Raw genomic sequence first — 42,876 nt, 5'->3', positions numbered from 1 at the left:
CAGGCGATCGTCGCCTTCGTGATCCTGCGGGGCACGGCCGCGGAGACCGAGGCGCTCGTCGGCGAGCTGCGCGACCACGTGGGCGCGACGCTCGGGCCGATCGCCAAGCCCAAGCGGATCCTTCCGGTGGCGGAGCTGCCGAAGACCCGCTCCGGCAAGATCATGCGCCGTCTGCTGCGCGACGTGGCCGAGAACCGTCAGCTCGGTGACGTCACCACGCTGACCGACTCCACGGTCATGGACCTCATCCAGACCAAGCTCCCGGCGGCGTCCAGCGAGGACTGACCGGCACAGGAGGACCCGAGGGGGCACCCGGACGCGAAGGCGCCGGGTGCCCCCTCGGCGTCCGGCGGACGGATCACCGGCACGGCGGCCCGCCCGCCCGTTGGGTAAAGTGAGAAAGCGTCGTAGGTCCGAGAAGAGTCATGGGTGCGCCGGGAAGTCTGGTCGGCATGTGAGCCGTCCTGCCCACCCACCGGAGGTCCCGCCGTGACCGCGCCCCGCAGCCCCGTTTCCCCCCGCAAGGTCCTCGGGCGCCTGTCGCTGCCCGAGCGGACCTTCGTCGCGGACGCGCTGCGCACCGAGACCGTCGGGGGTGTCCTGCTGCTCCTCGCCGCGGTCGCGGCGCTGGTCTGGGCGAACGTCCCCGCCCTGCGGCACAGCTACGAGGCGGTCGGTCACTTCCACTTCGGCCCCGCCGCGCTCGGCCTGAACCTCTCCGTCGCCCACTGGGCCGCCGACGGCCTCCTCGCCGTGTTCTTCTTCGTCGCCGGCATCGAACTCAAGCGGGAACTGGTCGCCGGGGACCTGCGCGACCCGAAGGCGGCGGTGCTGCCCGTGGTGGCCGCGCTGTGCGGCATGGCCGTACCCGCGCTCGTCTACACCCTCACCAACCTCGCCGGGCACGGCTCCACCCAGGGCTGGGCCGTGCCCACCGCCACCGACATCGCCTTCGCGCTCGCCGTCCTCGCGGTCATCGGCACCTCACTGCCCAGCGCCCTGCGCGCCTTCCTGCTCACCCTCGCGGTGGTCGACGACCTCTTCGCGATCCTGATCATCGCGGTCTTCTTCACCGACCGGCTGGACTTCGCCGCGCTCGGCGGGGCCGCCGCGGGCCTGCTGGTCTTCTGGCTGCTGCTGCGCAAGGGCGTGCGCGGCTGGTGGGTGTACGTCCCGCTCGCCGTGGTGATCTGGGCGCTGATGTACAACAGCGGCGTGCACGCGACCATCGCCGGCGTGGCGATGGGCCTGATGCTCCGGTGCACCACCCGGGACGGCGAGGAGCACGCGCCGGGCGAGCACGTCGAGCACCTGGTGCGGCCGCTGTCGGCCGGCCTCTGCGTGCCGCTGTTCGCGCTGTTCAGCGCCGGGGTGGTGGTCTCGGGCGGGGCGCTTGGCGACGTGTTCACCCGGCCGGAGACGCTGGGCGTGGTCCTCGGGCTGGTCGTCGGCAAGACCCTCGGCATCTTCGGCGGCACCTGGCTGACCGCCCGGTTCACCCGTGCCTCCCTCAGTGAGGATCTCGCGTGGGCGGACGTGTTCGCGGTGGCCTCCCTCGCCGGGATCGGCTTCACCGTCTCGCTGCTCATCGGCGAACTGGCCTTCGCCTCGAACGCCGTCCTCACCGACGAGGTGAAGGCGGCGGTCCTGAGCGGATCGCTGATCGCGGCGGTGTGCGCGACGGCGCTGCTGAAGATCCGCAACGCCCGGTACCGCCGGCTGTGGGCGGAGGAGGAGCGCGACGACGACCACGACGGCGTCCCCGACGTCTACGAGCAGGACGACCCGGCGTACCACCTGCGCATGGCCGAGATCCACGAGAACAAGGCCGCCGAGCACCGGCGGATCGCCGCCGAGAGGGCCGCCGCGGCCCGCCACGGGCTTCAGGAAGTGGCGGGCGGGGCAGGCGAGGAGGGCGACCGTCCGGCATGATCTGACGAGACGGTACAAAACAAGACGGCACGAGAGACCTCAGAGGGAGTACGCGATGAGCGCACCCGACGGCAGCCCGGTCGGCGCCGAACGCAGCATCGGCCAGCTGTTCGCCTCGGCGACGACCGAATTGTCGGCGCTGGTGCACGACGAGATCGCGCTGGCCAAGGCCCAGCTCAAGCGCGACGTGAAGCGCGGCGCGACGAGCGGCGGAGCCTTCTCGCTGGCGGGCGCCGTGCTGGTGTTCTCCCTGCCGATGCTCAACTTCGCGCTGGCGTACGGCATCCGCACCTGGAGCGGCTGGAACCTGGCCGTCTGCTTCCTGCTGTCGTTCGCGGCCAATGTGCTGGTCGCCGGCCTGCTCGCACTCATCGGTGTGGTGTTCGCGAAGAAGGCGAAGAAGGAGCAGGGCCCGCAGAAGGTGGCGGCCTCGATGAAGGAGTCGGCGAGCGTCCTGCAGAACGCCAAGCCGCACCCGCGCCCGGAGCTGCCCGAGGAGCGGACCCCCGCCGCCATCGAGGCTGTGGCACGCTCGTCGTCATGACCGAACCCGCCCCCTCGGCCGTCCGGATCGATCTGCCCCATGGCCGGCAGGTCACGCACCGGGACGTCGCCGCCAACGGCGCCCGATTCCACATCGCCGAACTCGGCGACGGCCCCCTGGTGCTGCTGCTGCACAGCTTCCCGCAGTTCTGGTGGACCTGGCGGCACCAGCTCGTCGCGCTCGCGGACGCCGGGTACCGGGCGGTGGCGATGGACCTGCGGGGCGTCGGCGGCAGCGACCGCACGCCCCGCGGGTACGACCCCGCGAACCTGGCCCTCGACGTCACGGGGGTGATCCGGTCGCTCGGCGAGCCGGACGCCGCGCTGGTCGGGCACGACCTCGGCGGATATCTGGCGTGGACGGCGGCCGCGATGCGGCCCAAGCTGGTCCGCCGCCTCGCCGTGGTGTCGATGCCGCATCCGCGGCGCTGGCGCGCGGCGATGCTGCGGGACGCCCGGCAGACGGCCGCCAACTCCTACATCTGGGGTTTCCAGCGGCCGTGGCTGCCGGAGCGTCAACTCATCGCGGACGACGGGGCGCTGGTGGGCCGTCTGATCCGGGAGTGGTCCGGGCCGCGGCCGCCGGAGGACGAGGCGGTGGAGACGTACCGGCGGGCCATGTGCATCCCGTCCACGGCCCACTGCTCGATCGAGCCGTACCGCTGGCTGGTGCGCTCCCTGGCGCGCCCGGACGGCGTCCAGTTCTACCGCAGGATGAAGCGGCCGGTGCGGGTGCCCACGCTGCATCTGCACGGCTCCCTGGACCCCGTCAGCCGGGTGCGCAGCGCGGCCGGTTCGGGTGAGTACGTCGAAGCGCCGTACCGCTGGCGGCTGTTCGACGGTCTCGGGCACTTCCCGCACGAGGAGGACCCGTCGGCGTTCTCCACGGAACTGGTCAACTGGCTGAAGGATCCCGAGCCGGACCGGTGACGGGACGGTCCGCCGGATGACCGTTCCGTGACGGTATCGATGCGCGGAGTATCCGGTTGCTGAACACTTGTCCCTCGAACGGCCACATGCCTGCCGCATAGGCCAATTGGGGGCCGCCGAGGCGGTTATCGACCTTCGGGCGGGGGCACACGTCGGGGTATGGGCTGGACGCACGACTACAGTGACGCACCCCGCAACCGCCGCTCGGCCGGCGGGCTGAGCACGCCTCAGCGAGGCACCCCGCAACTCACGGAAGCGGACCTCCGGGTGGGGATCCCGCGTATCCTGCGCCGCCGGGCGCGGTGGGTGTCGATGCGTCTGCGTCACCCCCGCGGCTGATCACCCGCCCCTGACCCCGGGGGCGTTCACAGGGCGCAGCTGTCCGTACCCACCTGCTCGTCCGCCGTCCTTCCCCGGTCGGCGTCGGCCCGGATCTCGTCCGCGGTGAGGGCGTACCCGGTGTCCGCGTCGTCCAGGGACTTGGCGAACACCACGCCGTAGACCTTGCCGTCGGGCGTGAGCAGCGGTCCGCCGGAGTTGCCCTGACGGACGGTCGCGTACAGCGAGTAGACGTCACGGCGCACGGTGCCGCGGTGGTAGATGTCCGGGCCGTTGGCCGTGATGCGTCCGCGCACGCGGGCGGCGCGGACGTCGTAGGAGCCGTTCTCCGGGAAGCCGGCGACGATCGCGCCGTCACCGCCGGTCGCGTCCCGGGGGGTGAACTTCAGGGCGGTCGCCCTCAGGTCCGGTACGTCGAGGACGGCGATGTCGCGCTTCCAGTCGTACAGCACGACCTTGGCGTCGTACTTGCGGCCCTCGCCGCCTATCTGCACGGTCGGCTCGTCGACCCCGCCCACGACGTGGGCGTTGGTCATGACCCGGCGGTCGGCGAAGACGAACCCGGTGCCCTCCAGGACCTTTCCGCAGCTCTGCGCGGTGCCGGTGACCTTGACGATGGAACGCTGGGCGCGCGTGGGGACGGCGCTGTGCGCGAGGGCCGGGTCGGGCGGCTGGACGTCCTTGATGGGCTCGTTGGAGAACGGGCTGAAGACCTGCGGGAAGCCATTCTGCGCGAGGACCGAGGAGAAGTCCGCGAACCAGGTGTCGGCCTGCGCGGGCAGCGCCCGGGAGACACCGAGGAGCACCTTGGAGCCGCGGACCTCCTTGCCGAGCGTCGGCAGCGTCGTGCCGGCGAGGGCGGAGCCGATCAGCCAGGCGACCAGCAGCATCGCGACGACGTTGACCAGCGCGCCGCCCGTGGCGTCGAGGGCGCGGGCCGGTGACCAGGTGATGTGCCGGCGGAGCTTGTTGCCGAGGTGGGTGGTCAGGGCCTGGCCGACCGAGGCGCAGACGATGACGACGATCACGGCGACGACGGCCGCGGTGGTGCCGACCTCCGAGTTCTCGGTCATGGCGTCCCAGATGACGGGCAGCGCGTACACGGCGACGAGACCACCGCCCAGGAATCCGATCACCGACAGGATGCCGACGACGAAGCCCTGGCGGTAGCCCACGACCGCGAACCACACGGCCGCGACCAGCAACAGGATGTCCAGCACGTTCACAAACGACACCCTGTCATGAGCGCCAGTCGAGCGGGACCTGCTTCTCGCGGTCCCAGGGGCGCTCCCAGCCCGCGTAGTGCAGCAGCCGGTCGATCACACCGGCCGTGAACCCCCAGACCAGGGCGGATTCGACCAGGAATGCCGGACCTCGGTGTCCGCTGGGGTGGACCGTGGTGGCGCGGTTGGCGGGGTCCGTGAGATCCGCCACGGGGACCGTGAACACCCGGGCGGTCTCGTTCGGGTCGACGACGCCGACCGGGCTCGGCTCGCGCCACCAGCCGAGCACGGAGGTCACGACGAATCTGCTGACCGGGATGTACAGCCGGGGCAGCACGCCGAAGAGCTGCACCCCGGACGGGTCGAGGCCGGTCTCCTCCTCGGCCTCGCGCAGCGCGGCACGCAGTGGACCGTCGCCGTGCGGATCGCCGTCCTCGGGGTCGAGCGCGCCGCCCGGGAAGGACGGCTGCCCGGCGTGCGAGCGCAGGGAGCCGGCGCGCTCCATGAGCAGCAGCTCGGGGCCCCGCTCGCCCTCGCCGAACAGGATGAGCACCGCGGACTGGCGGCCCGAGCCGTTCTCCGGCGGCAGGAAGCGGCTGAGCTGGAGCGGTTCGACCGTCTCGGCGGCCCGCGCGACCGGGTCGAGCCAGTCCGGCAGCCCCTCCGTGCTGAGCGTCACCGCGTCGCCCCGTGTCTCACTGGCCCTCGTCATCGCCACCCCCGTCGCTTCGCCTGTCCAACGCCCGAGGGTCCCGGGATCGTTCCGTCACGCGGCCCCCAGAGGCGGGGCCGGCCTGCCGCCCGCGTCGAGGTAGGCCTGCGGGGGGTTGAGCCGCTGGCCGGGGAAGCCGCCCTTCTCGTACTTCAGGAGCTTCGTCGCCTTCTCCGGGTCGGTCTCGCCCTCGCCGTAGGCGGGGCAGAGCGGGGCGATGGGGCAGGCACCGCAGGCGGGCTTGCGGGCGTGGCAGATGCGACGGCCGTGCCAGATCACGTGGTGGGACAGGTCGGTCCAGTCGCTCTTCGGGAACAGCGCGCCGACGGCGTTCTCGATCCGGTCCGGGTCGGTCTCCTCGGTCCACCGCCAGCGCCGTACCAGCCGCTGGAAGTGGGTGTCCACGGTGATCCCGGGCCGTCCGAAGGCGTTGCCGAGCACGACGAAGGCGGTCTTGCGGCCCACGCCGGGCAGCTTGACGAGATCCTCCAGCTTTCCGGGCACCTCGCCGCCGAAGTCCTCGGTGAGCGCCTTGGACAGCCCTATGACCGACCGGGTCTTGGCCCGGAAGAAGCCGCACGGGCGCAGGATCTCCTCGACCTCCTCGGGGTCGGCGGCGGCCAGGTCCTCGGGGGTCGGGTACTTCGCGAACAGCGCCGGGGTGGTCTGGTTGACCCGCAGGTCGGTGGTCTGCGCCGACAGCACGGTGGCGACCAGCAGCTGGAAGGGGTTCGTGAAGTCCAGCTCGGGGTGGGCGTAGGGGTAGACCTCGGCGAGTTCGCGGTTGATCTTGCGTGCCCGCCGTACGAGCGCCGTCCGCGATTCCGGCTTCCACGGTTTCACGGCCTCGGTCACCGACGCGGCCGCCTTGCGCACCTTGCTCACTGCCATGCACGAAGGCTACGCCGACGTGGGGGGCACCGGTGGTGGATCACCGCGACGACGGACCGGACGGCCGGAGATCGCCGGTGGCCGCCCGGGTCACCACCGGAGGATCAACGTGTCCTCGTGCGCCGGAGGCGCCGGGCACGCCGGGAGCGCCGGGAGCGTGGGGGCGGGCGGCGCGGCGGTGGTCCTCGGCAGGGGGGACGCCAGCCGCGCGTAGGCGCCGCCCCGCGCGAGCAGCTCCTCGTGGGTGCCGCTCTCCACGAGCCGGCCGTGCTCGACGACCAGGATCCGGTCGGCGTCGGGGGCGAGGCTCAGATCATGCGTGATCATGATCGTCGTACGGCCCGCCATCAGGCGGCGCAGCGGCCGGACCACCTGGCGGGCGGCCACCGCGTCCAGCCCGGCCGTGGGCTCGTCCAGGACGAGGACCGGGGCCCCGCGGAGCATGGCGCGGGCGATGGCGATGCGCCGGAGCTGGCCGCCGGAGAGGGCGGCGGTGCCGGGGGCGATGGGGGTGTCGTAGCCCTCGGGGAGCGCGGTGACGAAGTCGTGGGCCGCCGCGTCCCGGGCCGCCTGCTCGATCTCGGTGTCGGTCGCGCCGGGGCGGCCGCAGCCGATGTTCTCGCGGATGGTGCCGTTCAGGATCAGCGTCTGCTGGGGCAGCAGGGCGATCTGTTCGCGCAGGAAGTGCAGGGGGAGGTCCGGGAGGGGGACGCCGTCCAGGGTGATCACCCCGGCGCTGGGGTCGTGGAAGCGGGTGAGGAGGCCGGCCAGGGTGGACTTTCCGGCGCCGCTCGGGCCGGTGACGAGGATCAGCTCGCCGGGGCCGGCGGTGAGGGTCACGCCCCAGAGGCAGGCGCGGGGGGAGCCGGGGTGGCGGAAGGAGACGTCGTGGAGGCCGAGCCGGCCGCTGACGGGCCGGTGGGCGACCGGTTCGGCCGGGTCGGTCACGGCGGGTTCGGCGTCCAGGACCTCCCCGATGCGCCGGGCGCCGGCGGTGGCCGCGGTGACCGTCAGGCCGAGCGCGCCGAGGCTGCGGACGGGCGGGTAGAGATAGCCCAGGAAGGCCGCGAACGCGAGGAGCTGACCGAGTGTCATCCGGCCGGCGGAGATCTCCCACACGCCGAGGCCGATCACGGCGAGCACGCACAGTGTCTCGACGACCTCGACGGACTGCTCGTACCGCTCGCTCAGCCGCGCCCCGCGCACGCTCGCCCGCATCCAGGCGCGGGCCTCGCGGTCCAGGCGTGCGGCCTCGTCCCGCTGCCGGTTGTAGGCCTGGGTGAGGACGATGTTGCCCAGCGACTCCTCCACCACCGAGGTGATCGCGCCGTCGGCGGCCCGCTCGTCCCGGGAGGCCTGCTCGATCCGGCCGGAGAAACGGCGGGCGGCGAGCAGGAACAGGGGCGCGAGGACGAACGTGGCGAGGGCCAGGTCCCAGCGCAGCCAGAAGGCGGCGGCCGCGTAGAAGACGGCCGAGAGGGCGGCCGAGAAGGCGCCGACGACTCCGGACACCACCAGCCGCTCGACGGACTCGACGTCCCCGGTGAGCCGTTCGACGAGATCGCCCCGCCGGTGCCGCTGGAAGAAGTGCGGGGGGAGGTCCTGGAGGTGCCGGAAGACGCCCGCGCGCAGGCGCAGCACGAATCTCTCCGCGGTCCAGGCGGCCAGGGAGTTGCCCAGGTAGCCGACGAGTGCGGCGAGGACGGCCACGCCGAGCCAGGCACCGGCCGGCCCCCAGAAGGCGGACGGCGACCCGGTCGCGAGGGCGTGGTCGGTCAGCTCGGCGAACAGCAGGACCGCCACGGTCTCGGCGAGTACGGCGGCCGCCACGCAGGCCGTGATCACCGCGAGCCATCGGCGGTCGCCGCGGGTCAGCGGCCAGAACCGGCGGAAGGCCGCACGGGCTTCCCTCACCATCGGTCGTTCCTTTCCACGGCTGTGGACACGGCCGGGCGGGGCCACCGGTACGGCCGTACGGCGACCGGTGACCCCGCCTCGCGGTGCCGTCGCTCAGCCCTTGTCTCCGACCGGGCGGCGCTTCGGCGCGGGAGCGGCCTTCTTCGGCGCCGGGCGCTTCGGGGCCGGAGCGGGCTTGCGGTGCTTCTTCACGGGGGCGAGCCGGTGGAAAGACATGGAATTCTCCTCCTTGATTCACGGTCAGGCCTCAGCTTTCTTTGCCGGGACCCAGCTTGCTTTTGTCGCCGGCTCACGGCGGCCCTCACTTGTCGCCCAACAGGCACCTGAGCGGGGACTTCTTCGCCGTTCGCTTTCGACATGGAAAACGTTACGGCACCAGAAAGCCGCGAAAGGCCGATTCCGCTGAGACCTCAATGAAATACCCCTGAGAAGAATTCTCAGGGGTATTTCGGAACCGTGGAGGTATTCACACAGGTTTTACCGCGTGATGCTCACTGCACGATGGTGATCCGGCCGGTGGCGGGAGGAGCGATCGGGCTGCCGGCCGAGGAGTTCGCCGTGAGGTACTTCTCCAGCGCCGACAGGTCGTCGGAGCCGACCACGTCGTTCGTGCCCTGGCCCAGCGTCGGGAAGCCGTCGCCGCCGCCCGCGAGGAAGCTGTTGGTGGCGACGCGGTAGGTGGCCGCGAGGTCGACCGGGGCGCCGTTCAGGCGGATGGAGTCGGTGACCACGCGGTCGGCGCCGGACTTGGTCATGTCCAGGGTGTAGGTGAGCCCGGCGGACGGCTGGAGGATCTTCGGCGCGGCCGCGTTGGGCCCGCTCACCTGCTCCTTGAGCACCTGGACGAGCTGCGCGCCGGTGAAGTCCTGGAGGTTCACGGTGTTGGCGAACGGCTGCACGGTGAAGCCCTCGGCGTAGGTGACGACCCCGTCGCCCTCGGCGCCCTTGGCCGCGTAGGTCAGCCCGGCCCGTACGCCGCCCGGGTTCATCAGCGCGAGGCTGGTCTTCGGGTCCAGCTCCTTGCCGTGGGCGAGCTGCGCGTCGGCGATCAGGTCACCCATCGGCGACTCGGTGCCGGTGTTGCCGATGTCGCCGGAGATCCAGCCGATGGGGCGGTTGCCGATCGGGGCGGCCAGGGTGTTCCAGCGGGCGATCAGGTCCGTCATGTCCTGCGCCTTGGGGACGTCCCGGGTGACCACGCGGTTCGCGGACTTCACGGCCGTACGGGCGATGTCCCCGGTGCGGCGGTCGTAGGTCAGCGTGGTGTCCGTGTAGAGGCGGCCGAAGGAGGCGGCCGACGTGACCATGCGGGGGCGGCCGGACGGGTCCGGGATGTCGCAGACGTACGCGTTGTGGGTGTGGCCGGTGACGAGGGCGTCGACGGCCGGCGTGACGTTCTTCGCGATGTCCACGATCGGACCGGAGATGCCGGAGCCCGCGCCCGCGGCGTCGCAGTCGTAGTTGTAGGCGCCGGAGGCCGGGAAGCCGCCCTCGTGGATCAGGGCCACGATCGACTGCACGCCCTGGCGCTGGAGCACCTTGGCGTACTTGTCGATCGTCTCGACCTCGTCCTTGAAGGCCAGGCCCTTGACGCCGTCGGCGGAGACGATGTCCGGCGTGCCCTCGAGGGTGACGCCGATGAAGCCGATCTTGACGTCCTTCTTCTTCCAGACCCAGTACGGCTTCAGGATCGGCCGCTTCGTCTTCTCGTCGAGGACGTTCGCCGCCAGGTACGGGTAGTCGGCGCCCTCGAACCGCTGGTCCGTGTAGCACCCGTCCGTCGGGTGGCAGCCGCCGTTCTGGAGGCGGGCCAGTTCCCGGGCGCCCTCGTCGAACTCGTGGTTGCCGACCGAGGTGACGTCCAGCTTCAGCTTGTTGAGCGCCTCGACGGTGGGCTCGTCGTGGAACAGGCCCGACAGCAGCGGGGAGGCGCCGACCATGTCGCCGCCGGCCGCGGTGATCGAGTACGGGTGGCCCTGCCGGGCCGTGCGCAGGTGCGTCGCGAGGTACTCGACGCCACCGGCGTCGACGGTCTTCGTCGTGCCGTCCGGCTGGAGTTCGGTGACCCGGCCGGAGGAGCCCGACGGGGGCTCGAGGTTGCCGTGCAGGTCGTTGAAGGACAGCAGCTGCACGTCCTGGTAGCGGCTCGGACGGCCGTGGCCGTGGCCGCCCTTGTCGGTGTGCGCCTGCGCGGGCATCGCGGCGGCCAGGGCTGCGGCCGTGGCGAGTGCGGCGGTCGTCGCGAGGAGCGCCGAGGTACGGCGTCTGCGCCGGAGTGCGGCTGGCATGGGACCCCCCTGTGGGTCGCGGTGATGAGTGGACCGGCAGCGCAGCCTAAGGTCAACGCGCGTAGCGCGACAGGGGGTTCGTGGTTACATCCTGGTTTCCCTTTGCCGGATTCTTTGCCTGTTCCCGTACCGGCTGCGGTGCCGGGACTTCGCCCCGGCCGCGCCGTACCCTCGTACGCATGAGCAGCGACGACACCGTACGGGCCTTCCCCTCCCGCTCCATCGAGACCTACGACGCACTCGCGCCCGACCGGGCCGAGGCCGTGCTCGACCTGCTCGCCGAGGCCGCCCGGGTCGACGGCCAGCAGCCGGTGTCCGAGCAGGGCCGGCTCCAGCTGCGCGGCGGTGCCCGCGAGGGCGTCACGCATCTGCTGCTGGACGTGGACGGCGAACTCGTCGGCTACGCGCAGATGGAGGACACCGACCCGGTGGAGGCACCCGCCGCCGAACTGGTCGTGCACCCCGCCCACCGGGGTCACGGGCACGGGCGGGCGCTCGGCGCGGCACTGCTCGCGGCCTCCGGCAAGCGGCTGCGGGTGTGGGCGCACGGCGGGCACGCGGCCGCCCGGCACCTCGCCCAGGTGCTGGGCCTGACCCTGTTCCGTGAACTGCGGAAGATGAGGCGCCCGTTGACCGGCCTGGCGCTGCCCGACCCGGTGCTCCCCGAGGGCGTGACCGTGCGCGCCTTCGTGCCCGGCAAGGACGACGCGGGCTGGCTGGCGGTCAACGCGGCCGCCTTCGCCCACCACCCCGAGCAGGGCTCACTGACCCAGCGGGACCTCGACGACCGCAAGGGCGAGGCGTGGTTCGACCCGTCCGGGTTCTTCCTCGCCGAGCGGCGCGGGGAACTGGTCGGCTTCCACTGGACCAAGGTGCACGCCGAGGAGGGGCTGGGCGAGGTGTACGTCCTCGGGGTGCGGCCCGGCGAGCAGGGCGGCGGCCTCGGCAAGGCCCTCACCACCATCGGCCTGCGCCATCTGGCGGCCCAGCAGCTGCCGACCGCGATGCTCTACGTCGACGCCGACAACACCGCGGCGGTGTCGGTGTACGAGCGGCTGGGGTTCACGGTGCACGAGACCGACCTGATGTACCGCACCGAAACCTGACGAACACCCCCTCTTCCGGAGGGCCAGGGGCGGCCGGCTTGACGGCCGCCCCTCTTTTGCACCACCCTTTCACTACTCAATTAGTGAAAGGGTGGTTCTACGGGTGGTCGAGTACCGCATCGACCGGCACAGCGGGGTCGCCACGTACGTCCAGATCGTCCAGCAGACCAAGCAGGCGCTCCGCCTGGGCCTGCTGCGACCTGGCGACAAGCTGCCGACGGCCCGCGAGGTGGTCGAGGCCACCGCGATCAACCCCAACACCGTCCTCAAGGCCTACCGCGAACTCGAACGCGAGGGCCTGGTGGAGGCGCGGCGCGGGCTCGGCACCTTCGTCCGGCGCTCACTGGGCGCCGCTCCGGCCGACTCCCCCCTCCGCGCGGAGCTGGAGGAATGGGCGGCGCGGGCCGCCACGGCGGGCCTGGACCGGGACGACGTGGCCGCACTCTTCACCGCCGTACTCGACCGGCACTTCGCTGAGCCCGCCCCGCATCCGGCGGCGCCCCTCCGTCAGGCACCCGAACAGCACTTCCAGGGAGAACCTTCATGAGCGACACGGCGATCGAGGCCATCGGCCTCGGCAGGCGCTTCGGGCGCCGGGGCGGCTGGGCGCTGCGCGACTGCGCCTTCCGGCTGCCCGCGGGCCGGGTGTGTGCCGTCGTCGGGCCCAACGGCGCCGGCAAGTCGACGCTGCTCGCCCTCGCCGCCGGACTGCTGCCCCCCACGGAGGGCCGCGTACGGGTGCTCGGCACCGGCCCGGCCGAGGCCCGCCCCCGGGTCGGCTTCATCGCCCAGGACAAGCCGCTGTACCCGCAGCTCACCGTTGCCGAGACGCTGCGCATGGGCGCCGACCTCAACCCCGGCCGCTGGGACGCGGCCCTCGCGGAGCAGGTCGTCGCGGGCGGTGACCTGGACCCCCGGTCCCGCGTCCGCGCCCTCTCCGGCGGCCAGCGCACCCGGGTCGCCCTCGCCCTGGCCCTCGGCAAGCGGCCCGAACTGCTGCTCCTGGACGAGCCGATGGCCGACCTCGACCCGCTGGCCCGGCACGAGCTGATGGGGACGCTGATGGCCGAGGCCGCCCGGCACGGGACCACGATCGTGATGTCCTCGCACGTCGTCGCCGAGCTGGAGGACTCCTGCGACCACCTGCTGCTGGTCGGCGGCGGCCGGATACGGCTGGCCGGGGAGATCGACGACCTGCTCGCCGCCCATGTGCGGGTGAGCGGCGCCGCCGACTCCGCCGGCCTCGACCCCCACACCGTGGTCGAGTCCCGGGTGACCGGCCGCCAGCTCACCGCGCTGGTCCGCCCCGCCGGACCGCTCCCCGCCGACTGGCGCCGCTCCACGCCGTCCCTGGAGGAGCTGGTCCTCGCCCACCTGCGCAACCCCCAGGCCCCCGCGCTGACCGCGGCCACGGCCCCCGCCGAGGAGAGTGCCGCGTGACGACCGCCCCCGCCGGCCGGCCCCGCACGGCCCGCTGGCTGCTGCGCCTGCACCGCCCCGCGCTGATCGTCTGGGCGTGCCTGGTGGTCGCGCTGGCCGCCCTGCTGCTCGCTCTGCACGGCCCGCTCACCGACGCCGCCGCCGAGGGCTGGCGGCAGTACGACGCCTGCCGCGACGCCGGCCGTTGCGCGTACGACCAGGACGCCATCCTGCGCTACAAGGACTTCGCCGGCTACGCCACCCTCGCCCTGAACGCGCTGCCCCTCCTGGTCGCCGCCTGGGCGGGCGCCGCCCTGATCGGGCGCGAGCTGGAGTCCGGCACGGCCCGGCTGGCCTGGACGCAGAGCACCTCACCGGCCCGCTGGCTGACGCTCCGGCTGGCACTGCCGGCGGCCGCCGTCACCGTCGGCACCGGCCTGCTGTGCCGGCTGCACCGCCTCGCCTGGGCGGCGGGCGACGGCCGCGTCGACACCGCCAAGCGCTGGTACGACCTCTTCACCTTCAACGCCGGCGGTCCCACCGTCGCCGCCCTGGCCCTCGCCGGGCTCGCGGCCGGCACGCTGGCGGCGCTGCTGCTCCGCCGTACGCTGCCCGCGCTGATCGTCGGCGCGGTGGCCACCCTGGGCATCGCCGGGGCGGCCGCGCTGCTCATGCCCCACCTGTGGCCGGCGGTCACCCTGACCAGCGCTCTGGACGAGAACTACCCGAACGTGGACGGCCTCGTCGTCGACCAGGGCCTCGTGTCCGCCACGGGCGCCCGTCTGCCGATCCCCGACTGCGACACCGGCGCCGGGTGCAGCGCCGCCTACGACCGGGCGGTGGGCTACTTCACCACCTACCACCCCGTCTCCCACTACTGGCCGCTCCAGCTCACCACCACCGCGCTGCTGCTGGCCGTCACCGGGCTGCTGGCGGCCGGCTCCTTCCTGGCGCTGCGCCGGCTGACCGGCCCCCTGCGGACCGCCGGGGCGGCTGCCGGGACCCCGTCGACCGACACCCTCGCAGGAGCCGCCGCGTGACCGCCCTCGCCCCCACCCGCCCGGCCGTCCGCCGCACCCTGCTGCGCCTGCACCGCCCCGCCCTGCTCGTCTGGGCCGCCTTCGTCGTCCTCGTCGTCGGGGAACTGCTCTGGGTGCACCTCTCCGGGGCGCCCCGGGACCGGGCCTGCCGGCGGCCGGGCGGCTGGTGCAGCTACACCGCCCTCACCGACGTCAACAACGTCATGAACCTGATCGGGACCGTCCTCACCTACGCCCCGTGCGCGGTCGCCGCCTGGGCGGGCGGCGCCCTGATCGCCCGCGAGCTGGAGTCCGGCACCGCGAAGCTGGCCTGGACCCAGGCCGCCTCCCCGGCCCGCTGGCTCACGGCGAAGCTCACCGCGGCCGCCGTACCGCTGCTGACCGGCGGCGCCGTCCTCGCCGTGGTCTTCGACCGGGTGTGGAGCACGGACCGGGACGTCCTGGTCACGAACTGGAGCTGGGACCGCGTCTTCGTCCCGCGCGGCCCGCTGCTGCCCGCGCTGGTGCTGTTCGCCCTCGCCGCCGGTGTCCTCGCCGGGCTGGCCCTGGGCCGCACGCTGCCCGCCCTGGGCGTCGCCCTGGCCGCCACCCTGCTCCTGCGGTCCTTCCTGCGCGACCTGTGGCAGCCGTTGCGCGGCACGCTGCACGGATTCCGGTCCCTGAACCTGGCCGCCACCGGCATGGTCCTCGCCCTGACCGTGCTCGCGACCGCCGCGGCGTACGCCGTACTGCGCCGCCGGGCCGTCTGAGACGGCCGCGACCCGAGCCCGTACGCCCCTCCGCGGGGGGAGGGACGTACGGGATCGTCGTTTCCGGTGCGAAATCCGTCGCTTTCGCGACGAAGACCCCCGGGAGCCGCCCCGCGCTATCCCGCACGTCATGTCTCCGTAACCATCGATTCAGCCAGGCTTGCGACGCTCGGCCAATGAAGCCCGCCGTGCCAGAGCCTTCGCCGCCCCCCGAGGGGTCCGCGCCGAACGGGGCCGTGACGCTCCCGCCCGCACGTTCCGACGCGCCTGTGTCGCCCCTCGCGCGGAAGAATGGGTTCATGAGTCAGCAAGACACCCAGGCAGAGGTTCAGCACCCGCAGCCCTCCGTGGGCTCCATCGCCGCGCACCGTCAGCACGCCGTGTCCGCGGCGGTCTCCGACCTCGAGCCCGACCTCGACGCCGACCTCGACGCCTACGAGGAGTCGCGGGCCGACGGCACGCCCCTGCCGCAGGGGCGCTTCCTCGACCGGGAGCGCAGCTGGCTCGCCTTCAACGAGCGCGTCCTGGAACTGGCCGAGGACCCCGACACCCCCCTGCTGGAGCGCGCCAACTTCCTCGCGATCTTCGCCAGCAACCTGGACGAGTTCTTCATGGTCCGGGTGGCCGGTCTGAAGCGCCGGATCGCCACGGGGGTCGCCACCCGCTCCGCCTCCGGCCTCCAGCCGCGCGAGGTGCTGGAGATGATCTGGGCCCGCTCCCGCGAGCTGATGGCCCGGCACGCCGCCTGCTACCACGAGGACGTCGCCCCCGCACTCGCGGAGGAGGGCATCCACCTGGTCCGCTGGAGCGAGCTGACCGAGAAGGAGCAGGCACGGCTCTTCACGCTCTTCCGGCACCAGATCTTCCCGGTCCTGACCCCGCTGGCGGTGGACCCGGCGCACCCGTTCCCGTACATCTCCGGCCTGTCGCTGAACCTGGCCGTCGTCGTACGCAACCCGGTGAGCGGTCACAAGCACTTCGCGCGCGTGAAGGTGCCGCCGCTGCTGTCCCGCTTCCTGGAGAGCAGCCCCGGCCGCTACGTCCCCATCGAGGACGTCATCGCCGCGCACCTGGAAGAGCTGTTCCCGGGCATGGAGGTGCTAGAGCACCACGCCTTCCGCCTCACCCGCAACGAGGACCTCGAGGTCGAGGAGGACGACGCCGAGAACCTCCTGCAGGCCCTGGAGAAGGAGCTCATGCGGCGCCGCTTCGGCCCGCCGGTGCGCCTGGAGGTCGAGGAGTCCGTCGACCGCGAGGTGCTGGACCTGCTGGTCCGCGAGCTGAAGATCTCCGAGGCGGAGGTCTACCCGCTGCCCGGCCCGCTGGACCTCACCGGCCTCTTCCGCATCCACAGCCTCGACCGGCAGGAGCTGAAGTACCCGAAGTTCATCGCCGGCACCCACCGCGACCTCGCCGAAGTCGAGTCGGCGTCCGCGCCGGACATCTTCGCCGCCCTGCGCGCGCGTGACGTGCTGCTGCACCACCCGTACGACAGCTTCTCCACCTCCGTGCAGGCCTTCCTGGAGCAGGCGGCGGCCGACCCGGACGTCCTCGCGATCAAGCAGACCCTGTACCGCACCTCCGGCGACTCCCCGATAGTCGACGCGCTCATCGACGCCGCCGAGTCCGGCAAGCAGGTCCTGGTCCTGGTCGAGATCAAGGCCCGGTTCGACGAGCACGCCAACATCAAGTGGGCCCGCAAGCTGGAGGAGTCCGGCTGCCACGTCGTCTACGGCCTGGTCGGCCTGAAGACGCACTGCAAGCTCTCCCTGGTGGTCCGCCAGGAGGGCGAGACCCTGCGCCGCTACAGCCACGTCGGCACGGGCAACTACCACCCGAAGACGGCCCGCCTGTACGAGGACCTCGGCCTGCTCACCGCCGACCCCCAGGTCGGCGCGGACCTCTCCGACCTCTTCAACCGCCTGTCCGGCTACTCGCGCCGCGAGACGTACCGCCGGCTCCTGGTGGCCCCCAAGTCCCTGCGGGACGGGCTGGTCGCGCGGATCGACAAGGAGGCCCAGCACCACCGTGCGGGCCGCCCGGCCTTCGTCCGCATCAAGGTCAACTCGATGGTCGACGAGGCGGTCATCGACGCCCTCTACCGCGCGTCCCAGGCGGGCGTCCCGGTCGACGTCTGGGTACGCGGCATCTGCGCCGTCCGCCCCGGCGTCGCCGGCCTGTCGGAGAACATCCGGGTCCGCTCGATCCTCGGCCGCTTCCTGGAGCACTCCCGGGTCTTCGCCTTCGGCAACGGCGGCGAGCCGGAGGTGTGGATCGGCAGCGCCGACATGATGCACCGCAACCTCGACCGCCGGATAGAGGCCCTGGTCCGGGTCGTCGACCCCGGCCACCGCGCAGCCCTCAACCGGCTGCTGGACACCGGCATGTCCGACGGCACCGCCTCCTGGCACCTCGGCCCGGACGGCGAGTGGACGCGACACGCGACCGACGCGGACGGCCAACCCCTGCGCAACGTCCAGGAGATGCTCATAGACGCCCGGAGGCGCCGGCGTGGCACAGCAACACCTTGACCCGACGGACCCCACGGCTGGCGTGGTGACGGGAGAGTCCCTGGCGGGCTACCTGCGCGCCCAGGCCACGGAGTTCCTCCGCGCGCTGCGCCTGCACCGGGAGACCGGCGGCTCCCCGGCCGGCGCGGGGGAGTCCGTCGACGCGGCACGCGCCCTGCGCCGCTCGGCCCGCCGCATCAGCGGCAGCCTGCACACCTTCCGTCCGCTCCTCGACCCCGACTGGTCCGAGGAGATGCGGCCCGAACTGGCGTGGCTGTCCGGCACGCTGGGCCTGGAGCACGCGTACGAGGGCCGGCTGGAGCGGCTGCTGCTGGCGCTGCACCGGCTGTCGGGGGCCGCGGTGTTCCCCGCGCAGGCCGTCGCCGCCACGTCGGCGCCGGCGAACCCCGCCGGCCCGGCCCACCCGGCGGCGGCCCAGGAGCGCGGCAACCTCACCGTGGGCGCGGCGAAAGCGGGCGCGCTGCTCGAACGCCAGCTGACCCTCGCCCGGACCCGGGCCCACTCCACCGCCCTCCAGGCCCTGGGTTCGAGCCGCTTCCACGCCGTCGCCGACAAGGTCGCCGTACTCGCCAGCGAGGTGCCCCTCACCCCCGCCGCGGCCACCACGGACCTGCGGCCGCCCGCCGCCGCCGCGGAGGAACGCCTCACGGACGCCGTCACCGCCCTCCCCCTGGTCACCGCGGGCCACCCCTACAACGCGGAGGCCCTGGTCCACGGGCTGTCCCCGGACCCGGCCCCGCACCCCCAGGACGGCCCCTGGCACCAGGTCCGCCTGCTGTTGCGCCTGCACCGGTACGCCCGTGAGGTGCTGCACGGCGGCAAACTCCCGGTCGAGGTGCGGCTGCTGACGGCGGGCCAGGCCCTGAACCGGCACCGGGACGCCTCGGAGGCGGCCGCGGCGGCCGCGCAGGCGGCCCGCACCCCCCGCATCGCGCCCGCGACGGCCTACGCGCTCGGTGTGCTCCACGCCGACCAGCGGCACGAGGTGGAGGCGGCCCGGTTCGCGTTCCAGCAGGCCTGGCAGAAGCAGACCGCCAAGGTGCCCTGAGCCCCCGAGGAGGCGGTGTGGACGAGACCCTGGTCCGGGCGGCGGGCTGCGTGCTGTGGCGCCGCTCCCCGGTCGCCGGCGACCTGGAGATCTGCCTGGTCCACCGGCCGAAGTACGACGACTGGTCCCACCCCAAGGGCAAGCTCAAACGGGGTGAGGATCCGCTCGCGGGCGCCCTGCGCGAGGTCGCGGAGGAGACCGGGTACACGGCGGAGCCCGGCGGCGAGCTGCCGACCGTGCACTACCTGGCGAGCGGCCGCCCGAAACAGGTGCGGTACTGGGCGGCGGAGGCGGTTTCCGGCCACTTCACCCCGAACGACGAGGTGGACCGGATCCTGTGGCTCTCCCCCGCGGCGGCCCGCGGCCGGCTCACCCAGCCCCGCGACCGTGACCTGGTGGACGCCCTGCTCCGGCCGTCCGAACACCTGGGACGGGGCGGCTGAGCCCCGTCACGGCGCCGCCGCGTGCCCCTCGGCGTCCGTGCGGGCCTGGCTCCGGGCCCGGCGGGCGGGACCACGCCAGCCACAGCTGCATCTGGCGACACAGAAGCGGCCCTGCTCCGACGTCGTGGTGAGGTGCTGCTCCCCGGAGCGGGCCGGCTCCGGCCCGTCCTCCTGTGCCGCTTCGACTGCCACGGTGACAACGTTACCGAGGACGTGGCCGGGGAGGCGCACGGCCTGCCACCGCTCCTCGCCCGCCCTCTCGCGCCACCGCGGGCTCCCCACGCCTTCCCCCGCGCCCCCGGCCCGTGCGTGACGGCACCCCCTACCGGTCGTTAACCGGTCGACAGGGGGCCCGTGACGGACGTACCGGCTGGGGGTAGGCAGGCCATGGATCGGCGGCAGCACAGGCACGCGGGCAGGACGGTCGTCGCGGTGGGCATCATGCTCGGCCTGGGCACGGCCGCCACGGGCTGCTCCCCCAGCGGAGCCGCCGCCGAGGACGTCAAGGGCGGCGGCGACCCGGTGGCCGTGCTGCACCGGGCGGCCGACACCCTGCGCGGCGCGGGCAGCTCCAAGGCCACCACCTCGATGGAGATGGCGACCGGCGGCACCCGCGTCACCATCCGCGGCAGAGGGGTCTACGACTACCGGCGCCGGCTCGGCCGGCTCACCGTGGTCCTCCCGGAGGACCCCACCGGCGCCTCGGAGCACCGGCCCATCACCGAACTCCTGGCCCCGGGCGCCCTGTTCATGAAGAACCGGGGCGCCGGAGTGCCCGCCGACAAATGGGTGCGGGTGGAGACGGCGACCCTGTCCGACGGCAACCTGGTCACCGGCGGCGCGACCGACCCGTACGCGGCGGCCGAGGTGCTGCGCGGCACGCGTACGGCGGCCTACCTCGGCAGGACCGAGGTCGCCGGCACACCGGTGCGGCACTACCGGGGGACGGCCGACCTGGGTGTGGCGGCGCGGTACGCCTCCGCCGAGGGCAGGGCGGCCCTCGCGGCGGCGGCGAAAGGGTTCGCCACCGCCCGGGTGCCGTTCGACGCCTACCTGGACGACCAGGGCCGCATCCGCAAGCTCCGGCAGCGCTTCAGCTTCGTCAACGGCCGGGAGAAGAACGCCGTGGCGGTCGCCTCGACGACGCTGCTGTACGCCTTCGGCGTCCCCGCGGACGTACGCCTGCCACGCCGGTCGGACATCTACGCCGGCCGGATCGCGGGGGACGGGACGGCGGGCGGCGCGGCCGGAGACGAACCGGCGCACTAGTCCGGGACACCACCCCGTAAGTAGCCCGTCCGTGCCATGCGCGGTGTGTGGAGCCCTGCCTACTCTAGGAAGTCGGTGACGGCGGAGGAGAGGTGAGGCGGGTGGCCCCGGTCGGCGGTACGGCGGTACAGGACCACGTGGCCCTCGCCGAGATCGAGCTGTGCGGAGAGCTGATCATCGCGGCCTCGGCGGCCGAGGACCGGCTCAGCCTGGAGAGCATCGACGAGGTGCTGCGGGTGGCCGAGGAGCGGCAGGACTGATCCGCCGGAGCGGATCCGGCCCCGGGCGCCGGCCCCGAGTCGCCCGGCTCAGGTGCGCAGCAGGCGGCCGATCGCCTTCGTCGCCTCGTCGACCTTCGCGTCGATCTCGTCACCGCCCTTGAGGGCCGCGTCGGCCACGCAGTGCCGCAGGTGCTCCTCCAGCAGTTGCAGCGCGAAGGACTGCAGGGCCTTGGTGGAGGCGGAGACCTGCGTGAGTATGTCGATGCAGTACGTGTCCTCCTCGACCATCCGCTGCAGCCCGCGGATCTGCCCCTCGATCCGGCGCAGCCGCTTGAGGTGCTCGTCCTTCTGCTTGTGGTAGCCGTGCGTGGCGCCGGCCTCGGTCGTCGTCATCGCGGGCCTCCGTCTCGGGACGAGGTGTGGACACAATCCGGGATACATACCCCTGGTGGGTATATGGTAACCAACTTTGCGGGGTACAGAGCCCTTGGTACGCCCCCGTGCTGATCACTCTGCCCGATGGGCGACACTGGGATGCGGCCCGATAGCCGTGGCCGGATGATGCGCCTAGCATCAGCCTGACCGAAACCGAAGCACCCCGAGGACCCCACGTGCGCTTTCGTCTGACCCCCAGGGAGACGAGCTTCTACGACATGTTCGCCGCATCCGCGGACAACATCGTCACCGGCTCGAAGCTCCTGATGGAACTGCTCGGGGCGGACTCCTCCGCCCGGGCCGAGATCGCGGAGCGTATGCGGGCAGCGGAACACGCAGGTGACGACGCCACGCACGCGATCTTCCACCAGCTGAACTCCTCCTTCATCACGCCGTTCGACCGGGAGGACATCTACACCCTCGCCGGGTCGCTCGACGACATCATGGACTTCATGGAGGAGGCCGTCGACCTGGTCGTCCTCTACAACGTGGAGGAGCTGCCGAAGGGCGTCGAGCAGCAGATCGAGGTGCTGGCCCGAGCGGCCGAGCTGACGGCGGAGGCCATGCCGAACCTCCGCACGATGGACAACCTCACCGAGTACTGGATCGAGGTCAACCGGCTGGAGAACCAGGCGGACCAGATCCACCGCAAGCTGCTCGCCCACCTCTTCAACGGCAAGTACGACGCGATCGAGGTGCTGAAGCTCAAGCAGATCGTGGACGTCCTGGAAGAGGCGGCGGACGCGTTCGAGCACGTGGCGAACACGGTGGAGACCATCGCCGTCAAGGAGTCCTGAGGCGTCGATGGACACCTTCGCCCTGATCGTGACCATCGCGGTCGCGCTCTTCTTCACGTACACGAACGGCTTCCACGACTCCGCGAACGCGATCGCCACGTCGGTGTCGACGCGGGCGCTGACCCCGCGGGCGGCTCTCGCCATGGCCGCCGTCATGAACCTCGCCGGCGCCTTCCTGGGCTCCGGGGTCGCCAAGACCGTCAGCGAGGGCCTGATCGAGACGCCCAAGGGCTCCACGGGCATGGCGATCCTCTTCGCGGCCCTGGTCGGCGCGATCGTCTGGAACCTGATCACCTGGTACTTCGGCCTGCCCTCCTCGTCCTCCCACGCCCTGTTCGGCGGCCTGGTGGGCGCGGCCCTCGCGGGCGGCACGGAGGTGCTGTGGAACGGCGTCGTCGACAAGGTCATCATCCCGATGTTCCTGTCGCCGGTCGTCGGTCTGATCGTCGGCTATCTGGTGATGACGGCGATCATGTGGCTGTTCCGCCGGTCCAACCCGCACAAGGCGAAGCGGGGCTTCCGCATCGCGCAGACCGTGTCGGCCGCCGGCATGGCGCTCGGCCACGGTCTCCAGGACGCCCAGAAGACGATGGGTGTCGTGGTGATGGCGCTGGTGATCTCCGGCCACGAGACGTACGGCGACCCGATCCCGGTGTGGGTGAAGATCGTCTGCGCGATCATGCTGTCGCTGGGCACGTACGCGGGTGGCTGGCGCATCATGCGGACCCTCGGCCGCAAGATCATCGAGCTCGACCCGCCGCAGGGTTTCGCCGCCGAGACGACCGGTGCGTCGATCATGTTCACCACGGCGTTCATCTTCAAGGCGCCGATCTCCACGACCCACGTCATCACCTCGGCGATCATGGGTGTCGGCGCGACGAAGCGGGTCAACGCCGTCCGCTGGGGCGTGGCCAAGAACATCGTCCTCGGCTGGTTCATCACGATGCCGGCGGCGGCCCTGGTGGCCGCGGCGGCCTTCGGCCTGATCAACCTGACGGTCCTGTAGCGCCCCTCTCCGCACAGCCCCGCCCACCTCCACCCCCGGCCGAAACCGGGACAGGGGGTGGGCGTCCGGCTTTCAGCCCACGGCACGAAGGGGCGAGCGGCGGGGATGGGCCGGCCCCCGGCGGGCCGGGCCGGCGACCGCCGCGGGGCGCGTACGCGAGCGGTCCGGACAGGCCGCACCCGGCGCTCACCAGGCGAACCGGCCCCCCGACCCCCGCCCCATCGGTTCGCCTCACGCCGCCCAAGAGCGCCAGGGCCTGCGGCCGGCTCCGCTTCCAGGCTTCCGGCCCGGGCGCCGGGGCCGGCGCCGGAAGGTCCGGGCTCGCCGTGCGCGCCGGGCACCACCTGAGTGCGGCACCCCGCCGGAGGCGAAACGCAGGGGCCCGCCCCCGTTGACCGGGGGCGGGCCCTTTTGCGTCCTCGCGGTGGCACCGCCATGCAGCACCGCGAGGGGTTCGTGCGCGCGTCCTCGGACCGGCCGGGACCGCGGTGTCCGTCAGCCGAAGCGGCCGGAGATGTAGTCCTCCGTGGCCTGCACGGACGGGTTGGAGAAGATCCGCTCGGTGTCGTCGATCTCGATCAGCCGGCCCGGCTGCCCGACGGCGGCCAGGTTGAAGAACGCCGTACGGTCCGAGACACGCGCCGCCTGCTGCATGTTGTGCGTCACGATGACGATCGTGAAGCGCTCCTTCAGCTCACCGATCAGGTCCTCGATGGCGAGGGTGGAGATCGGGTCCAGCGCGGAGCACGGCTCGTCCATCAGCAGCACCTTCGGCTCGACCGCGATCGCCCGGGCGATGCACAGACGCTGCTGCTGGCCACCGGAGAGCCCGGAGCCCGGCTTGTTCAGGCGGTCCTTGACCTCGTTCCAGAGGTTCGCGCCCTTGAGCGACTTCTCGACGATGTCGCTCAGCTGGCTCTTCTTGTAGTTGCCGTTCAGGCGCAGCCCCGCCGCCACGTTGTCGAAGATCGACATCGTGGGGAAGGGGTTCGGGCGCTGGAAGACCATGCCGACCTCGCGGCGCACCGACACCGGGTCGATGCCCGTGCCGTACAGGTCCTCGTCGTCGAGGAGCACCTTGCCCTCGACGCGGCCGCCCGGGGTGACCTCGTGCATGCGGTTCAGCGTGCGCAGGAACGTCGACTTGCCGCAGCCGGAGGGGCCGATGAACGCCGTCACCGAACGCGGCTCGACGGTCATCGAGATGTCTTCGATCGCCTTGTGGGATCCGTAGTAGGCGGTGAGTCCGCTTACGTCGATTCGCTTGGCCATGTCTACTTCACTTCCAGAAATTCAGGCTCGGTCGCTGTGTGGCCGCGTCAGCGACCGGTCTTCGGGGCCTTCCAGCGGGCGATTCCGCGGGCCACCAGGTTGAGGATCATCACGAAGGCGATCAGCGCGAGCGAGGCCGCCCACGCACGGTCGTACGCCGCACCGCTACCCGCGCTGTTCGCGAACTGCTGGTAGATGTACAGCGGCAGCGACGCCTGCGCACCCTCGAAGGGGTTGTTGTTGATGAACGGGTTGCCGAAGACCAGCAGCAGCACCGGCGCGGTCTCACCGGCGATGCGGGCGACCGCCAGCATGATGCCGGTGGTGATGCCGCCGATGGAGGTCGGCAGGACCACCTTCAGGATCGTGCGCCACTTCGGCACGCCGAGGGCCAGGGATGCCTCGCGCAGCTCGTTCGGGACGAGCTTGAGCATCTCCTCGGTGGAGCGGACGACGACCGGCATCATCAGGATGGCCAGGGCCAGCGAACCGGCGAAGCCGAACGGCTGCATCTTGAAGATGAGCATCAGGCTGAGGATGAACAGACCCGCGACGATCGACGGGATGCCCGTCATGACGTCGACGAAGAAGGTGACCGCCTTGGCGAGCTTGCCCCGCCCGTACTCCACCAGGTAGATCGCGGTGAGCACGCCGATCGGGGCGCCGATCAGGGTGGCGAGGCCGACCTGCTCCAGGCTGCCGATGATGGCGTGGTAGATGCCGCCGCCGGGCTCGGTGTCGGCGACGACACCCATCGAGTGGGTCAGGAAGTAGACGTCGAGGACCTTCACACCGCGTGCGACGGTCACCCAGATCAGGGAGACCAGCGGCACCACGGCGACCACGAAGGCCACCCAGACGAGGCTGGTCGCGATGCGGTCCTTGGCCTGCCGGCGGCCCTCGACGCGCGCGGCGATCACGTACGTGCCGAGGACGAACAGGACGGCGGCGATCAGGCCCCACTGGACGCTGCTGTGCAGTCCGGCGGCCAGCGAGATGCCGATGCCGAGGGCGAGCGAGCCGGCGGCGATCGCCCAGGGCGACCACTTCGGCAGGCTGGCGCCGCGCAGGGTGCTGTGACGCTTGTGGCTGACGGCTGCGGTGCTCATGCGTTGGCCCCCGAGTACTCCGCACGGCGGGCGATGATCAGCCGGGCCGCGCCGTTGACCAGCAGGGTGATGACGAACAGGACCAGACCGGACGCGATGAGCGCGTCCCGGCCGAACTCCGTCGCCTCACTGAACTTGCTGGCGATGTTCTGCGCGAAGGTGCCGCCGCCCGGGTTGAGCAGGCTGGCCTGGATGTCGAAGGAGGGGGAGAGCACGGTGGCCACGGCCATCGTCTCGCCCAGCGCACGGCCGAGGCCCAGCATCGAGGCCGAGATCACGCCGGAGCGGCCGAAGGGCAGCACGGACATGCGGACGACCTCCCAGCGCGTGGCGCCGAGAGCCAGGGCCGCCTCCTCGTGCATCTGCGGGACCTGGCGGAAGACCTCGCGGCTCACGTTGGTGATGATCGGCAGGATCATGATCGCGAGCAGGATGCCCACGGTGAGCATCGAACGCGGGGCGCCCTCTTCCCAGGAGAACAGGCCGGTCCAGCCGAAGAAGTCGTTGAGCCAGCCGAAGAGGCCGTTCATGTGCGGGACCAGCACCAGCGCGCCCCACAGGCCGTACACGATGGACGGCACGGCGGCGAGCAGGTCGATCACGTAGGCGACCGGACCGGCGAGCCGGCGCGGCGCGTAGTGCGTGATGAACAGCGCGATGGCGACCGCGACCGGGACCGCGAGCAGCATGGCGACGACCGAGGAGACGATCGTGCCGAACGCCAGGACCGCGATGCCGAAGGTCGGCGGGATGAGGTTGGTGTTCCACTCGAAGGTGGTCAGGAAGTTGCCGTGGTCCTTGCTGATCGCGAGGGAGGCACGGTAGGTGAGGAAGACCGCGATCGCGGCCATGATCACCAGCAGCAGGATGCCCGAGCCGCGGGTGAGGCCGAGGAAGATCCGGTCACCGGGCCGGGTGGCGCCGCGGGCGGCGCGCTTCAGCTCGACCACGGAAGGCTGAGGGGTGGGGGGAGATGCGTCTGTCGTCTTCGTCGATATGTCCATCGGGTTCTCCGGTCTGCTGAGCCGTGCACCCCTGGGGGGTGACGACTCTTGGCGGCGGTGCACCGGACGGTGCGACCCGGTCCCCGGGGAGGCCGTGTGGACCGGGCCGCACTCTCGGATCAGGTCAGCTCAGGCCCTCGATGGTGGTGCGGACCTTGGCGATGATCTCGTTGGGGACGGGCGCGTAGTCGATGCCCGAGAGGACCTTCTGACCGTCCTCGCTCGCGATGTAGCGGAGGAAGGCCTTGGTGGCGGGCAGGGTGTCCGCCTTGTTGCCCTTGTCGCAGACGATCTCGTACGTGACCAGGGTGATCGGGTAGGCACCCTCGGCCTTGGTCTTGTAGTCGAGCTGCAGCGTCAGGTCCTTGCCGGTGCCGACGACCTTGGCGGCCGCGATGTCGGCGGTGGCGCTGTCGGAGCTCGGCGCGACCGGCTTGCTGGCACCGGTGTCGATGGAAACGGCCTTGATGCCGTCCTTGACGTAGGACAGCTCGAAGTAGCCGATGGCGCCGGAGGTCTGCTTGACCTGCTGGGCCACACCCGCGGACTGCGGAGCGGACTGGCCGCCCTTGGCCTGCCAGGCCTTGCCGCCGGAGTACTTCCAGTTGCCCGGGGTGGTGGCGATCAGGTACTTGGTGAAGTTGTCCGTGGTGCCGGACTCGTCAGAGCGGTGGAACGCCTGGATCTTGAGGTCGGGCAGCTTGACGCCCTTGTTCAGCTTGGCGATCGCCGGGTCGTTCCACTTGGTGATCTTGCTGTCGAAGATCTTCGCAAGGGTCGGGGCGTCCAGGACCAGGTTGTCGACACCCGGGACGTTGTAACCGAGGGCGATCGGGCCGCCGACCATCGGGAGGTCGATGCCCTGGCCGCCGTTGCAGACCTTCTTGGAAGCGGTGACCTCTTCCGGCTTCAGCGCGGAGTCGGAACCGGCGAAGGCGACCTGGCCCTGCGTGAACGCGGTCACACCGGCGCCGGAGCCGCCACCCTTGTAGTTGATCTGGACGCCACAGGCCTTGGAGAACTCCTTGACCCAGGCGTCGATCGCGTTCTTCTGCGCGGAGGAGCCGTCGGCGAGCAGCTGACCCTTGGCGTCGTCACACTTGATCGAGCCGGCGTTCGCGGCCGCGCTCGAGCTGCCCGTCGCCTTGCCACCGTCACCGTTGTCGTCCGAGCCGCACGCCGTGAGGGCCAGGGCGCCGGAGACGGCGACAGCACCGAGGGAGAGGGCGCGCAGCCGGTTCTTGCGCTGAAGCTTCACTTTCGGGTGTTCCTTCCTGAAGCCGCCGCTGTCGGCGGCGTGCGAGGTCGTGAGGTGAGGTGGGCGCATGTCTTGCCGCCCCTCCGCACCGTGCACGGCCGAAATTAGGCAGAACAGGTGAAGCCGCCGATGGCCGGAAGTGAACGGCGGGTGAACCCCTGCCGTCAGCCCGGTGAGGTCACGGAATGCTTACGGGGAGGGCACGTGGAGGTTCCAACCTTTGGGTTGCACGCACACATATTCGACGTTCTTAGCTCGTTCGGGGGAACCCCGCCGCACGCACCGTCGTCTCGTTCCAGGAGAGCCGAGGAAAGGCGACGGACATGGAACGGCGTACGTTCATCTCGGGCGGCGCGGCCGCCCTCGCGACGACCGCACTGACCGCGTGCGGTGCGGACGGGGACCACTCCGCCTCCGCGACGGCGCACAGCCGCACGCCGTCGCCCGGCTCATCGTCTCTTACCTCCCTGAAGACCACCAGCGCAGGCGCCGCCGCGAACTGGGCCGCCCTCGCCCGTGATCTCGACGGCACCCTGCTGCGGCCCGGCGACGCCTCCTGGAAGACGGCGCACCAGCTGTACAACACCCGTTTCGACGGCCTGAAGCCCGCCGCGGTCGCCTACGTCGCGCACGCCGCCGACATCCGTACGACCCTGAGCTACGCCCACGCGCACGGCATCCGGGTGTCCATACGCAACGGCGGCCACTCCTACGCGGGCTACTCCTCCGGCGACAACCGCCTGATCCTCGACGTCTCCAAGCTGAACCGGATCCGGGTCAGCGGCGGGCAGGCGGTCGTGGGCGCCGGCTCGAAGCTGATCGACGTCTACCGCGCGCTGGCCGCGAAGGGCGTGACCATACCCGCGGGCTCCTGCCCCACCGTCGGCGTCTCCGGCCTGGTGCTCGGCGGCGGCCACGGTGTCGCCTCCCGCGCCTACGGCCTGACCTGCGACAGCCTCACCCAGGCCACACTGATCACCGCCGACGGCACCCAGGTCACCGCCGACGCCACCCACCACTCCGATCTCTTCTGGGCGCTGCGCGGCGCGGGCAACGGCAACTTCGGCGTCGTCACCGAACTGCACTTCAAGACCCACGCGGCACCGCAAGCGGTCACCGCGTACATGACGTGGCCGTGGTCGAAGGCGGCCGCGGTGCTCAAGGCCTGGCAGGAGTGGGGCCCGACCCAGCCCGACGAGATCTGGTCCTCCCTGCACCTGGCCTGCTCCCCGGGCCGGACCCCGACCGTCTCGGTGGCCTGCTTCTCCCTCGGTACCTACGGCGAGCTGCAGACCGCCGTGGACCGCCTGGCCCACAAGGCCGGGGCGAACGCCTCCTCCGTCTCCCTGCGCCGCCGCGGCTACGAGGAGGCGATGGAGATCTACGCCGGCTGCTCCTCCTTCTCCACCGACGCCCAGTGCCATCTGCCCGGCTCCACCCCGGGCCGCTCCCCGCAGGGCAAGCTGGGCCGCGAGACCTACGCCGCCCGCTCCGACTTCTTCGACCGCTCGCTGTCCGCCGCGGGCATCCAGACCGTGCTGAAGCAGATCGCCTCGGTGCGGGGCGGCGCGGGAAGCATCGCGTTCACGGCCCTCGGCGGAGCGGTCAACCGGGTCTCCCCCACCGCGACGGCGTTCGTCCACCGCCGCTCCCGGATGCTGGCCCAGTACATCGCCTCCTGGGGCGCGGGCGCGTCCGGCGGCACCGCCCAGTCCTGGCTGACCGCGGCGCACGGCGCGATGAAGCCGTACGCCTCCGGTGCGGCGTACCAGAACTACACGGACCCCACGCTCAAGGACTGGCGCAAGGCGTACTACGGCGACGCGGCGACCCGGCTGGCGAAGGTGAAGAAGAGCTACGACCCGCAGCGCTTCTTCTCCTACGCACAGGGACTGTAGGCGCCCTGCCCCGCCGGGGCGGGGCGGGGGGGGTCGTTCGGAGTCCTGCGCGGGAGCGTTCGGCTACGCCGCGAGGTCGCGCTCCTCCGACTCCAGGGGCGTGCGGGTGCCGGGCAGCACGGCGTCCCGGTGCGCCCGCTCCGCCGGCCGCCGCCGCACGATCCAGCCGGCGCGCGGCGAACGCTCCACGGCCCGCATCAGCGGGGTGAGCAGTGCCGTGGCGAGCGGCGACAGCAGCAGGACGACCGCCGTGCCGAGGGCGAAGCCGCCGATGACGTCCGTCGGGTAGTGCACGCCCATGTAGACCCGGCAGAAGCCCTCCAGCAGGGCCAGTCCGATGCCGGCGAGACCGAACCTCCGGTTGGCGACGAAGAGTCCGACGCCGAGGGCCATGGTGATCGTGGCGTGGTCGCTGACGAAGGAGAAGTCGCTCTTGCCGGAGACGAGGACGTCCAGGCCCTGGTGGTCGACGAAGGGGCGGGGGCGTTCGACGAAGCCGCGGATCGGCACGTTCACCAGGACCGCGAGGCCGGCCGCGAGCGGGGCCCACACGAGCGCGGCCACCGAGGGCGCCGCCTCCTCGCCGCCGCGGCGCCGCACGGACCACCAGCACCACAGGATCAGCAGCACCATCGCGAGCAGCAGGCCGTATTCGCCCACGAACTCCATGATCCGGTCGAACCAGCGCGGGGCATCCTTGGCCAGGCCATTGATGTCGTAGAGCAGGTCGACGTCGGGGTTCGATCCGGATTCGGCGAGTACAGCCATGGTGCTGCGGCCCCTTCGTCGTCATTCCGGACGCACCGGGCGTGCGTCGGTCCTGCCCCCCGTGGTTCGTAGACCCGCTTCAGCTGCACTGCCGTACTGACGTCCGCTCGGCTACGTCAACAGGAACGCACAGCCACCATCAATACGTTCCACTCTCCACTGAATGATCACTCAGACGTTATCGAAGAGAGACTCATCTCCGCAGCTCAGGGGGTGGGTTCACGCTCGGTTCACACCGTCGTGGGGAGCGCTTTTGCGCCATCTTCGGTGACCCGTGTGGCGCCGAAGTAGTCGGGGGTGTCGATCGGGTCGAACCGGATCACCGCCCCCGACCTGGGCGCGTCGATCATGTACCCGCCGCCGACGTAGATACCCACGTGCCGGATGGCCCGGGAGTCGGTGAGGTCGTCCGAGAAGAACACCAGGTCACCGGGGAGCAGTTGGTCCCGTGAGGGGTGCGCGCCCGCGTTGTACTGGTCGTTGGCCACCCGGGGCAGGGTGATGCCGACCTTGTCGTAGGCGGCCTTGGTCAGGCCCGAGCAGTCGAAGCGTCCACCCTGGTCGGCGGTGCCGTTGCCGCCCCACAGATAGGGCGTGCCGAGCTTGCCCTGGGCGAAGGCGATGGCGCCGGCGGCCTGCCGGGTCGGGTCGAGCCGGGTGACCGGGGCGGCGAAGCTCTTCTCCAGGCTGCGGATGCGCTGGACGTAGTTCCGCGTCTCGCTGATGGCCGGCACCCCGCCCGCCCTTATGACGCGGTAGGCCCCCGCGTTGTAGGCGGCGAGCATGTTGTCGGAGGTGTTCCCGGGCACGTCCTTCACGTACTTGGCGAGCTCGCAGTCGTACGAGGCGGCCGACGGAATCGCGTCGTTCGGGTCCCAGATGTCGCGCTTGCCGTCACCGTTGCCGTCGATGCCGTGCGTCGCCCAGGTGCTCGGGATGAACTGGGCGATGCCGCGCGCGTCGGCCGGACTGACGACCGTCGGGTTCCAACCGCTCTCCTGGTACAGCTGGGCGGCGAGCAGCGCCGGGCTGAGCGCCGGGCACAGGTTGCCCCACTGCTGCACGAGCTGCTTGTAGGCGGCCGGTACGGCTCCCTTGGCCAGACCCCGGCCCCCGGAGGTCACTCCGTTGACGAGGTTCCCGGCGACGATGTACACCCCGACGACGAGCAGCATGACGAACCCCATGCCGAGCCCGACGGCCGCCCCACCGATCACCCATACCTTCCGCACGTTTCAACTTTCCCCCATGCGCGCGCGGTTCACGGCCATTTGGACGCGAAGTGGCGTCATTTCACAGATGGGAGGCCGGGAGTGACGCTCTCTCAGTCGCGCGGCCGCCGGCGCCCGCCCGGATCAGGAGGCGTTCGACGCGTCCCGGTACAGCTCCGCCGCCTCGCCGCCGAGGACCACGCTGTAGGAGACGTCCGCCGTGGCGCCGCCCTTCTCGTGGCCGCCGAGGACGCCGACGACCCGGCCGTCGCCGTTGACCCAGGGGCTGCCGCTGGTGCCGCCGGTGAGGTCGGGGCAGTCGATGCGCTGCTGCGTACGGCTGTGCGGGGCCGGCTTGTTGGTGCACCGGACGGGCACCTCCCGGGAGTCCGGGTACCCGGTGACGGTCACGGCGGTGGCGCCGGTGGCCGTCCCGGTCGCGAACCGGTCGGCGCCGACCACGTCCTCGACGTGCCGGCCGTCCGGTCCGGCGACGGTGGCGAAGGCGAGGTCGCTGTCCTCGTCCCGGCCCCCGGTCCAGCCGTCGGGCAGGAAGCGCCGGGTCACCCGCCACACCCCGTACGGCGCCCGCCCGTCCCGGTAGCCCGGCACGAACACCAGGTCGCCGTCGGGTCCGTCCACGCAGTGGGCGGCGGTGACGATCAGGTCGCCGCGCGAGCTGTGCACCACCGACGCGGTACAGAAGTGGCCCCCGGCGAGCCGGTCCGCCCGGTCCTCGGCGAAGAGCGCGCCCACCCGGACGCTCTGCCGGGTCACGGCGGCGTCCGCGGTGACCCCGAGGGGCCCCGGTCCGCCGTCGGCGGCGGCCACGGAGGCCGAGGTCAGAGCGAGCAGCACCACGGCACCGAGCAACGCGGGACGCGAGGTGACCGAGCTGCGTGAGATGCGCTTCATCAGGCCCCACTCTGTCCCACGAAGGTGGGATTCCCGCGCCGGCTTCACCCAGAATTTCCAGTGAGTCCCCGCCTTCCCGCCACCGCTGGGGCTCATGCACGGGGAGTCGGCCGGGTACGGGTTGTCATCGGACGGTCGTGGACAGGCCCCACCTCACACCCGTCAGTTCCTCCGAGAGGGTCCACAGTCGGCGGGCCGCCTCCGGGTCGCTCGCCGCCGCGCTGCGGCCGACCAGGGTGGGGGCACCGCGCATCTCGCCCAGGCCGTCGGGGCCGACGTAGGCCGCTCCGGGCAGGTCCTGGCTCGCCGCGTAGAGGGTGGGCAGGGCGCCGGCCCTGTCGTCCTGGGCGAGGAACCTGTTGCCGGTCCGCATCAGCACCCGGACGACCGGGTTGGCGGCGTGGTTCTGCAGGTTGGTCGCGGACCAGCCGGGGTGGGCCGCCAGGGCGCGCACCCCGGATCCGGCCTCGGTGAGGCGGCGCTGCAGCTCCAGGGTGAACAGGAGGTTCGCCAGCTTGGACTGGGAGTAGGCACGCTGGGGGCCGTAGCCGCGCGTCAGGTTGACGTCCTCGAAGTCGATCCGCCCGTCGCCCATGCGGTGCGCGGCGGACGCCACGGTCACCACCCGGTCGGTCACGTAGGGCAGCAGCAGGTTGGTCAGCGCGAAGTGGCCGAGATGGTTGGTGCCGAACTGCATCTCGAAGCCCTGCTTCGTCCGCTGCTCCGGCAGCAGCATCACGCCCGCGTTGTTGATCAGCACGTCCAGCGGACGGTCCCAGCCGGCGGCGAACTCGTGCACCGAGTCCAGGTCGGCCAGGTCCAGCCGGCGCACCTCGGTGCTGCCGCCCACCTTCGCCGCCGCGGCGCCGCCCCGCCCGAGGTCCCGTACGGCCAGCACCACGTGCGCACCGGCCCGGGCCAGCGCCTGGGCGGCGGTGAGGCCGATACCGCTGTTGGCACCGGTGATCACGGCGGTGCGGCCGCTCAGGTCGGGGAGGTGGGTCGCGTTCCACTTGGCGCGCTCGCCGCGCGCTGCGCTCGTCTCGGTCATGACGCCAATGTAGGCAGCAGCAACAATGCTGTCAATGACAACAATGATGGCAGTGCCAACTATATTGGCGCCGACTACATCGAGATACGATGGCGCGCATGTCCCGCATGTCCCCGTCACCCGCGAACCGCCCCTACCACCACGGGGACCTGCGCGCCGCCCTGCTCGAAAGCGCCGAGCGCACGCTGCGCGAGAAGGGCGCGGGCGCGCTCTCGCTGCGCGAGATGGCGCGCGACATCGGCGTGAGCCACGCCGCCCCGGGCCGGCACTTCAAGGACAAGCAGGCCCTGATCGACGCCCTCGCGCTCGACGGGTACGAGCGCCTGAACGAGGCCCTGAGCAGCGCCGCCGACCTCCCGGACCAGTCCTTCGAGGAGCGGATGACCGCGCTCGCCCGGGCCTACCTGGGGTTCGCCGTCGAGAACCCCGAGCTCCTGGAGCTGATGTTCGCGCGCAAGCACGACCCCGACAGCTCCGCCCAGCTCGCCGCCGCCGTGGACCAGTCCCTCGGCTCCTTCACGCGGATGATCGCGGACGCCCAGGAGCGGGGCGAGATCGTCCAGGGCGACCCCGAGCGCATCACCACCGTCGCCGCGGCGAGCCTGCACGGGCTGGCCGCGCTCATCGCCGGCTGCGCGCTCGACGCGGAGGAGACCCTGGCCGGCCTGGACGCCCACGTCCACCTGCTCCTGCACGGCCTCAAGCCCCGCTGACGGCAGGCCGATCCGCGTCGGCCCGGCACCCCGCCCCCCTGACGGGCCGTGAGAACATCGTCTCGACACCTCACCCGACCAGCCGTCAGAAAACGGACAAGGCCGTAGAGGGGGTCAACGACAGAACCACACGACAGGTTCCGGTCGGACCTCGTTGCCCGCGGTGACCTGCCGTGATACACAGAGTGACCGTACGCGCCATTCGTACGAAACCCGCCAGTCAATGACGTCAAGTCGACATACGTTGGCGGCGTTGTCGGCGACAATGAGGCCTGTCCTCTGCACACCGCAGGGGTGCTCGCGGAACTACCCACCAGGGGCGGTGACTTACATGCTCTTTGCGGCCGACAAGGGAGACATCAACACCATCATCGGCGGGATCGCTCCGGACTGGGGCCCCTTCGGCAGCCTGGGCAACGAGGCCAAGGTGATGATCGAGGTGGTCATGGCCGTGGCCATCCTCCTCTGCCTGGGCATCGCGGTGTGGGGTGCCGCCAAGCAGCGGATCGGAGCGACGGCTCTGCGCGACACGTTCAGCGCGGAACAGGGCAAGGGCCTCATCATCGCCGGTCTCACCGGTGTCTTCATCATCGGTTCCCTCGGCACACTGTTCACCATCGTGTACGGCATGGCGGTCTGACGCCCGTTCATCCGCGCCAACCGGCCGTCCCCTCCACCCCCACCCACCCGTCGTGCCCACCGGCTGAGGTTGCGTTTCCCTGATGTCGAGTCACCACACCGCGCCCGCGCGGGAACCAGCACGGCTACCGTCGTATGTCTACGAGGGTGAGGGGGCGCAGGCGGCATGAGTCTCGGAGACGAGCAGGGCTACACCGACTACGGCGACGCGGGTCACACCCGTACCCGGCTGCCCGAGGGCGACCCCTACGGCGGCGCTCCACGCCGCGGCGGCCGCCGCTCCTCCTCCCGGAGCCTGGTCACGGTGGTCGGTGTGGTCGTCCTCCTCATCGCGGCGATCGCCTTCGCGAACCGCGGCGACGACTCGTCGTCCGACCCCACGACGAACAAACAGCCCCAGCCGAAGGCGGCCGCGACGGCCCCCACCGGAACGAAGCCGGTACAAACCAAGACCGGCACCATCCCCTCCGGCTTCCCCCACACCCAACAGGGGGCGGAGAGCGCGGCGGCGAATTTCGCGATGGTACTGGGGTCTGACGGCATGTTCAGCACTACCGTGCGCCACCAGATCGTGCAGACCATCGCCGATCCCAGCACGGCGAGCAACCTCCAGTCCGGCTTCGACGCCGACTACTCGGCAGCCTTCTTGCAGAAGATCGGACTCAACGCCGACGGCAGCGCACCCAAGGACAACACCTTCGTCAACCGCACCATGCCGGTGGGCACCAAGACCACGTCCTACAAGAACAGCGCGGCCACGGTCGAGGTCTGGTGCAACGGCCTGTTCGGCATCGCCGGCGACAACTCGACCAATCCGGTGACGAGCAGCTGGTTCACCGTGAGCATGAAGCTGAGCTGGACCGACGGGGACTGGAAGGTCCGGGAGTCCAGCCAGAGGACCGGTCCCACTCCCGTCACCGGTGACAACCCGGTGTCCGGGGCCGACGAGATCAGCAAGGTGGTCAAGGAGTTCGGAGGCTTCACCTATGCCCGGTAGCCAGCACCGTACGCTCAAGCTCACCGGCCTGGTGGCCGCCGTCCAGACAACTGCCGTCCTCCTGGCCACGAGCGCGGCCGCGGCTCCCAAGCCGAAGCCCTCCAAGAGTGACGACCCCTGCTCCCTCATCGCGGGTCCTGCCAAGAAGTACTGCGAGAACGGCAGCGGCGGAGCCAGCAAAGGCACCACCCCCGGCAACCCCCTCACCGACACCCTCGACCCCCTCTCCTCGCTTGCCAAGGGGTGTGCCGACGCCGCTTCCTGGACCATCGGGAAGCTCAGTGACGCCGTGAAGGAGACCGCCAACGTCGACTTCACCAATGCCAAGTTCCTTCAGCAGTACGCCGTCGTGTTCGCCGCGTCCACGATCCTCACGCTCCTGCTGTGGCTGCTGGCCGTCGCCAAGCGAGCCGTCCGCGGTGTCCCCCTCACCACCGCCATCTCCGAAGCCGTCGGCTTCCTGTGGCTCACCGTGCTCGCCTCCGCCTTCACCCCCCTGATCCTCTACACCGTCGTCTCGGCCACCGACGGCGTCACGGACGTCCTCGCGAAAGCCACCGGGGACCAGACCGACACGTTCTTCGGCACCTTCTCCGGCGCCCTCGGCAAGGGCAACGACATCGGCGGCGGACCGATCATGCTGATCGTCGTCTCCCTGGTCAGCATCCTCGCCGCCGGCATCCTCTGGCTGGAGCTGGTCATCCGCGCCGCCCTCCTCTACGTCGGCGCCCTCCTCGGCACCGTCGTCTACGCGGGCCTGGTCGACAAGAACCTGTGGGGACACGTCCGCCGCTGGGCCGGCGTCATGATCGCCGTCATCCTCGTCAAACCGGTCATCGTGATCGTGCTCGGACTCGCCGGCGCCCTCTCCGGCGACAACGGCCCCGACGCCTTCTCCGCCGTCGTCTCCGGCCTCGCCATCATCCTGCTCGCCATCTTCGCCAGCGCGATGATCTACCGCTTCGTCCCCGGCTTCGGCGACGAGCTCGCCGGCTCCCGCAACAACCGCATCATGCAGGGCGCCGAGGGCAAGGCCGCGGCGGTCATCAGCTCCCCCGCCACCCTCGTCGCCCAGGGCATCAAGACCCACAGCACCCGCGCCGACAGCAACGCGGGAGCAGGCGGATCCGGCTCCCCGCGCCCGGCCAACCCCGCCAGCGGCGGAGTCGCCGCCCACAGCAGCCGTACCCCCGCCGGGGGCAACGGCGGAGCCGTCCCCTCCGCCGCGCCCGCGCCCCGCGCGCCCAGCCCGGTCAACACCCCGCACGCAAGCAACACCCGCAACAACCGCTCGGGAGGTGAAGGGCGTTGACGACCGAGTCCCACCTGTCCCATCCGGTCACGCCCCGCCGTACGTATCTGATCGGCCGCGCCCGGCCGAACGCGATCGTCGGCCGGAACCGCGAGTCCGGCGAGATCGCGCTGATCATCGCCGGCGCGTTCCTCGGCATGATGTGCGGACTCCTCGTCCCGGTCCTGTCCCTGCGGATCGTGCTGCTGACGGGCTTCCCGCTGCTCGCGCTCGCCGCGGTCTACGTGCCGTACAAGCGCCGCACCTTCTACCGGTGGTTCGAGATCAACCGCAGCTACAAGCGCACCGTCAAGCGCGGCGCCACCTACCGCTCCGGTGCCATGGACGCCGGCACCCGGATCGACGGACGGGAGGTGGAGATCGGCCCGCCCCCCGGCATCGGGCGCATCACCTGGCTCGCCGCCCCCTTCGGACCGGACGAGATCGCCGTACTGCTGCACGCCGACCGGAAGACCGTCACGGCCGCCATCGAGATCGAGGGCCCCGGCGTGGGCCTGCGCGACTCCGAGGACCAGGAGGCCCTGGTCGACCGCTTCGGCACGCTGCTCAAGCACGTGGCCAACGGCGACGGCTTCGTCACCCGGCTCCAGATGCTTGCCCGCACGCTGCCCGCCGACCCGGACGCGCACGCCAAGGACGTGGCCCTGCGCGGCGACGGCCGCTCCCCCGACTGGCTCCAGGGGTCGTACGAGCAGCTCCAGTCCATGGTGTCCACCAGCAGCGAGCAGCACCGCGCCTACCTCGTCGCCTGCATGCACTTCACCCGCGACCTGGCCGCCGAGGCCAACGCGATGGCCCGTGCCGTCCGCGCGCACGGCGCCAAGGTCGACCGGGACGCCGGACTGGCCGTGGTCATGGCCCGCGAGCTGACCGACATCTGCTCGCGGCTCCAGGAGGCCGACATCCGCGTCCGGCAGCCGCTCGGCCAGGGCCGGCTCGCCTCGCTGATCCACTCCATGTACGACCCGGACCACCCCATCGACCACATCCAGGCGATGACCCGGCGCAACGCCTGGCCGGCCGAGCTGGACGCCATGGAGCCCACCTACCTCCAGGCCAAGACCCGGGAGTCCAGCACCCGCGCCCCCTGGTGCCACGCCACCGCCTGGGTGAAGGAGTGGCCGATGACGCCCGTCGGCGTCAACTTCCTCGCCCCGCTCCTCGTCCACACCCCGGACGTCATCCGGACGGTCGCCGTGACGATGGATCTCGAGCCCACCGAGGTGGCCATCGAACGCATGCTGACCGAGAAGACCAACGACGAGGCCGAGGCCTCCCGCGCCGCCAAGATGAACCGGACCGTGGACCCCCGGGACATCGCCGCGCACAACCGCCTCGACCAGCGGGGCGAGGACCTGGCCAGCGGCGCCGCGGGCGTCAACCTCGTCGGCTACATCACCGTCTCCTCCCGCACCCCCGACTCGCTGGCACGCGACAAGCGCACGATAAGAGCCTCCGCGGGCAAGTCGTACCTCAAGCTGGAGTGGTGCGACCGTGAGCACCACCGCGCGTTCGTGAACACACTTCCCTTCGCCACCGGCATCCGAAGGTAGGGGCTGATTCGCCGATGCGGGATCCGCTGTCCGTCCTCACCGAGGCCTTCACCTCCTTCCTCTTCGGGAAGGTCGAGACGACCCGGCTGCCGGTGCGCACCTCCACGGGCCAGGCCCAGGCGGTCTATCTGCCCACCGCCGCGCCCGGCCTCGGCGACTCCGGCGTCATCATCGGCCGCGAGGTCTACTCCGGAAAGGGCTACATCTACGACCCGTTCCAGCTCTACGGCCAGCAGCTGCCGGCCCCGCACTGGCTCGTCCTCGGCGAGTCCGGCAACGGCAAGTCGGCGCTGGAGAAGACGTACGTACTGCGCCAGCTGCGCTTCAGGGACCGGCAGGTGGTCGTCCTGGACGCGCAGGGCGAGGACGGGGTCGGCGAGTGGAACCTCATCGCGCAGGAGCTGGGGATAACCCCCATCCGGCTCGACCCGACGGCCGCCCTGAACCACGGGATCCGGCTCAACCCCCTGGACCCCTCGATCACCACGACCGGCCAGCTCGCGCTGCTCCGGACGATCATCGAGGTGGCGATGGGCCACGGCCTGGACGAACGCTCCGGCTTCGCCCTCAAGGTCGCCCACAGCTTCGTCAACGAGACCATCCTGGACCGCCAGCCCGTCCTGACCGACATCGTCGAGCAGCTGCGGCACCCGGAGCCGGAGTCGGCGGAGGCGATGAACGTCGCCATAGACGACGTACGGGCCTGGGGGCTCGACGTCGCCCTGGTGCTGGACCGGCTGGTCGACGGTGACCTGCGGGGCATGTTCGACGGCCCGACCACGGTCGGCATCGACCTGGACGCGCCGCTGATCGTCTTCGACCTCTCCCACATCGACCGCAACTCCATCGCCATGCCCATCCTCATGGCGATCGTCGGCGTGTGGCTGGAGCACACCTGGATCCGCCCCGACCGGAAGAAGCGCATCTTCCTGGTCGAGGAGGCCTGGCACATCATCAACAGCCCCTTCGTGGCCCAGCTGTTCCAGCGCCTGCTGAAGTTCGGCCGCCGGCTCGGCCTGTCCTTCGTGGCGGTCGTCCACCACCTGTCCGACGTGGTCGACGGCGCCGCGGCGAAGGAGGCTGCGGCGATCCTGAAGATGGCGTCGACCAGGACGATCTACGCCCAGAAGGCGGACGAGGCCCGGGCCACCGGCCGGGTGCTGGGTTTGCCCAGATGGGCGGTGGAAATCATTCCGACGCTGACGCCCGGCATCGCCGTGTGGGACGTCAACGGAAACGTCCAGGTGGTCAAGCACCTGGTCACGGAGACGGAACGGCCACTGGTCTTCACCGACCGCGCGATGACCGAGTCCGCCAGCGACCTCACGGACGACGACGCCCTGCACGCGGCCGAGCTGGAGGCCGAGCAGCGGGCGGCGGCCTTCGTGGAGCAGCACCTCGGCGACTCGGAATCGACGGTGGCGTAGGGAGAGAACAGGGTGAGACCGGACGACCGCCGCGACGGCCAGGGCGGCATCCCCGACGGCCTGCTGGTCGGCATACTCGCGTTCCTCCTCGGCATGACCGTGCTCGTCTGGACGGCCACCGGACTGGCGGCCCTCTGCGCCCGGGGCGCCTGGCCCGACGGCGTCACGTTCACCCGCACCCCGCTCGCCATGCGCCATCTGATCGGCCGCCCGCACGACGTACCCGGTGCCTGGCCGGACACCCCGGCCAACCAGCTGTCCGGCTGGGGCCTGTTCTGGGGCCTGTTCATCGGCCAGCTGATGATCCTGCTCGTCCTCACCGTCTTCGCGCTGGGCGTGGTGACCCGCTGGCGCGCGGGTAAGACGCGGCGGGCCACCGACAGGGCGCACACGGCCGCTCCGACGCCCGCCGCGGCCCAGCGGCCCGCAGAGGCTCCCGAGCAGCCCCATGAGGTCCCCGAACCACGCCCGGAGCCGGTCCCCGAGTCACGGCCGACGGAGGCGGTGCGGCCGGCCGCCGCGGTGGAGGCAGTGGACGCGGCGCCGGCGGAGGCACCGCGACAGGCGTCCGCACCGGCCGCCCTGGATGCCGTCGCCGCGGACGCGGGGCGTGCGGGCACGTGGGAAGCACAGGAAACACCCCGTGACGAGGGCCCGGTGCGCTACGGCTCCCGGGAGACCCGCCGGCCGGCCGCCGCCCGGGCCGTACGGGACGCCGAGGGCCCGGCCCTGGTCGTCACCTCGAACCCGGCACTGTGGCAGGACACCAAGGACGCCAGGGCCAAGCTCGGCCCCACCCTCCTCTACGACCCCACGCACCTGTGCGACACCCCGGCCCGCCTCCACTGGTCGCCCACCGCCGGCTGCGAGGACCGCCAGACGGCGCTGAACAGGGCCACCGCCCTCCTCGGTCCCGTGCGGCCCACGGCCAGGATCGACCAGGCGGTGGCCGACACGGCGATAACCCTCCTGCGCAGCTACCTCCACGCCGCCGCCCTGGAGAACCGCACCGTCCGTCATGTCCACCGCTGGTCCCAGGGCACCCAGGTGCAGGACGCCGTACGCACCCTGCGCACCCACCCCAAGGCCGCGCCGGGCGCCGCCGGCGAGCTGGAGGCGGCTCTGACCGCGCATCCGGAACGCCGGGACATCGCCCAGGAGTTGACCAGCCGGGCGCTGTCCGCCCTCTTCACGGTCAATGTCCGCGAGGCATGCACTCCCCATCGAACTGATGCGCTCGCCTTGGATTCCTTCGTCCACGAAGGGGGCACGCTTTATGTGGTCGGTGAATCCATCGAGGACCCGCGGAGCAACCCCGGCGCGATGCCGCTCCTGACGGCCCTCGTCTCCAGCGTGGTCGAGCGCGGCCGGCGCATGGCCGAACGGTCATCCTCCGGTCGGCTCGACCCACCACTCGCGGTGGTCCTGGACGACATCGCCGCCGTCGCGCCCTTCCCCGAGCTGCCGGCGCTGCTCGCCGCCGGCCCGGGCCAGGGGCTGCCGACGCTGGTCCTGCTCCGCTCCCAGGAACAGGCCCGTTCCCGCTGGCCGCGGCAGGAGCTCCTGGCCCAGGAGCGGTCCGGGGGGCGTCCGGGGGTGGCCTAGGGCCGGCGCTCCAGGACGAACTCCCTCTCGTTCTCCCCTTCGTCCTTGGTGAACGCGACGACCAGCCCGCTCGGTACGAAGCCCACCTTGCGGTAGGCACCCTGCGCCCGCGCGTTGTCGGCGTGGACGAACAGCCGTACCCGCTCGGCGCCGCGCTGCCACGCCCATTCCACACCGGCGTCGAACAGCGCCTTGATCAGTCCGTTCCCCCGGTGCTCGGGGCGCACGAAGACGCCGACGACGTGCCCCTGCCGCCGCTCGACCGGGTGGCCGGCCCAGTCCTCCGTGCCGGCCTCCTCGACGAGCACGGTGACGGTGCCGGCCCAGGTGCCGTCCGGGGCCTCGGCGATGATCTGCCGGGCGGCGGACGAGCCCTCTCCGGAGCCGATCGCCCGGTCCTGCCAGAAGGCGTCCGTCCTGGCCGCGGCCTCGTCGTACGTCTCCAGGAAGGCGAGGTGGGCGACCGGGTCCTTCAGCGCGTCGAGGCGCAGCTGCCGCACGGCCGTCCAGTCTTCGGGTCGTATCGCGCGGACGGTGTAGTCGCTGGTGGGGGTGTTCATGCAGCTACGGTAGCCACGCCCCGCGGCATCTCTCACCTCAAATACCGGTGCCCGCTGTCAGTGCCCGCTCCTAGGGTGGGCGCATGACCACACTTCCCGATCGGCCGAACACCGCTGTCCTCGTCATCGACGTCCAGAACGGCGTGGTGGCGGACGCCCACGACCGCGACGGCGTCATCGCGAACATCAACACCCTGATCGACAAGGCCCGCACGGCGGGTGCACCGGTTGTCTGGGTGCAGCACTCGAGCGAGGAGCTGGAGCACGGCAGCGAGAGCTGGCGGTACGTGCCCGAGCTGACCCGCCTCGACGCGGAGCCGCTCATCCACAAGAAGTACGGGGACTCCTTCGAGGACACCGACCTGGAGACCGTGCTGGCCGAGCACAAGGTGGGCCGGCTCCTCGTCTCGGGTGCCCAGACGGACGCCTGTATCCGCTCCACGCTGCACGGGGCGATCGTGCGCGGCTACGACGCGACGCTGGTCTCCGACGCCCACACCACGGAGGACCTGACGAAGTACGGCGCTCCGGCACCGGAGCAGGTGATCGCCCACACCAACCTCTACTGGCAGTGGCAGAGCGCCCCCGGCCGGCAGGGCGGAACGGTGGAGACGGCAGAAGTAAGTTTCTGAACAACTCAACAACTGAACAACGCAGAAAACCCCCGCATCCGTGGATGCGGGGGTTTTCCCAAAGATTGTTCGGCGGCGTCCTACTCTCCCACAGGGTCCCCCCTGCAGTACCA

At 71.5% G+C, this 42,876-nt stretch carries 42 protein-coding genes and 1 pseudogene; 26 read left to right on the top strand and 17 right to left on the bottom strand.

Features of this window, described 5'->3' with window-relative positions; genetic code table 11:
* From ACF08B_RS39315 to ACF08B_RS39295, 5 genes and pseudogenes are all read left to right on the top strand, one after another.
* Positions 1 to 285, top strand: a pseudogene (locus ACF08B_RS39315) (acetyl-coenzyme A synthetase); the annotation flags it as partial.
* Between the two features lie 204 nt (positions 286 to 489).
* On the top strand, positions 490 to 1,932 hold the full coding sequence (nhaA, locus tag ACF08B_RS39310) for a Na+/H+ antiporter NhaA (protein ID WP_392321838.1): 1,443 nt from the start codon (positions 490 to 492) through the stop codon (positions 1,930 to 1,932).
* Positions 1,933 to 1,987: 55 nt separating this feature from the next.
* Positions 1,988 to 2,476 carry a phage holin family protein gene (locus ACF08B_RS39305; RefSeq protein ID WP_392171292.1) on the top strand — a complete coding sequence of 163 codons (489 nt, stop codon included), beginning with the start codon at positions 1,988 to 1,990 and terminating at the stop codon, positions 2,474 to 2,476.
* Complete coding sequence (locus tag ACF08B_RS39300) at positions 2,473 to 3,405, top strand: alpha/beta fold hydrolase (RefSeq protein ID WP_392321837.1); 933 nt, start codon at positions 2,473 to 2,475, stop codon at positions 3,403 to 3,405. The genes ACF08B_RS39305 and ACF08B_RS39300 overlap by 4 nt, the downstream gene beginning before the upstream one ends.
* A 159-nt stretch (positions 3,406 to 3,564) precedes the next feature.
* Complete coding sequence (locus ACF08B_RS39295) at positions 3,565 to 3,744, top strand: hypothetical protein (protein ID WP_093476586.1); 180 nt, start codon at positions 3,565 to 3,567, stop codon at positions 3,742 to 3,744.
* 26 nt (positions 3,745 to 3,770) lie between these two features.
* Here ACF08B_RS39295 and ACF08B_RS39290 read toward each other — a convergent pair whose 3' ends face one another.
* The 6 genes from ACF08B_RS39290 to ACF08B_RS39265 form a co-directional block, all read right to left on the bottom strand.
* Positions 3,771 to 4,970 (bottom strand): MarP family serine protease, encoded by a 1,200-nt coding sequence (locus ACF08B_RS39290; protein ID WP_392321836.1) that lies wholly within the window; start codon positions 4,968 to 4,970, stop codon positions 3,771 to 3,773.
* A 13-nt stretch (positions 4,971 to 4,983) separates the two neighbouring features.
* Positions 4,984 to 5,679 (bottom strand): NUDIX hydrolase, encoded by a 696-nt coding sequence (locus ACF08B_RS39285; RefSeq protein WP_392321835.1) that lies wholly within the window; start codon positions 5,677 to 5,679, stop codon positions 4,984 to 4,986.
* A gap of 54 nt (positions 5,680 to 5,733) precedes the next feature.
* Positions 5,734 to 6,570 carry an endonuclease III gene (nth, locus tag ACF08B_RS39280; RefSeq protein ID WP_093476582.1) on the bottom strand — a complete coding sequence of 279 codons (837 nt, stop codon included), beginning with the start codon at positions 6,568 to 6,570 and terminating at the stop codon, positions 5,734 to 5,736.
* Between the two features lie 90 nt (positions 6,571 to 6,660).
* Complete coding sequence (locus tag ACF08B_RS39275; RefSeq protein WP_392321834.1) at positions 6,661 to 8,487, bottom strand: ABC transporter ATP-binding protein; 1,827 nt, start codon at positions 8,485 to 8,487, stop codon at positions 6,661 to 6,663.
* A 93-nt stretch (positions 8,488 to 8,580) separates the two neighbouring features.
* A complete protein-coding gene (locus ACF08B_RS39270) occupies positions 8,581 to 8,703 on the bottom strand; it encodes a hypothetical protein (protein WP_392321833.1) in 123 nt (40 codons plus the stop codon).
* A 275-nt stretch (positions 8,704 to 8,978) separates the two neighbouring features.
* Positions 8,979 to 10,775: a bifunctional metallophosphatase/5'-nucleotidase gene (locus tag ACF08B_RS39265; RefSeq protein ID WP_392321832.1), complete on the bottom strand. Its 1,797-nt coding sequence runs from the start codon at positions 10,773 to 10,775 to the stop codon at positions 8,979 to 8,981.
* A 179-nt stretch (positions 10,776 to 10,954) separates the two neighbouring features.
* Between ACF08B_RS39265 and mshD the strand changes: the two genes are divergently transcribed.
* The 8 genes from mshD (at position 10,955) to ACF08B_RS39225 (ending at position 19,111) form a co-directional block, all read left to right on the top strand.
* Positions 10,955 to 11,881 carry a mycothiol synthase gene (mshD, locus tag ACF08B_RS39260; RefSeq protein WP_392321831.1) on the top strand — a complete coding sequence of 309 codons (927 nt, stop codon included), beginning with the start codon at positions 10,955 to 10,957 and terminating at the stop codon, positions 11,879 to 11,881.
* 103 nt (positions 11,882 to 11,984) lie between these two features.
* Positions 11,985 to 12,428 (top strand): GntR family transcriptional regulator, encoded by a 444-nt coding sequence (locus ACF08B_RS39255; protein ID WP_392321839.1) that lies wholly within the window; start codon positions 11,985 to 11,987, stop codon positions 12,426 to 12,428.
* Positions 12,425 to 13,321: an ABC transporter ATP-binding protein gene (locus ACF08B_RS39250; protein ID WP_392321830.1), complete on the top strand. Its 897-nt coding sequence runs from the start codon at positions 12,425 to 12,427 to the stop codon at positions 13,319 to 13,321. The genes ACF08B_RS39255 and ACF08B_RS39250 overlap by 4 nt, the downstream gene beginning before the upstream one ends.
* Complete coding sequence (locus tag ACF08B_RS39245) at positions 13,318 to 14,340, top strand: ABC transporter permease (RefSeq protein WP_392321829.1); 1,023 nt, start codon at positions 13,318 to 13,320, stop codon at positions 14,338 to 14,340. The genes ACF08B_RS39250 and ACF08B_RS39245 overlap by 4 nt, the downstream gene beginning before the upstream one ends.
* On the top strand, positions 14,337 to 15,089 hold the full coding sequence (locus ACF08B_RS39240) for a hypothetical protein (RefSeq protein WP_392321828.1): 753 nt from the start codon (positions 14,337 to 14,339) through the stop codon (positions 15,087 to 15,089). Before ACF08B_RS39245 ends, ACF08B_RS39240 begins: the two co-directional genes overlap by 4 nt.
* 176 nt (positions 15,090 to 15,265) lie before the next feature.
* Positions 15,266 to 17,620 carry an RNA degradosome polyphosphate kinase gene (locus ACF08B_RS39235; RefSeq protein WP_392321827.1) on the top strand — a complete coding sequence of 785 codons (2,355 nt, stop codon included), beginning with the start codon at positions 15,266 to 15,268 and terminating at the stop codon, positions 17,618 to 17,620.
* Positions 17,601 to 18,668 carry a CHAD domain-containing protein gene (locus ACF08B_RS39230; protein ID WP_392321826.1) on the top strand — a complete coding sequence of 356 codons (1,068 nt, stop codon included), beginning with the start codon at positions 17,601 to 17,603 and terminating at the stop codon, positions 18,666 to 18,668. The genes ACF08B_RS39235 and ACF08B_RS39230 overlap by 20 nt, the downstream gene beginning before the upstream one ends.
* A 17-nt stretch (positions 18,669 to 18,685) precedes the next feature.
* Positions 18,686 to 19,111 carry an NUDIX hydrolase gene (locus ACF08B_RS39225; protein ID WP_392321825.1) on the top strand — a complete coding sequence of 142 codons (426 nt, stop codon included), beginning with the start codon at positions 18,686 to 18,688 and terminating at the stop codon, positions 19,109 to 19,111.
* 6 nt (positions 19,112 to 19,117) lie between these two features.
* On the opposite strand, the gene ACF08B_RS39220 is transcribed toward ACF08B_RS39225, so the two are convergent.
* The gene (locus ACF08B_RS39220; RefSeq protein ID WP_093480806.1) at positions 19,118 to 19,303 is read right to left on the bottom strand and encodes a hypothetical protein; all 186 of its coding nucleotides are present in this window, start codon (positions 19,301 to 19,303) and stop codon (positions 19,118 to 19,120) included.
* Positions 19,304 to 19,498: 195 nt separating this feature from the next.
* On the opposite strand from ACF08B_RS39220, the gene ACF08B_RS39215 reads away from it, so the two are divergent.
* Together ACF08B_RS39215 and ACF08B_RS39210 are read left to right on the top strand one after the other, a co-directional pair.
* Positions 19,499 to 20,380, top strand: a complete 882-nt coding sequence (locus tag ACF08B_RS39215; protein WP_392321824.1) for a hypothetical protein — start codon at positions 19,499 to 19,501, stop codon at positions 20,378 to 20,380.
* 92 nt (positions 20,381 to 20,472) lie between these two features.
* Positions 20,473 to 20,640 carry a hypothetical protein gene (locus ACF08B_RS39210; protein ID WP_392321823.1) on the top strand — a complete coding sequence of 56 codons (168 nt, stop codon included), beginning with the start codon at positions 20,473 to 20,475 and terminating at the stop codon, positions 20,638 to 20,640.
* A 48-nt stretch (positions 20,641 to 20,688) separates the two neighbouring features.
* Here the strand turns inward: ACF08B_RS39210 and ACF08B_RS39205 are convergent, their stop codons facing one another.
* Entirely contained in the window at positions 20,689 to 20,994 is a 306-nt protein-coding gene (locus ACF08B_RS39205) for a metal-sensitive transcriptional regulator (RefSeq protein WP_073901267.1), read from the bottom strand.
* Between the two features lie 218 nt (positions 20,995 to 21,212).
* Between ACF08B_RS39205 and ACF08B_RS39200 the strand changes: the two genes are divergently transcribed.
* Positions 21,213 to 21,833: a DUF47 domain-containing protein gene (locus tag ACF08B_RS39200; RefSeq protein ID WP_073901268.1), complete on the top strand. Its 621-nt coding sequence runs from the start codon at positions 21,213 to 21,215 to the stop codon at positions 21,831 to 21,833.
* 7 nt (positions 21,834 to 21,840) lie between these two features.
* Complete coding sequence (locus ACF08B_RS39195; protein ID WP_392321822.1) at positions 21,841 to 22,839, top strand: anion permease; 999 nt, start codon at positions 21,841 to 21,843, stop codon at positions 22,837 to 22,839.
* A 495-nt stretch (positions 22,840 to 23,334) separates the two neighbouring features.
* Here ACF08B_RS39195 and pstB read toward each other — a convergent pair whose 3' ends face one another.
* The 4 genes from pstB to pstS form a co-directional block, all read right to left on the bottom strand.
* A complete protein-coding gene (pstB, locus tag ACF08B_RS39190; RefSeq protein WP_392321821.1) occupies positions 23,335 to 24,111 on the bottom strand; it encodes a phosphate ABC transporter ATP-binding protein PstB in 777 nt (258 codons plus the stop codon).
* Positions 24,112 to 24,158: 47 nt separating this feature from the next.
* Positions 24,159 to 25,220, bottom strand: coding sequence for a phosphate ABC transporter permease PstA (gene pstA, locus ACF08B_RS39185; protein ID WP_392321820.1), 1,062 nt, complete (start codon positions 25,218 to 25,220; stop codon positions 24,159 to 24,161).
* Positions 25,217 to 26,224 (bottom strand): phosphate ABC transporter permease subunit PstC, encoded by a 1,008-nt coding sequence (gene pstC, locus ACF08B_RS39180; protein ID WP_392321819.1) that lies wholly within the window; start codon positions 26,222 to 26,224, stop codon positions 25,217 to 25,219. Before pstC ends, pstA begins: the two co-directional genes overlap by 4 nt.
* Before the next feature lie 124 nt (positions 26,225 to 26,348).
* Positions 26,349 to 27,482, bottom strand: coding sequence for a phosphate ABC transporter substrate-binding protein PstS (gene pstS / locus ACF08B_RS39175; protein WP_392321818.1), 1,134 nt, complete (start codon positions 27,480 to 27,482; stop codon positions 26,349 to 26,351).
* A 323-nt stretch (positions 27,483 to 27,805) separates the two neighbouring features.
* Here pstS and ACF08B_RS39170 point away from each other — a divergent pair, with 323 nt between their 5' ends.
* Positions 27,806 to 29,380, top strand: a complete 1,575-nt coding sequence (locus tag ACF08B_RS39170) for an FAD-binding oxidoreductase (protein WP_392321817.1) — start codon at positions 27,806 to 27,808, stop codon at positions 29,378 to 29,380.
* Positions 29,381 to 29,443: 63 nt separating this feature from the next.
* On the opposite strand, the gene ACF08B_RS39165 is transcribed toward ACF08B_RS39170, so the two are convergent.
* The 4 genes from ACF08B_RS39165 to ACF08B_RS39150 all read right to left on the bottom strand — a co-directional run bounded on the left by ACF08B_RS39165 (position 29,444) and on the right by ACF08B_RS39150 (position 33,325).
* Complete coding sequence (locus ACF08B_RS39165; RefSeq protein WP_392321816.1) at positions 29,444 to 30,148, bottom strand: phosphatase PAP2 family protein; 705 nt, start codon at positions 30,146 to 30,148, stop codon at positions 29,444 to 29,446.
* Positions 30,149 to 30,378: 230 nt separating this feature from the next.
* Positions 30,379 to 31,380 (bottom strand): bifunctional lytic transglycosylase/C40 family peptidase, encoded by a 1,002-nt coding sequence (locus ACF08B_RS39160; RefSeq protein WP_093476555.1) that lies wholly within the window; start codon positions 31,378 to 31,380, stop codon positions 30,379 to 30,381.
* A gap of 123 nt (positions 31,381 to 31,503) precedes the next feature.
* A complete protein-coding gene (locus tag ACF08B_RS39155) occupies positions 31,504 to 32,274 on the bottom strand; it encodes a trypsin-like serine peptidase (protein ID WP_392321815.1) in 771 nt (256 codons plus the stop codon).
* A gap of 124 nt (positions 32,275 to 32,398) precedes the next feature.
* Positions 32,399 to 33,325, bottom strand: coding sequence for an oxidoreductase (locus ACF08B_RS39150; protein ID WP_392321814.1), 927 nt, complete (start codon positions 33,323 to 33,325; stop codon positions 32,399 to 32,401).
* 98 nt (positions 33,326 to 33,423) lie between these two features.
* On the opposite strand from ACF08B_RS39150, the gene ACF08B_RS39145 reads away from it, so the two are divergent.
* The 7 genes from ACF08B_RS39145 (at position 33,424) to ACF08B_RS39115 (ending at position 41,571) form a co-directional block, all read left to right on the top strand.
* On the top strand, positions 33,424 to 34,038 hold the full coding sequence (locus tag ACF08B_RS39145) for a TetR/AcrR family transcriptional regulator (RefSeq protein ID WP_392321813.1): 615 nt from the start codon (positions 33,424 to 33,426) through the stop codon (positions 34,036 to 34,038).
* A 331-nt stretch (positions 34,039 to 34,369) separates the two neighbouring features.
* Complete coding sequence (locus ACF08B_RS39140; RefSeq protein ID WP_014673544.1) at positions 34,370 to 34,678, top strand: hypothetical protein; 309 nt, start codon at positions 34,370 to 34,372, stop codon at positions 34,676 to 34,678.
* Between the two features lie 165 nt (positions 34,679 to 34,843).
* Positions 34,844 to 35,674 (top strand): hypothetical protein, encoded by an 831-nt coding sequence (locus tag ACF08B_RS39135; protein ID WP_392321812.1) that lies wholly within the window; start codon positions 34,844 to 34,846, stop codon positions 35,672 to 35,674.
* A complete protein-coding gene (locus tag ACF08B_RS39130; RefSeq protein ID WP_392321811.1) occupies positions 35,664 to 36,986 on the top strand; it encodes a hypothetical protein in 1,323 nt (440 codons plus the stop codon). The genes ACF08B_RS39135 and ACF08B_RS39130 overlap by 11 nt, the downstream gene beginning before the upstream one ends.
* On the top strand, positions 36,983 to 38,539 hold the full coding sequence (locus ACF08B_RS39125; RefSeq protein ID WP_392321810.1) for an SCO6880 family protein: 1,557 nt from the start codon (positions 36,983 to 36,985) through the stop codon (positions 38,537 to 38,539). The genes ACF08B_RS39130 and ACF08B_RS39125 overlap by 4 nt, the downstream gene beginning before the upstream one ends.
* A 14-nt stretch (positions 38,540 to 38,553) precedes the next feature.
* Positions 38,554 to 39,966, top strand: a complete 1,413-nt coding sequence (locus tag ACF08B_RS39120) for an ATP-binding protein (protein ID WP_093476546.1) — start codon at positions 38,554 to 38,556, stop codon at positions 39,964 to 39,966.
* Positions 39,967 to 39,978: 12 nt separating this feature from the next.
* Positions 39,979 to 41,571 carry a type IV secretory system conjugative DNA transfer family protein gene (locus tag ACF08B_RS39115; RefSeq protein WP_392321809.1) on the top strand — a complete coding sequence of 531 codons (1,593 nt, stop codon included), beginning with the start codon at positions 39,979 to 39,981 and terminating at the stop codon, positions 41,569 to 41,571.
* Here ACF08B_RS39115 and ACF08B_RS39110 read toward each other — a convergent pair.
* Entirely contained in the window at positions 41,568 to 42,131 is a 564-nt protein-coding gene (locus ACF08B_RS39110; protein WP_392321808.1) for a GNAT family N-acetyltransferase, read from the bottom strand. The genes ACF08B_RS39115 and ACF08B_RS39110 overlap by 4 nt on opposite strands.
* Positions 42,132 to 42,214: 83 nt before the next feature.
* Here ACF08B_RS39110 and ACF08B_RS39105 point away from each other — a divergent pair, with 83 nt between their 5' ends.
* A complete protein-coding gene (locus ACF08B_RS39105; RefSeq protein WP_392321807.1) occupies positions 42,215 to 42,763 on the top strand; it encodes a cysteine hydrolase family protein in 549 nt (182 codons plus the stop codon).
* Positions 42,764 to 42,876: the final 113 nt, after the last annotated feature.

The organism is Streptomyces sp. NPDC015139 (genome assembly GCF_043079785.1).
In the GTDB taxonomy this organism is placed as follows: domain Bacteria; phylum Actinomycetota; class Actinomycetes; order Streptomycetales; family Streptomycetaceae; genus Streptomyces; species Streptomyces albidocamelliae.
The sequence above is the reverse complement of the archived record's forward strand: the minus strand, read 5'-3'. Positions and strand labels throughout refer to the sequence as shown.

Bases quoted from the DNA above. Each gene is read 5' to 3' on its own strand.
- ACF08B_RS39295 (WP_093476586.1), top strand. From the start codon at position 3,565: ATGGGCTGGACGCACGACTACAGTGACGCACCCCGCAACCGCCGCTCG.
- nth (WP_093476582.1), bottom strand. From the start codon at position 6,570: ATGGCAGTGAGCAAGGTGCGCAAGGCGGCCGCGTCGGTGACCGAGGCC.
- ACF08B_RS39195 (WP_392321822.1), top strand. From the start codon at position 21,841: ATGGACACCTTCGCCCTGATCGTGACCATCGCGGTCGCGCTCTTCTTC.
- ACF08B_RS39300 (WP_392321837.1), top strand. From the start codon at position 2,473: ATGACCGAACCCGCCCCCTCGGCCGTCCGGATCGATCTGCCCCATGGC.
- ACF08B_RS39155 (WP_392321815.1), bottom strand. From the start codon at position 32,274: ATGAAGCGCATCTCACGCAGCTCGGTCACCTCGCGTCCCGCGTTGCTC.
- ACF08B_RS39270 (WP_392321833.1), bottom strand. From the start codon at position 8,703: ATGTCTTTCCACCGGCTCGCCCCCGTGAAGAAGCACCGCAAGCCCGCT.
- ACF08B_RS39305 (WP_392171292.1), top strand. From the start codon at position 1,988: ATGAGCGCACCCGACGGCAGCCCGGTCGGCGCCGAACGCAGCATCGGC.
- ACF08B_RS39250 (WP_392321830.1), top strand. From the start codon at position 12,425: ATGAGCGACACGGCGATCGAGGCCATCGGCCTCGGCAGGCGCTTCGGG.
- mshD (WP_392321831.1), top strand. From the start codon at position 10,955: ATGAGCAGCGACGACACCGTACGGGCCTTCCCCTCCCGCTCCATCGAG.
- ACF08B_RS39235 (WP_392321827.1), top strand. From the start codon at position 15,266: ATGAAGCCCGCCGTGCCAGAGCCTTCGCCGCCCCCCGAGGGGTCCGCG.
- ACF08B_RS39205 (WP_073901267.1), bottom strand. From the start codon at position 20,994: ATGACGACGACCGAGGCCGGCGCCACGCACGGCTACCACAAGCAGAAG.
- ACF08B_RS39140 (WP_014673544.1), top strand. From the start codon at position 34,370: ATGCTCTTTGCGGCCGACAAGGGAGACATCAACACCATCATCGGCGGG.
- ACF08B_RS39275 (WP_392321834.1), bottom strand. From the start codon at position 8,487: ATGGTGAGGGAAGCCCGTGCGGCCTTCCGCCGGTTCTGGCCGCTGACC.
- ACF08B_RS39130 (WP_392321811.1), top strand. From the start codon at position 35,664: ATGCCCGGTAGCCAGCACCGTACGCTCAAGCTCACCGGCCTGGTGGCC.
- ACF08B_RS39105 (WP_392321807.1), top strand. From the start codon at position 42,215: ATGACCACACTTCCCGATCGGCCGAACACCGCTGTCCTCGTCATCGAC.
- ACF08B_RS39285 (WP_392321835.1), bottom strand. From the start codon at position 5,679: ATGACGAGGGCCAGTGAGACACGGGGCGACGCGGTGACGCTCAGCACG.
- ACF08B_RS39165 (WP_392321816.1), bottom strand. From the start codon at position 30,148: ATGGCTGTACTCGCCGAATCCGGATCGAACCCCGACGTCGACCTGCTC.
- pstB (WP_392321821.1), bottom strand. From the start codon at position 24,111: ATGGCCAAGCGAATCGACGTAAGCGGACTCACCGCCTACTACGGATCC.
- pstC (WP_392321819.1), bottom strand. From the start codon at position 26,224: ATGGACATATCGACGAAGACGACAGACGCATCTCCCCCCACCCCTCAG.
- ACF08B_RS39215 (WP_392321824.1), top strand. From the start codon at position 19,499: ATGGATCGGCGGCAGCACAGGCACGCGGGCAGGACGGTCGTCGCGGTG.
- ACF08B_RS39150 (WP_392321814.1), bottom strand. From the start codon at position 33,325: ATGACCGAGACGAGCGCAGCGCGCGGCGAGCGCGCCAAGTGGAACGCG.
- ACF08B_RS39110 (WP_392321808.1), bottom strand. From the start codon at position 42,131: ATGAACACCCCCACCAGCGACTACACCGTCCGCGCGATACGACCCGAA.
- pstA (WP_392321820.1), bottom strand. From the start codon at position 25,220: ATGAGCACCGCAGCCGTCAGCCACAAGCGTCACAGCACCCTGCGCGGC.
- ACF08B_RS39170 (WP_392321817.1), top strand. From the start codon at position 27,806: ATGGAACGGCGTACGTTCATCTCGGGCGGCGCGGCCGCCCTCGCGACG.
- ACF08B_RS39265 (WP_392321832.1), bottom strand. From the start codon at position 10,775: ATGCCAGCCGCACTCCGGCGCAGACGCCGTACCTCGGCGCTCCTCGCG.
- ACF08B_RS39135 (WP_392321812.1), top strand. From the start codon at position 34,844: ATGAGTCTCGGAGACGAGCAGGGCTACACCGACTACGGCGACGCGGGT.
- ACF08B_RS39120 (WP_093476546.1), top strand. From the start codon at position 38,554: ATGCGGGATCCGCTGTCCGTCCTCACCGAGGCCTTCACCTCCTTCCTC.
- ACF08B_RS39145 (WP_392321813.1), top strand. From the start codon at position 33,424: ATGTCCCGCATGTCCCCGTCACCCGCGAACCGCCCCTACCACCACGGG.